Below are 57,153 nucleotides of genomic sequence, written 5' to 3'. Positions count from 1 at the left end.
AAAAATATTCCCGTCAAAACGATTGCGGTTATTAATACCAACTTGATGCATGCGGTGTTGGTTCCTTTAGATTCCAAAATCAAATCCTTTAAAGACTTTAAAGGCTCTAATCTTCCAGCAACCATCGGCATCGTAACCGGCTCTTCCGCTGAGTTCTATGTCCAAGCTGCAGCCAAAGCGAATGGTATTGAGATTGGTAAAGATGTTATTTTTTGAAGAACATGCCTCCAGGTGAGCAAATGGCGATGCCTAAAGGAATTGATGTGGTAGTTCCATGGGACCCCCGACTCCTACTATCATGTCTAAGGAGCGCAAGAACGCCAGAATCATAAGTGATAGCTACCCATATAATATTTATGAGGGTACTTTTCTATGTTCGACAAGAAGTGATTGATAACGCTCCTGACGTAGTACAGGCATTTACGGATGCAATTGCAGAGGCAACCCTCTGGATTAGAAAAAATCCAGATGCGGCAGTCGATGTAATGCAAGAAGATCCTAATTTGAAGAACTACTCAAAAGAGATCTTGCGTCAGCAAATTAGCGCATACAACCTTTGTATAAGCCGAACTATATTTATCCAATCCCAGTGTTCTGGGGTCGTGCCAATGAGCCAATCTACACATGGCTTTATGAGAACAAGCGTATTCAGAATAAGTTAACAGGTATTGATTTCGCTCGTGCTGTGGATACTCGTTTTATGGATAAGACATTTGAAAAATTGGGCTGGGCTACTATTACAAGGCCACCATTCTTGCCGGCTGACTGGTCTGCACCAATGGATAAAACACCTTACCCAAATTACATGAATCCATTAAATACTTCCAAGCCTCAGGCTTTCCCGGAAAAAGGTGATCTGACTAGAGATTGGTCTTTTGATGGCAAGGTATATAAGAAATAAAGCGCTATGCCAATGATTAATTTTTTCAAGCAATTTCGTCGACTCGCTTTATTGGTTATTTTGCTTGCCGCCTGGGAATACGCCAGCCGGTTTATTCTGGATAAAACAGAAGTCACCTCTTGCCTCCTCCTTCGGGGGTGGCAAAAGGTGGTTTTAAGTTAATGCAATCTGGAGAAATCTGGAAGCATTTATTCGATAGCTTATCTAGAGAATTTGTCGCATTTTGTTATGCCTCTGTCGCTATCCCCTCGGGGATAGTGATAGGTTGCTTTAAATGGGTGAACGAGCAGGTGGATCCCATTGTAGAAATTTTGCGACCAATTCCACCTATTGCTTGGATACCACTGAGTATCTTATGGTTTGGAGTTGGCAATACCTAAAACCAATTCATTATTTTCTTGGGCATCTTTTTCCCGATTCTGCTGAATACGATTGACGCAGTGAAGAACGTAGAACCAAATCTGATTCGTGCGACTCGTTGTCTGGGAGCTGGTTCTTGGGGTGTGATTACGCGCGTTGTCTTGCGTGCAGCACTTCCACAGATAGTGACCGGTATTCGTATTGGTCTTGGAGTCGGTTGGATGGCTTTGGTAGCGGCTGAATTAGTGGGTGCTAACTCAGGTCTTGGATTCTTAATTAACGATGCCCGCACCGTTTTGCGGACGGACTATATCTTGGTAGGTATGTTGACCATTGGATTAATTGGTCTATTTTTAGATAGATTGATTCGACATACCGCTCAGAAACTCATGCCATGGTCTAGAGCGCTAAATGCGTAAGACGTTCATTGACTAATCATTTAAATAGATAGCTCCATGCTTGCACTTAAAGTATAAAACGTACAAAAAATTTATCCTTCGATGAATGATGGTGGCCAAGAAGTATTGGCTATCGAAAATGTTTCATTAGAGGTTCGTAAAAATGAGTTCTGCTCCATCCTGGGTCATAGCGGGTGTGGAAAAACGACCTTACTTAATTTGATTGCTGGATTTGAAGTTCCTACTTCAGGACGAATTGAGTGTGTTGGAAAATTGGTTGATGGTCCTGGTGCAGACCGCTCAATGGTGTTTCAGGACTATGCCTTATTTCCATGGCTTACTGTGTACGACAACATTGCTTTTGGTTTGAAAATTAAAGGCTCTAGTGCCGATGAGATTAAGCAAATCGTAACCCGTTTCGCAGCGCTGGTGGGACTCAGCCAATTTACCAATCACTATCCTCATCAACTTTCAGGAAGCATGTGCGCCAGTGTGTATCGATTGCGAGAGCGCTGGTTGTCGATCCAACGGTTTTGTTAATGGATGAGCCATTCGCTGCTTTGGATGCCCAGAATCGAGCAATGATGCAAGCTGAAATGATTCGAATTTTGAATGAAGAAAGTAAAACGGTGCTACTGGTAACTCATAGTATTGAAGAGGCTATCAATCTTTCGGATGTAATTGTTGTGATGACAAAGCGCCCTGGAAAGGTCAAAGAGGTGATTCGCGTTCCAGAGCCCCGCAGAATGGTCGAAGATGCTCCAGCTTATCTTTGCGGTACGCCGTCAGATTCGCGATCTCATTGCTGGCGAACGTGATGTCAGTGAGGCTCATTGATTTTTGATAACCCACTCTCAATTTGCCTATTAATATTTGCGGCAATTTTTGGTGGGTTCATTAGAAGATTGAGTGGGTTTGGTGGTGCGCTCATCATGACGCCCCTTTTGATGTGGGTGTTCCCCATTCCATTTCTCATTCCGATTATGATGTGTGCAGAAATCTTTGGCGGTGTTTTGCTTTCAAGGCAATGGAAGATTCATCCAGAAGATCGCTCTCGGCTTTGGTTGATGTTGCTTTTTGCTGGCATTTTTCTGCCTCTCGGAATTTGGTTAGGAGGGCGCATTCCGCCGATAGTACTCAAGATTGCAACGAGTGCCATTGTTCTGTTTTTTGCCAGCTACTTACTGCTTAAGCCCCATGTGAAGTTGAGTTCTTCGGGCATGCTTGATGGGTTTGCCGCAGGATTGTCGGGGCTCTTATTGGGATCTTGTGGGGTAGGGGGGCACCCAGCGGCTCTGTACCTCAATGCCACTAATCAGGTGTTTGAAAGAACACGTTCGCTACTCTCCCAATTCGTATCTGGCATCTCGATATTTGCCATCATTGGAATCAGCTTAATGGGGGGTGGCTTGGATTGGATCCCTTGCCTTTTATTGATAATCCCCGCTTATTGGCTGGGTCTCAGAATCGCTAAGGGCATTTTGGGGATGCATACGGTTTCCGATATTGCTCTGAAAAGGCTCTGCTTACTGATTTTGATTGCTAATGCGGCCTTTAATTTAGTATTTTTACTTATATTTAAATAGATATAAGTAAATGAAATATATATTCTTTTCAAATATAAGAAAACCCCTATTCTGCAAGCTCTTTGAATTAATTTGCTGGCTGGAATCAAACAAGGGAGTGCACTATGGGTTACACAACTGAAAACAAACAAGATGCAGTAATTGAATCTGTTTTATTAAAAACAGAAAACGCGTTCACTTCATCCAAGGGTACTGACCAAGTTGTTAGCGCTCAAGCAAGTACTCAAGCAAGTACAGAAGTCTATTTTCAAATAGAAGATTAATTATTCTGTCATCATGAATCTAGCGCCCTGACGGAAGTCTCAGGGCAGCATAGTAAAAAAACCGCCAGCTGGCGGTTTTTTGTATGTTTGGATTATCTCTTTGTAGATTGATCTTCAGAGATTTAAGAAAAGGAAGTTCAAATTCTGCTGTTTTGATTGCATTCATTAAAAAGAGGATTTGTCTCTGAAAACTTTTTCTTTCTGCGACCTTGTCATGTGGAAGTCGATCGTGCTCACGCAGTAGGCTAATGATGGCCGGGTTGTAATGTTCTCTGACGGGTGACATTGCTATTCCTTGAAACTGATCTCGTTAGAAAGATTGTATCAAGGACGCTATATATTCCTTGTGAATATATAGCGATAACTAAACAACTTTTAGATATATCAAATTGGCTGCTTATTTTTCCACGAAGGCACGTTCATCTACGTAGTCACCTAGTTGACCCAAGCTGGGGGACACCTTAAAGCCTTTGGAATCTAGCATCTCAGAGGTTTCTTTAAGCATGGAAGGGCTACCGCAGATCATAGCCCTGTCAACTGCAGGGTCTAATGGGGGTAGGCCAATATCTTTAAATAGCTGTCCAGATTCAATCGCCGTTGTCAGGCGTCCGGTATGTTTGAACGCTTCTCTTGTGACGGTCGGATAGTAAATCAGCTTTTCACGAATGAGTTCGCCAAGATACTCGTCTTGGGTGAGTTCATTTTTAATATAGTCGCCATAAGCTAATTCGCTTACTAAACGAACGCCATGGATTAAAACCACTTTCTCAAACTTGTCATAAGTTTCGGGATCGCGGATGATGCTCATGAATGGTGCAAGGCCTGTACCGGTGCTGAAAAGGTAAAGATGCTTTCCAGGGTTTAAATCGTCAATTACCAATGTGCCCACAGATTTTTCACTCACCAAAATGGGGTCACCCACTTGGATTTTTTGTAGGCGCGAAGTCAGTGGACCATCCTGGACTTTAATGCTTAAAAATTCAAGATGTTCCTCATAATTGGGGCTTGCAACGCTATAGGCTCTAACAAGTGGTTTGCCTTCAACCTCAAGACCGATCATGAGGAAGTGGCCGCTACGAAGGCGAAGGCCTTTATTGCGGGTGGTAGTAAAGCTAAAAAGTGTGTCGTTCCAGTGGTGGACGGTCAAAACGGTTTCGGTGTTGTAGGCTGCCATAAAAGCTTAATCTTGATGGGTTGTCAAAAACCTCAATTATCCTTAATTTCGAGATGCTTCAGGCGGTATCTTAGGTGCAATGAGCAATTTACTTCTTATAAGTTATGCACTTTTGGTTATAAAACACCTTGTTTAGGGTTTTAGGGTGGGGATCTCGTTATCATCCTAGGATGAACCGTAGTCAATATCTATTCATTTCATTGCTCAGCCTAGGTTTGGTGGTTTTTGCTGTAGTGCTTCAGCAGGTGGGTTATCGGGGGGTCAGTTTTTTGCCGTGCCCATTGTGCATATTGCAAAGAATTGGCTATCTTGGAATTGCTTTGAGTTGCCTCATGGCAGCGGGCTTGCCCATGCTAAGAAAACTATTTCATTTTTTTGCGGTACTTTCAGCCGGTTTTGGGGTGTTTATTGCTGGCAAACAGGTCTGGTTGCTTTCTCATCCAGAGTCTTCTTGTGGGATCGATCCTTTGGAAGTTTGGATTAATCAATTTCAACTTGCAAAGAGCTTACCGTGGCTATTTAAAGCCGATGGGCTTTGTTCTGCTAAGTTGCCCGCTATTTTGGGTTTACAAGTTTCTGAATGGTCTTTGCTTTGGTTTTGCGTCTTGTTAATTTTGCTTACTCTGACATTCTTTAAAAAGGTCAGGGCGGATTAGCTCACTTTTTAAAATACTCTTTATATCGCCATGGCAATTCTGACTGTTAATTCTGGTTCCTCATCTTTAAAGTTTTCAATCTACCCCCCTCTCAATGATTCCGTGATGCCTTCTATTTTGGCGGGAAGCTTTGAGGGTTTAGGGCCAGGTGGAAAGACTGAGTTGCGTTATGGTTATCAGAGGGTGCCAGCATGTGGAGTATTTTCAGACCTTGATCAGGATCCGTTTATTGCTGCCTTGATGCATCTCAAAGAATTATTGCTAGGTATTCCGGATCTTCCTCCGATACAGGCTGTATCCCATCGTATTGTTCATGGCGGATCAGAATTTTTTCAGCCTACTCTTTCCACTGAAGCTATTCTGCAGAAATTATCTGCCATGAGTGCGTTGGCACCACTCCATCAGCCACATAGCTTAGATGGAGTAAAGGCCTTCTCTCAAGTGTTTCCAGGCGCCCTCAAGTCCTGTGTTTTGATACCGCTTTTCATAAAACAATGAGCGCTCTTGAAACCTCTCTTGCTTTACCTAAGGAGATTACGGATCAAGGAGTACGACGTTATGGTTTTCATGGAATTTCCTATCAGTACATTATTGGTGAGCTGATAGAGAACTCAAGTAGGGCGAGAGATAAAGTGCTCATGGCTCACCTTGGGTAATGGCTAGTTTGTGCGCTACCTTGGATGGCAAGAGTGTTGCCACAACAACGGGTTTTTCAGCGCTAGATGGTTTGATGATGGGCACTCGCAGTGGCTCATTAGATGCTGGCGTACTAATGTATTTAGTCGAGCGTGGTTACACGCATGATCAATTGCAAGATCTCCTCTATCGAAAAAGTGGGCTACTGGGAGTGTCAACTATCTCTGCGGATATGAGAAAGCTGAGAAATGATCCAAATCCTTTAGCAAAAGAAGCGATTGAGCTTTTTATCTACAAAATTATTCATGAAGGCGGTGCGATGATTGCATGCCTTGGTGGCTTGGACCTAATCTCCTTTAGCGGCGGCACATTGGCGAGCATGATCCAATTGTCAGATCGTCAGTATGTAAAAAACTGTTCTGGCTTAGAGTTGAGATAGATGAATCGCTAAACCAAGAGGCTATTCATAACCTCACTTTAAAAATTAGCGCTCCTCAAAGTCGTGTTGAGGTTTGGGTGGTGCCGACTGATGAAGGCGTGATGACTGCAAAAGAGGCGCTAAGCTTGCTTCGATCTCAAGACTTGGCTAAATAGATTTTAGTGCTGAGCTAATAACTATCTCTTTTTTTACAAGAATTGCCATAACCCATAAGATCACCATCAAACTATTTGTATTAAGGAAAATAAATGACCTGCTTTACCGATAACTCCCAAACTATTGGTCGCACACCGCTGGTGCGTCTGAATCGAATAACGGATGGCGCTAAAGCGACTGTCCTAGCCAAAATTGAGGGTCGTAACCCCGCTTATTCAGTGAAGTGTCGTATTGGTGTAGCGATGATTAATGATGCTCAGGAAAAAGGTCTATTTGGCCCTGGTAAAGAAATCGTGGAGCCTACAAGTGGTAACACTGGTATTGCTTTGGCTTTCGTGGCTGCTGCGCGTGGTATTCCTCTGACATTAACCATGCCAGAAACTATGAGCATTGAGCGCCGCAAGTTGCTGACTGCTTTGGGTGCCAAGATTGTCTTAACTGAGGGACCAAAAGGCATGAATGGGGCGGTTGCAAAAGCAAAAGAGATTGCTGAGTCAGATCCCAATAAATATGTCTTGTTGCAACAATTTAGCAATCCATCAAATCCAGCTATTCATGAGAAAACTACTGGCCCTGAAATTTGGGGAGATACGGAAGGTAAGATTGATGTTTTTGTTGCAGGCGTTGGCACTGGCGGAACCATTTCAGGGGTGGGCCGTTATATTAAAAATATCCAGAAGAGAAATATTGAAGTGGTCGCTGTTGAGCCTACCGCTAGCCCAGTAATTACTCAAAAACTGAATGGCGAAGAAATTAAACTGGCACCACATAAGATTCAGGGTATTGGCGCCGGCTTTGTTTCGGATAACTTGGATTTATCTGTGATCGATAAGGTAGAGCAAGTCTCGAACGAGGAGGCTATTGAATTCGCGCGTCGCATTGCAAAAGAAGAGGGCATCTTGGTTGGGATATCCTGTGGCACCGCCGCTGCTGTTGCCGTTCGCTTAGCCAAGAAGCCTGAGTATGCTGGTAAAAAACTATTGTGGTTGTATTGCCGGATGCTGCAGAGCGCTATTTGAGCTCAGCTTTGTTTGAGGGCGTATTTGACGAAAAAGGTTTGCCTGCATAAGGCTTACTGATTTGATTTAACGGGTAATAGAAAAGGCACCCTAGGGTGCCTTTTTTGCGTATTTCAGAGATTGCTACTTACCATTCTTCTTCACGACGTAAATGAGGAAACAAGATGACATCCCGAATGTTGGGAGCATCAGCCAGCAACATGACTAAGCGGTCAATACCAATTCCGCAACCACCAGTAGGGGGCATACCGTACTCTAAGGCGCGGATGAAATCATGGTCAAAATACATTGCTTCTTCGTCACCAGCTTCTTTTTGTTCTACTTGCTTGCGGAAGCGATTCGCTTGATCTTCTGCATCATTTAATTCAGAGAAACCATTGGCAATCTCACGGCCAGTAATAAAGAGCTCAAAGCGCTCCGTAATACCAGGACGGGTATTAGATTCTCTGGCCAATGGACTGACTTCAATTGGGTAATCAATGATGTAAGTTGGTTCCCAAAGATGTTCTTCGGCGACTAATTCAAATAAAGCCAGTTGGAGCGCGCCAATACCTGCGTTTTTTAAAGTTGGAGAATCAGGATTCTCGCCACCCTTTTTCAATTCAGTGCGGATGAAGTTAGCATCTTCGAGTTGGCTTGCTTCATAGGTTTTACCTGACTGACCGCAGTATTTTAGGATGGCTTCGGTAATCGTCAGGCGTTGGAATGGCTTACTGAGATCTAATTCACGACCCTGGTGAGTCAAAACAGCAGTACCTTGAGCGTCCATGGCAGTGGCACGAATCAAACCTTCTGTGAAATCCATCAGCCAGCGATAGTCCGTATAGGCTGCATAGAATTCCATCATGGTGAATTCTGGATTATGGCGCGGACTGACACCCTCATTACGGAAGTTGCGGTTAATCTCAAAAACGCGCTCAAAACCACCAACTACCAAGCGCTTGAGATATAGCTCAGGCGCAATTCGCAAAAACATTTGCATGTCGAGTGCGTTGTGGTGGGTAACAAATGGTTTGGCTGCACCACCACCTGGAATGGGATGAAGCATCGGCGTTTCCACTTCCATAAAGTCAGCATCGAGCATGTGGCGACGTAGTGAAGCAATCGCATTGCTACGTGTTTTGAAAGTGTTACGACTTTCTGGATTGACGATCAAATCGACATAGCGCTGACGGTATTTAGTCTCAAGGTCTGAGAGGCCGTGGAACTTATCGGGTAATGGGCGCAAAGATTTGCTGAGCAAGCGTAAGTTTCTACATTCAACAGAAAGCTCGCCCTTATTGGTCTTGAAGAGGTTGCCCTCAGCAGAAATGAAGTCACCCATATCCCAATGTTTGCAAGCGCCATGCACATCGGCACCGCTGAGCTCATCATTAATATAGAACTGAATCTGACCGCTACGATCTTGAATGGTTGCAAAACTGGCTTTGCCCATCACGCGCTTCAGCACCATGCGTCCCGCTACCTTGACATGAACCTTCTTGGCAGCCAACTCTTCTTTAGTCAGGCTGTCATAGTGCGTATGCAAATCAGCCGCCAAATGAGTCGGTACAAAATCATTCGGAAAGGCAACGCCACCTGCACGAAGTTTGGCAAGTTTTTCACGACGCTCCGCAATGATGTGATTCTCATCAACTACTTCAGCTGGGGCATTATCTAAATTGATTTTATCGTTCATATCTATAGTGATGCAGTAATGGGTGTTAGATTGTTACACGCCTTGTTTCAGGCTGGCTTCAATAAAGGCATCCAAATCTCCATCCAACACTTTTTGAGTATTAGAGATTTCAACGTTAGTACGTAAATCTTTGATGCGGCTTTGATCCAAGACGTAGGATCGAATTTGATGGCCCCAACCTACATCAGTTTTGCTAGCCTCTAATTTGTCTTGTTCGGCACGACGCTTTTGCATCTCATGCTCATAGAGACGAGATTTCAGCATGGTCATGACTTCAGCACGGTTGCGATGCTGACTTCGGTCATTCTGGCACTGCACCACTATCCCAGTCGGAATGTGGGTTAAGCGGACTGCCGAGTCAGTTTTATTAATATGCTGACCACCAGCGCCAGAGGCACGGTAGGTATCAGTACGAATATCTGCAGGGTTGACTTCAATTTCAATCGAGTCATCAATCTCTGGATAGACATAAATAGACGCAAAGGATGTATGACGACCATTGGAAGAGTCAAACGGTGATTTGCGTACCAAACGGTGGACACCAGTTTCGGAGCGCAGGTGGCCATAGGCATACTCACCATCTACTTTGATAGTTGCACTTTTAATGCCAGCAACGTCACCATCAGATTCTTCGAGAATTTCTGTTTTGTAACCTTTGCGTTCGCAATACTTGAGATATTGACGATAGAGCATGCTGGCCCAGTCACATGCCTCGGTACCACCAGCACCAGCTTGGATATCAATAAAGCAATTGCAAGAATCCATCTCATTGTGAAACATGCGACGGAATTCTAAGTCACCAATAATCTTGCTATAGCTTTCAACATCTTGCTCAATGGCAGCGATTGTTTCAAAGTCGCTCTCCTCTTTAGCCATATCAAATAGCTCAAGGGCGCTAGTAATATTGGTGTTGAGATCAGTAAGGGTGGCGACTACATCATCGAGTAATTTCTTCTCTTTGCCGAGCGCTTGCGCTTTCTTTTGATCATCCCAAATAGCGGGATCTTCCAGAATGGAGTTAACTTCAGTAAGGCGACGCGACTTTACGTCAAAGTCAAAGATACTCCCGAAGAGCTTGCTCACGAGTGAGCAGATCAGACAAGGTATTCGAAATAATGTTTAGTTGTTCAGCTTCCATCCTCTAATTATAAGGGGGTTATTGTTCTAGGTCTCTAAGCGCTGACCGCTTCGTCATGGGCCTCGATCATGAGCTGTACGCGAGCTCGGCCTTGATATCTGTCTGTGACTAGACGATAGGCTAATTTGGCTTTGGCAGGTAGGCTTTTGGGTGCGGTTAAACCAAACTGCGGTGAGCGGTTTGTTGCCTGAAGTCAGCTCAGATCTCCCCAAAGGGCGGACCATCAGTCGCAAATGCTTTTCTTTCATGAGGCTTTGCTGAGTTATCTCAAACTCTCCATAAAAGACGGGCTGAGGAAAGCCTTGCCCCCAAATTTCTTCGGCAAGTAGGTCGCCGATTTCGGGGGTAAATTCTGAGAGCTCCAAAGCCCCATCATGTGCATGGCGACGTTCTAGTAATTCATCAGTCAAAAGTTTCGATGCAACCTCTTGAAAGCAGGCGTCAAACTTATCAAAATCACTTTTACGAATCGTTAACCCGGCAGCCATGGCATGGCCACCAAATTTCAAAATAAGCCCCGGCTCTTTTTTGGAGACGATATCTAAGGCATCTCTTAAATGAAATCCTGTGAGTGAGCGACCGGATCCACGTAATTCTTCCCCGGTACTACCATCTGCGGGAGCAAACACAATTGCAGGGCGGTTAAAGCGCTCCTTTAAGCGGGATGCAACAATGCCCACAACACCTTGATGCCACTCTGGGTTCCATAAGCAAATACTGGTACGCTCTTCCATGGTGCCAGAGCTAACTGATCCTCAGCAAGATGTGACAGAGCGGTTTCTTGCATGCCCGTTTCAATAACGCGCCTCTCGCGATTAATCCGATCGAGCTCGTATGCAAGCTTCATGGCTTCATCGCCATCATCTGTAAGGAGTAGGCGAATGCCCAACGTCATATCAGCTAGACGTCCTGCAGCATTAAGTCTGGGGCCAATTGCAAAGCCTAAGTCGAATGTATTGGCCTTGCGAGGATCCCGTGTAGCCGCTTGAAAAAGGGCTTGTATGCCCGGCTGCGAGATGCCTGAACGAATGCGTTTCAATCCATTAGAAACTAAGACGCGATTATTGCGATCAAGTTGGGTAACATCTGCAACGGTGCCTAATGCAACTAGATCAAGCAGGTTTTCTACTTTGGGTTGCGTTTCATTAGTAAATTTGCCGCGCTGACGTAATTCAGCACGCAAGGCCACGAGGAGATAAAACATAACGTCAACACCGGCAAGCGCTTTGCTTGGAAAGCGACAGCCTGGTTGATTGGGGTTCACAATTGCTAAAGCTTTTGGCTGCGCATCTCCGGGCAAGTGATGATCAGTGATGATGACATCCATGCCCAGTTCATGGGCGCGATTCACACCTGCTTTGCTGGCAATGCCATTATCAACAGTGATGAGGTATTTTGGTTTAGGGTTTTGCTGTGTGGCTAAATCGACAACCTCCGGTGTGAGGCCATATCCCATTGTGAAGCGATTGGGCACCAGAAAATGAATAGGGGTTTCAGGGCCACCAAACATGCGTAAACCTCTCATGCCCACGGCACAAGCAGTAGCGCCATCGCAGTCATAATCAGCAACAATGAGCATGGGTTCTTTGCGCTCAAGAATATCTGCAAGTAATGCGGCAGTACTGATGCAATTTTTGAATTCAACAGGTGACAGTAGTTGCTTTAAATCGAGCGATAGTTCTTCTGGAGATTGGAACCCGCGAGCGGCATACAGCCTGGCTAATAGAGGGTGCAAACCACTTTGTGCTAACCATGTAGCAGTTCGTTCAGAGAAAGGTCGTTGAGAAAATAAGCTCATGCGAAACTCATGATTGATTAATTTCTTTCCAGGTAAGCGGCTCTGATTTTTTCCAGAACATCCATGAGTTTTTATGAAGGTCTTTACCGGTGAGTATGCGCTCGCGAACTTTTCCTTTTGGAAAGTCAATGATGAGAACTTCATCTAATTGCTTAGTTAGTAAGGCGGCGCTTAACTGCGGCCATGCCAAATGAGGATGATCAAGCCATGCGAAAGTGCCATCCAGTTCATTCTCATCTAAATTACTTGCATAAGCAGTCTTTAAGAGCCTTGCTATGCTAGCCAGTAGTGGGTGTTGCCCAACTAGACGTTGTGATTCATTTAATGCTTTAGGAATTTGTACTTCATTGAGTTTGCCTATGCCACTAATCCAGATTGAGTTAATGCTAGGCGTGCCACGTTGTTCACGTTCTTCATTAACAGGGTCAATATGCCAAAGCATCTGAATTTCATTTTGGAGTTTGCGCCAATGTTTTGCGACCCCTTCTTCTTGAGAATCGCGGGGCATCCACCAATCAATATTTCGGCCATGGGCCTGATCAATGCTATAGCTCGATAGACTGGAAAATGGGCCGGCGTTGATAAACCAATAATGGTCATCCTGAAACAGAATGGGGTTTTGAAAATCTTCTTCGATGAAAGGAAGGGCAACCTTGAGAAGTTGGGCGGATTCTGAAGTCGTCAGATTAATCTGATTTTGGCCCATCAAAATCAGATGATCTCGAGTGGCATGCAGATGTACCGGTTGTAAGCAGGCAATCATCGCCTCTGGGTCTACTGCTTGATCGGATTGGCCGAGCAATAAAACAGGGGCAATCGGGATTAGCTCTCCAAGCAAAAAGCGTTCGTGGGGCAAACCTTGGTGAGGTTGATCCCTGCCTTCAAGTTCATCTATGTCATCTTCCCCTGAAATCATCAGGGTAAAGCGGCGGATTTGCCCTTTGGGGGAGGTCGAAATTGGTGTCATTCCCCTGATTTTAGGTGGCATTTAGGTATTCCATCAGTTTGCCCGCGCGATTCACTAAACTGTTGCTATGTTAAGACTTCCTATTGAGCTAGAAATTGGCCTACGCTATACCCGATCCAAGCGTCGTAAGACTGTTGGGAAGCGTGACGGTTTTCTCTCGTTTATCTCCGGTATTTCTACTGCTGGCATCGCTTTGGGTGTGGCCTCACTGATTGTGGTTCTTTCGGTCATGAACGGTTTTCAGAAAGAAGTGCGTGATCGCATGCTGTCAGTGCTATCCCATGTTGAAATTACTTCTCCTGATGGCTTAGCCGATTGGGAGCCGCTCGCGCTTAAGGTTGCTGCCCAACCTCACGTCGTTGGAGTTGCACCCATGGTGAGCTCACAAGGTTTGCTGAGCCGCGAAAATATGATGCGTGGCGTGGCGATTCGTGGAATCTTGCCGAGCGAAGAGGGTAAAGTTTCTGACTTGCCTAAACAATTTGTTGCTGGAAATATTGATGACCTCAAGCCAGGGAGTTTTGGCGTCGCATTAGGCGCACAACTTGCAGCAATAGTTGGAGCACATGTTGGAGATCGCATTAACTTAATTGTTCCGGAAAGTGATCTCACTCCAGCTGGTGTAATGCCTAGGATGCGCACCCTACAGGTTGTCGGAATTGTAGATAGCGGTCATTATGAATACGACAGCTCTTTAGCCATCATGCATTGGAAGGATGCTGCTGCTTTATTGCGTCTGAGAGATCCGTCTGGTTTACGTGTCAAAGTAGATGATATGCAACGTGCTCCAGAGGTTGCGAATGAGTTGGCTGCAATTGTTCCTCAAGCGCTTTGGGTTACTGACTGGTCAAGATCCAATCGTAATTGGTTTGCTGCAGTCCAAACTGAAAAGAAAATGATGTTCATTATTTTGACCTTGATTATTGCTGTAGCCGCTTTCAATTTAGTCTCCACCTTAGTGATGACCGTGAATGAGAAGCAGGCTGATATCGCTATCCTCAGAACGATGGGGGCTAGCCCAGGACTGATTCAAAGAATATTTTTAATTCAGGGTTTAGCGATTGGTTTGCTAGGTTCCTTAACTGGAGTAGCCTTAGGGCTCCTGATTGCGCTGAATATCGGTGTGATTGTTCCCGTCATCGAAGCAATCTTCCGTGTGCAGTTTTTACCTCGCGAAGTTTATTTCATTAGTGAATTGCCATCTGATGTTCGTTCTAGCGATGTCATTACTGTTGGATTGATGGCTTTTGGACTCTCAGTTTTGGCAACACTATATCCAAGTCGTAGAGCCGCCAAAGTGCAACCTGCGGAGGCATTGCGCTATGAGTAATGAAGATAACTTAGTGTTGAGGGTCAGGGGCCTGACTAAGGCCTATGGTCAAGGGCCTACTGCTGTGGAGGTTCTAAAAGCCATCGATCTAGATGTTGCACCTTCAGAAAAGGTCGCTATTGTGGGCTCTTCGGGGTCTGGCAAGAGCACTTTGTTGCATCTTTTAGGGGGCTTAGATCATCCAAGTACCGGTTCTGTAATTTTGGCTGGCTCTAACTTAAATAACTTATCAGTCAAAAAATTAGATCAGCTACGCAATCATAGTCTTGGCTTTATTTATCAGTTCCATCATCTCTTGGATGAATTTAGTGCGGTCGAGAATGTGGCTCTACCTTTGCGAATTCGTGGTTTAAGTAATGATGAGTCTATGGAACGCGCCAGTGAGATGCTCAAAGCCGTGGGCCTTGCTGCTAGAGAACTTCATACTCCTGGTGAGTTATCTGGTGGTGAACGCCAGAGAATTGCGGTAGCTCGCGCTTTGGTTGGCAATCTAGCTTGCGTTCTCGCAGATGAGCCAACTGGCAATCTTGATATGGAGACTGCTGATGCAGTATTTGATTTGATGTTAGATATTGCACGTGACCAAGGTACCGCTTTTGTGATTGTGACTCATGATCCAGTGCGTGCTAAACGTTGTGATCGTATATTGCATTTAGAGCGCGGAGTATTAAAGTCATTTTTAGCGTGAGTGCCTGTCCCATGTGGATTGATACCCATTGCCATCTTGACACTCCTGAGTTTGCTAACTCATTGCCAGATATCATTAGAGGAGCCGCAAAAAATAATGTCACAGCAATCTTATTACCAGCTGTAAAGGCTGCAGATTGCTCAGCAGTCAAAGAACTTACCCATCAATATTCAGATGATATCCCTGGGCTAGTCTATACCCTAGGCATTCATCCGTTGTATACAAATCAAGCTCAAGAAGGCGATATTGCTATTCTTGAGGAAAGAGTGATGAACTCACTTTCTGATCCACGTTTTGTCGGCATTGGTGGAGATTGGTTTAGATTATTTCGTTGAGGGTCTAGATCCTCGCAAACAAGAATTCTTTTTTAATGCGCAACTGGATTTGGCGCAACAACACCAGTTACCAATCATCTTGCATGTCCGTCGTTCTCAACATGTGATTTTGAAAGCCTTACGCCGGCGTAATATTCCTGGCGGTATAGCTCATGCATTTAACGGTAGCTTTCAGCAAGCAGAGCAGTTTATTGAGCTTGGATTTAAATTGGGATTTGGTGGGGCAGCGACTTATGAGCGCGCACTTCAAATTCGAAGACTATTAACTGAATTGCCTCTTGATAGCATCGTTACGGAAACTGATGCTCCAGATATTTCACCTGCTTAGCTGAGACAGGAGGGCATCCCTTTTAACGAACCCTCATTTCTCCCAAGAATTGCCACAGAACTGGCATCTATTCGAGGAGTGAATAATGCTGATTTTGCCCAAGCAGTGTGGCGAAATACAATGCAGGCACTCCCGCGGTGGTCTGCGCTCTGTGCTGATATTCCTAATCTTAATTTAGCACTCTAATCTCTTGCGTTTAGCCATTACAGCGTTCATCGCCAGGGGATCGCTCCTTCTCTTTTTACCGCAAGTCCCTGTTAATTGGGCTTCGATATGTCTTGGCTTAGGCATAAGTTGTTTGTTAGTCATATTTCTTATGTTGAGATTTGCATACTTAAAAAAACTAGCAGTCATTGGATTGTTATTTGTCATTGGCTTTGCATAGAACGCTCGCTATGGTGAAAATCGTCTAGAAAATATTCTTGCAACGGATTTAGAAGATAAAGAATTCACCCTAGAGGGTAGGGTGGCAGCATTGCCTCAGAGCAATCCATCGGGTGCAAAATTCGCCTTTGAAGTAGAACATGCAAGCTTTGGGAGGGAGGCTATAAATCGCGTTCCTGGAAGGATTTATTTGAGTTGGCAACCTGCATGGAGAGACCCTCAAGTAATTCCTGAAATGATTCCGGGTCAGCGTTGGAAATTGAGGGCAAAGCTTAAGCCGCCCATATGGATCTTTCAACCCATATACCTTTGATTTTGAGCGTTGGTCTTTTCATCAAGACTTTGGTGCTAGTGGTTCAGTCAGATCAGGTGAGTTATTGGTTGATAAAGCAATTGCATGGAATGAGTTTGAATTGCGCAAAAAGATTCAATCCATATTGCCAAGTGATGCTCGCTATGCGGGAGTGCTGATTGCTTTAGTGATGGGCGATCAAAATGCCATCCATCAAGATAATTGGCGGGCATTTTAATACTACTGGTATCGGGCATCTTATTTCCATTTCAGGACTCCACGTAACGATGTTAACGGGTGTAGGTGCCTCATTCGCCGGGTTTGTATGGCGAAGACGGGCATTACCTTTGATTGTTCCAGTGAGTAAGGTGGCTGCTGTTGCGGGACTGGCTACTGCGTTTATCTATGCATGCTTGGCGGGCTTTCAGATCCCAGCGCAAAGAACGATGTATATGGTCGGTGTTGTGGCCTTTGCTTTATGGACTGGCAGAAATCCAAGATCATTTGATATTTGGTGGTGGGCCTTGGCATTGGTATTGATAGTTGATCCTATGGCCCCATATACGCCAGGATTTTGGTTGTCCTTTGGTGCGGTGGCGGCAATTTTGTATGCCATGGGAGAGATTTTTCTGGCTTGTTAGGTATTCCAACCGGCAAGGAATTGGAGGTACATTGGGCACAAAGAATAATGCAGGCATTACGTGAAGCGTGTCGTGTACAAGTAGTTGTTACTCTAGCGCTTTTGCCATTGACATTATTTTGGTTTTATCAGGCCTCGATGGTTTCACCGTTGGCAAATGCATTTGCTATTCCCTTGGTGAATTATATCGTTACCCCACTAGCTATTGCTAGCGCTTTACTTCCGGAATTTGTTGGTCGTTGGTTAATAGTGCCTGCCCATGCCTCCATGGAATACCTAGCAATTGCTCTTGAGTGGATGGCTAGCTGGAGCTAGGCGCGGTAGTTTGGTCAAGGCAGCCTGCGTGGTGGATCTTAATTCTGTCAGGGATAGGAATTATTTTTGCTATTCGCCCAGGGGATATCGTCAAATCCTGGCAGTTGAGATTTTTCAGTGGCGTTATGGGTATTGTTTTGCTGACCTACCCGGTATATCTGATTGGGGATGTGCGTCTTGCGCAAGGCGAATTTAAAGCCGAGGTCTTAGATATTGGCCAAGGTACTGCAGTCCTCATTGAAACTGAGAATCACAAGTTGCTTTACGACACAGGTCCGATTCAAGGAAAAAAGATGATGTCGGTCAAAGAATCATCTTGCCCTATTTGCGAGGAAGGGGAATTGATTACATTGACCGCATGGTTATTAGTCACAGTGATAGCGATCATATTGGCGGAGCTGCAACTCTTTTAACGCATATTGAATTTGATTCAATGATGGGATCTTTGCCTAGCTCTAATCCACTCTTGCAATATTTATGCCTGAAAAACATTCCTGCCATTCCATGTCGTTTCAGGCAAAGCTGGGTTTGGGACGGCGTTGAGTTTCTGATCTGGCATTCTCATGAGGATGCAGTATTTTCTGAGCAATATCCTGGAAAGCCAAATGAGATGAGTTGTGTGCTTGAGGTACGCAATCAACAAAGTTCCCTGTGGTTAACTGGGGATATAGAAAAGCAAGGGGGCCGATATTGATGAACGGTTAACTACCTTAGCATTGAGGGATATTGGTAATAGAGATCTGATTTTTATGGCCCCGCATCACGGCAGTAAAACTTCCTCATCTCTAGCGCTTTTAAAGAAATTGGCGCCCGATCAGGCTTTTGCACAAAATGGATATCGCAATCGTTACGGGCATCCACATCCAGATGTGGTGTTACGATACCAAGATTTGAAAATCCCTTTTTACTAAACTTCACAAACGGGTGCTCAGACTTGGTTATTTAAAGACAATGCAAAATCTTCGACACAATTTTGGAGGCATGATATAAAACGACTATGGTATCAATCGATGTGAACTTGGACGAAAGGATTCCGAATATGAATAAGCTACTTACTCTTTCCGCAGTAGTTGTTGCGGTGACAGTAGGTTGTGCTGGAGCAAATGTTCGCCCTCTTGTGGATATGAAGGGGGTCAATGAGTCGGCCTATGAAAGTGATTTGAAAGATTGTCAAGCATATGCAAAGCAACAATCAGGCATGGGCGAGAACGCTGCTAAAGGCGCGGGTGCTGGCGCTGTTGTTGGTGGACTGCTAGATCTAGTTACGGGCGGCAATGGATCTGGTATTGCACAGGCCGCTGGTGCAGGAGCTGTAATTGGTGGTGCAGGCGGGGCATTTACCGGAAACCAAGCCCAAGAGGCAGTGGTCAAGAGATGTTTGAGTGGACGTGGTTACAAAGTATTGAATTAATTTGGCTAAATAATATTTAGGTATTTTTTTGAGATAGCTCGATTATTAAATTCTAGTAATACATTTTATGAATAAGCTCATTTCCTGTATTTTGTTATGCCCGCTGGTCGCTAGTTTTCCAATCATGTCCGCTTCTTAGTGATTTAACTCTAGAGGATGAAGCGCGCCAGTAGCTTAAAAGCTATTTACTGCTTTATCTTCAGGATAATCTGCAGCAGATAGAGCCACTTCTCGCCCCAGAATTTCAACTGGTGCGCGCAGATGGAAGTGCTTATAACAAAACTGAATAATACCTTCAACGGAGTATTCTAAAGATTATCACGACGCCGGAATTTGCTGACCTAGTAATTACTCGTGACAAAGATATTGTGGTGGTTAGGCTGAAATTGATTGTGCGGGAATATATCAATAACAGAGAAGTTCAGTCAGGTTCAGAACAACTATTTACTTTCCGCATAAAAAAGATGGTTGGGAAGTCGTAGCGTCTGCCAACTTTGCGCAACCTCTATAAGCATTATTCTTTGACCATGAGCAATGCTTACGCTTGGTTATGTAATTGAGTTGAGTATCAGATTTAATTTTAGGGGAGTGTTCTGGAAATGGTTTCTGCGCAGATTAAAACGATGTCAGCTGATGATGTTGAGCTAGCGATGACTTGGGCAGCGAATGAAGGTTGGAACCCTGGGTTAAATGACGCCGCTGCATTTCAATTGGCCGATCCAACAGGTTTTTTATCTCTCAATCTGAAAACGAGCGCATTGCAACTCTCTCAGCAGTTCGTTATGGTCAAAATTTTGGCTTTATTGGTTGTATATTGTGCGCCTATCTTTTCGAGGAGAGGACTATGGCTGGGAGATATGGAACGCAGGCATGCAGCATCTGGAAGGGCGAATCATTGGTTTGGATGGGGTGATTTCTCAGCAAGATAACTATCGAAAATGTGGCTTCGTGTTGCATCATCGAAATATTCGTTTTGAAGGGCTCGCACAATCCGAACAGAAGAATTTAAATGCGCATAGCCATTTCATTGTTCCGCTAGGTCAGATCCCGTTTCAAACTGTCATTGAATATGATCGAGCATTCTTTCCAGATGATCGATCCCTGTTCCTTTCTCATTGGATAAGCCAGACAAATGGATATTCACTTGGCATCACCGACGAGCAGGTGCTTGCTGGTTATGGTGTCATTAGGCAATGCAGGGTGGGTTATAAGATCGGCCTCTTGTTTGCCGATACCGAGGCTAAAGCAGAGGCTTTATTTCTGGCACTTTGTGCCAAAGTGTCCCCTGGATAACCTATATATCTTGATGTGCCTGAGTGCAATAAAAGTGCACTTTTGCTCGCCGAAAGAAATGGCCTGAAACCAGTGTTTGAGACCGCACGCATGTACAAGGGAGGAGTTGGAAGTACGCGCCTAGATGCAACTTATGGGATTACTTCGTTTGAGCTTGGGTAAGGTAAATAAGCCAAAGCGCCATCAGTTGCTAAATAGAATTACTTAAGAATAGGCTTTTGTACTTTGGTACCGTCTTGATAGGTAAGCAAGACCGCATAAGGTTCGATAATCTTGACTTTTTTTAAGCGCTTTATCCCCAAACGGGATTTCTACTTTTAGACCTAATTGCTTATCCTCAACCACGACGACTTTCCGTAAGTGATCAACTTCATTTACTGCAAAGGAACTGTGTATTGGTAAAAAGAGGTTGCGTAAAAACGAGAACATAAATTTAATAATGAATGTTATATTTTTTATAACATTTAATGTGCATCATTTTGTGCTTTTATGTGCCCTAAGGCTTAAGTGAAAACCCGTGATTAGGGGTTGGAGGGGGGGTAAATTCAATAGACGCTTAAAAATTGAGCAATTTAATAATGTCGTTGCTCAATATTAAGCATTAAAATTAAGCAGTTAGACAAATATGCAAAAAATTACATAATAGAGACAAGCATGACTACCTTCGCCCTCAAATATCTTGAATATGATGATGTATATCAAGAGGTTAAAAATAAGTACGATGTGAGATCCACCGAGTTTCAGATACTGAGGTTCATTGCAAAAGCATCTCTTCGTGAGTCGTTACCTATTAAAGTGCGTAATCTCTTGGATATGTCATCTATTGCCTCACCAGCAACCATTCATAAGGCGATGAAATCGCTTATTGCCAAAGGATTATTAAAGGTGATTTCGGATAAGTTTGATGCCAGAATCAAATATCTAGCGCCAACCCCTCGTGCAATCAGACTCTTTAATGAGCTCGGCGAGTTGTTTTAAGTCTGTGTATTCATTTGGCGTCACTGTTTCTGGTGAAATCATCCCAAGCATTCAAGAAATTTTGGCGGCGAATCAAATTTTGAAATAAAAAAATAATAAAAATATATCTTGAGCCAATTAGTACATGGTAGTGATACTGATAGGCGAGCGCAGCCCCTTATTCTGTTTATGACAGTAACGCTGGAAATATAAAGATATAAAAAGTATAACTATGTAGTAGATATAAGCCATATGTTAATTATGGGTATTGGGGTATAAATTGGTTGTGAAAAGCCAATCTCGAACCCCCGCAAAACAAAAGTCCCCGAAAGAAGCCCGAGAGTTAATTGTGTACTGCCGGTCGAGGTAGATGGTGCGGATGGTCGTATTAAAGACTTAAGTGCTACAGGTGTCTATTTCGAGTTAGACAACTCTTTTGAACTCAATACCGAAATCAAGTTTTGTCTAGACATGAATACCCCAGGGGGCATCATTAAATTTGATTTAACTGGGGAAGTAGTTCGAGTGGTTAAGAAAGATGGCGTAATTGGTGTGGGAGTCAAAATTACTAATCAGGTCATTCGCTAAAGATCTCTGGCTGCTCTCTCGCGCCATCGCTGATTTGTCATCAGTCTATTCATTCAACTTCTCTGCCTGTATTTTTTGAATAATTCCATTGCCTATTCAGCAGAAAAATAGAGTTTGTTTAAGGTAATGACGCCAGTTGTTTTCTGCAAAATCATCGATTGTTCGGCCATATCGAACGAAATTCAATACATAGCATGGGCTAGAAAAGCAAAAAGCCCTTAATAAATAAGGGCTTAGTACTGAATTTCTGGTTGCGGGGGCAGGATTTGAACCTACGACCTTCGGGTTATGAGCCCGACGAGCTGCCAGACTGCTCCACCCCGCGTCTGAAGCCGGAATTCTACCATTTTTTGGGGGTCTCTGTCGAGGTTTACCTGCAAATAACCTTTAAATAAAGCGTTTTTAAGTAGAAAATTCTAGAATTCATTAGCGTGGTTAAGGAGTAACATATTGCCACGCAACAATACGCTAGGGTTAATAAATGTCAGTTAGCAATCCTGAGTTTTCAGAGTCATCCTTATTAAGGCCGGTGGAGATCTCGAGAGAGGATGATCCACATAAGAAGGGCGCTTCAATCTCTCTTATGTTCGCAGCTATTGGCGTAGTCTTTGGTGATATTGGTACCAGCCCTCTGTATGCTTTAAAAGAATGTTTTAGTCCTGAGCACGGCATTCCGTTTTCGCCTGATGCGGTGTACGGTGTTATCTCCATGGTTTTCTGGGCCTTCGCAATTGTTGTATCCCTGAAATACGTCAGGTTTGTGATGCGCGCAAATAATCGTGGTGAGGGCGGTATTTTGGCGCTGATGGCATTGGCCTTAAGAACGGTCAAGACTGGTTCAAAGCGTTCCTTAGTCATCATTATGGCTGGTGTGTTTGGCGCTTGTATGTTTTACGGAGATGCCATCATTACGCCGGCTATTTCTGTGCTCTCAGCAGTTGAGGGTCTTGAAGTAATTTCTCCAGACCTCATTCGTTATGTAGTGCCAATCACCATCATTATTTTGGTGGTGCTATTTTTAATTCAAAAAACCGGCACAGATGTCGTTGGCAAGCTTTTTGGCCCCATCATGGTAGTTTGGTTTGCGACGATCGGTTTAATGGGCTTGCATCAAGTCGTGCAACATCCAGCAATTTTTGCGGCAATTAATCCAATGTATGCCATTCAATTTATGGATGAACATGCATTGCAGGGCTTTATTGTTTTAGGAGCAGTCTTCTTGGTATTGACTGGTGTGAAGCCTTATATGCAGATATGGGGCACTTTGGAGCAAAGCCTATACGTATGGGCTGGTTCTTTATTGTGATGCCTTGCTTGATCTTGAACTACTTCGGTCAAGGGGCGATGTTCCTCAATAACCCTGAAACCATTACAAACCCATTTTTCTTAATGGTTCCGGATGGATTTGTATTTCCATTGATTATCTTAGCCACTTTAGCTGCTGTGATTGTCTCTCAGGCTGTTATCTCTGGCGCTTTTTCAATGACCAGCCAAGCAATTTTGCTGGATTTTGTGCCACGCATGAAGGTGCGTCATACATCTAACCGTGAAATTGGCCAAATCTACATGCCGCTTGTGTATTGGATTTTATTGGTCTTGGTAATTGCAGTTGTCTTGGCTTTTAAAAAATCTGAGAACTTAGCTGCTGCTTATGGCATTGCCGTAACTACCACCATGATTGTCACCACCTTCTTGGCAGCAATTGTGATGCGCGTAGTGTGGCGCTGGCATCCGCTGTTGGTTGCCTTGGTGATTAGTGCATTCTTGGTTGTTGATTTAGCCTTTTTAACTGCAAATCTTTTAAAAATCATGGAAGGCGGCGGCTGGTTCCCGCTATTGCTCGGTTCCGCTTGCTTTTTATTGCTAATGACTTGGTATCAAGGTCGCAAGATTCTGCGTCAGAACGCCATGAATAATGGCATTGAGTTAAAAGGTTTTATTGATGCATTGATGATGCATCCACCGCATCGAGTTGACGGTACGGCTGTTTTTCTGACGGCGCACGTCGATTATGTGCCCGTTTCATTGCTGCACAACTTAAAACACAACCATGTGCTGCACGAAAGAGTATTTTTCTTAAAAGTAAGCATTTGGGATGTGCCTTATGTAAAGGATAGCGAACGCATTACTTTGCGCGATCTTGGCAATGGTATTTATGTGGTCCGAGCTGTCTTCGGCTTTAATGAAACCCCTGATATGGGCCACATCATTAGTTTGATTGAGAAGTCATCTGACCTTAAATTTGACATGATGAATCCCTCATTCTTTTTACCCCGCGATACGATTGTTTCTACTGAAATACCGGGAATGGCAATGTGGCGTGAAAAATTATTCTGCTGGATGTATCAAAACGCTGGACGTCAGTCAGACTTTTTCAAGATCCCTGCGAACCGCTTGGTTGAGTTGGGCACAAAGGTTGAGATTTGAGAAAAAGCCTTTCCATCTGCTCAAAAATATTTATCTCAATATTTTTACTGGTTACAGCCTTCAGTGGGGTTGCATTAGCCACCCCTGCTGAGGAGGCTGAGCTTGAGCAGCTAGATAAGATTGAGCAAGAGTTAGAGCTTCAGCGCGAGTGGGCTAAATACCGTTGGGGTAAAGCATCTTCAGAGTGCTATCAAAACTATTGGGTGAATTACTGCATCAAAAGCGCTCGTGCCGAGTATCGCAAAGAGATTGATCCTATTCGAGAGCAAGAAGTGGCTCTACATGAAGTACAGCGAAAACTTCGTGAGAGCCTGAAAAATCAAGAAGATATTAAGCGGGCAACGGAACGTGCTTCTCCAGAAAAAGCATCTGAGCGAGCAGCTAATCAGCGCGAGTTTGAGCAAAAGCAGAAAGATGCGGCAGCAAGAGCGGCCGATCTGGAGCAGCGTCGTAAAGATGCTCCTAAGCGTGCGCAAGAAAATAAATCTGGCACGCAGCTTGATTAATTTTTTCCAATTTACTTTTTCTTTTATTGGGTAACTCTTGGCTAAAGTCAAAACGGTTTATATCTGTCAGTCTTGTGGAGGCACATCTGCTAAGTGGCAGGGTCAGCGCCCATCCTGCCAGTCGTGGAATACGATGGAAGAGGGTCTGCCAGAGACCACAAGTTCCAATGCTCGCTTTCAGGGTTTAGCGCAATCATTACCAAGACAAAAGTTATCGGCGATTACTGCCCGAAGACTTGCCAAGATTTAGCACTGGCGTAGAAGAGTTTGATCGAGTGCTAGGAGGCGGTCTAGTCCCAGGTGGCGTCGTTCTCTTGGGTGGTGATCCGGGTATTGGTAAGTCAACCTTACTTTTGCAAGTCTTAGCAGAGATGAGTTTTGCTGGCATGAATGTGCTCTACAGTAGCGGCGAGGAATCGGCGGCGCAAATAGCATTGCGGGCAAATAGCATTGCATTGGACGGCCCATCAGTTTGAAGTTTTGGCAGAAATCCAATTAGAAAAACTGATTTCTATTATGGATACGGTTAAGCCACAGGTATTGGTGGTGGACTCTATTCAGACCTTGTACTCTGAAGTACTAAGCTCCGCTCCCGGATCAGTGGCGCAAGTACGTGAATGTGCTGCTCAATTAACTAGAGCCGCTAAATCTAGCGGCATCTGCGTATTAATATGGTGGGGTATGTGACGAAAGATGGACACCTTGCTGGGCCAAGAGTCTTAGAGCATATTGTGGATGCAGTCTTATATTTTGAGGGTGATACCCATTCTTCTTTTTGTTTGGTGCGTTCAATCAAAAATCGTTTTGGTGCAGTTAATGAGCTTGGTGTTTTTGCGATGACTGAAAAAGGTCTGCGCGGAGTTACTAATCCATCAGCCATTTTTTTGTCGCAGCATGAGCAAATGGTGCCGGGGGCTTGTGTATTGGTGACACAAGAGGGAAGTAGACCTTTATTGGTTGAGATTCAAGCCTTGGTTGATGCTGCGCATGTTTCCAATCCCCGTCGTTTGGCAGTTGGCTTAGAGCGGGCTCGCTTAGCAATGCTGCTAGTGGTATTGCATCGTCACGCTGGCGTGTCTTATTTTGATCAAGACGTCTTCTTAAATTAAATGCGGTTGGTGGCGTGAAGATTTCAGAACCAGCAGCAGACCTTGCCGTTTTATTAGCCATTCAATCATCCATCCGTAATCGTGCGTTGCCTAAGGAATTGATTGTGTTTGGTGAGGTAGGTTTGGTTGGAGAGATACGTCCATGCCCACGTGGTCAGGAGCGTTTGAAGGAAGCGGCTAAATTGGGCTTTACGGGTTGGTGGCCATTATCCCGAAAGCGAATATGCCTAAGACTAAGATTCCTGGACTAAAAGTCATTCCAGTTGAGCGCATTGACCAGGCAATTGCGGCAGCGGCCGAGCTTAGTTAAGCTTTCAGTCCATGATTTTTCTTAACGCAAGTCTTCTGCCTGTATTAGTAAGACCTGTTCTTCGCCGGCAGATGCCCCCATCCAGATTACTGGGGTTTGTGGAAACGCTTTTTTGAAGTTTTCATACTCGTTACCAATTTCAATCAAGATAGCGCCGCGCTCTGATAAATAATCTGGGGCATAAGTAATAATGCGTCTGATTAAGTCCATGCCATCATCGCCACCGGCTAACGCTAATTTTGGCTCAGCTTGATATTCCGCTGGAAGCGCAGCCATCGAGGTGGCGTTCACATAAGGCGGATTGCAGATGATGAGATCAAATAAATTATCTTCATTGGGCTTTGGCAAGGCATCCCACAAGTCTCCGTCTAGTAACTCAACCTGAGAGTTCAGGCTATGACGATCTAGGTTGCGTGCTGCAATAGCAAGTGCGGGCATACTAATATCACAAGCGCTTACGTGAATATCAGGGCGAGAAAGTGCTAAGAGAATTGCTAGTGATCCATTACCGGCACAAAGATCTAGTGCTTTTCCATTGGCTGTTAACCATGGCTCTAGCGAGCCATTGACGATAAGTTCCGCGATCCAAGAACGAGGAACAATACTTTGCTCACTGCAATAGAATGGCACACCCATGAGCCAAGCTTCACCCAAAATATAGGCAAGCGGTTTACGTGTAGAGATTCGGGTATCTGCAACGGCGGAAGCATTTTGCTGTTGATCTTCCGAGATCGTATCTTCTAAATGATCCAGTGCCTCAATTGGATTCAGGTTGAGTTGTTTGCTAATAATCCACAGCGCTTCGCTTTGTGCATCAATTGCCCCGTGTCCGTAGTGCAAGTTTGCTGATGCTAGCTTTTGTGCAATTTGTTCAATGCACTGATTTACTGTGAGTTGTTGCTGAGGCTCAGGGTCCATGATGGAGAGGTCTTTAAAGAAATAGGCAAGCGTGTAACTAGCGCTTAGGCGATTAACTGCTCGAGAGTCTTGCGATAAATATTTTTGAGCGGCTCTACATCATCCACGATGACGCACTCATCAATTTTGTGGCTAGTGGCATTGAGAGGCCCAAACTCTACTACCTCTTTGCAAATTTTGGCAATGAAGCGACCATCACTGGTCCCCCCAGTTGTAGAGAGTTCGGTATCGATATTGGTCTCCGCTTTAATAGCGGATCGTAGTGCACCAGCCAAAGCGCCATCACCAGTAATAAAAGGGCTACCGCCTAATACCCAGTGGATTTCAAATTCGAGACCTGCGTCTTTCAGAATTTTTTCGAGGCGTTCACGTAATTGCTCTGGTTTGCTCTCGGTTGAGAAACGGAAGTTAAAGTCAATAACGAGCTCACCAGGAATAACGTTATTTACACCAGTGCCTCCATGCACATTAGAGATCTGAAAGCTTGTCGGCTGAAAGTATTCGTTACCTTTATCCCACTCAGTTTCTACTAATGCGGAAATAGCAGGTGCAAAAAGATGAATAGGATTCTTACCTAAATGTGGATAGGCTATATGTGCTTGAATACCCTTAACTCGCAGCTTGCCAGATAAAGATCCGCGACGACCATTCTTGATCATATCGCCAAGACGATCAACGGATGTTGGCTCCCCAATGACGCAATAGTCCAAACGTTGACCTTGTTTTTGTAAGCGCTCGCACATGATGACAGTCCCATCGTTGGCGGGACCTTCTTCATCACTGGTGATCAAGAAGGCAATAGCTCCTTGATGATCAGGATGTTGTGCGACAAACTCTTCTGCAGCAACCACAAAGCCAGCGAGTGAGGTTTTCATATCCGCTGCCCCACGGCCATAGAGCGTGCCATCACGAATAGTTGGGGTGAAAGGATTATTAGTCCATCTATCCAAGGGTCCGGTAGGGACTACATCGGTATGGCCGGCAAATACCAAAACTTTTCCTTCGGCGCCAGCTTTACCCTTTTTAATCGCCCACAAGTTCGTTACTTCAAAATCCTCGGGCCCACTGACGACACTCTCCGTTTGAAATCCAATTGCTTGGAGTCGCTTGGTAATTAAATCTTGGCAGCCACCATCAGCCGGAGTAATCGAATGGCAAGCGATGAGAGCTTCGGTAAGCTCAAGAGTGGCGCTCATGTAGGTAGCTTAGTCGCGAAGTAATTCATTGATAGCAGTTTTTGTTCGGGTTTGAGCATCCACTTTCTTTACGATGATCGCGGCGTACAGGCTGTATTTGCCACATGCTAAAGGAAGCGATCCTGGAACGACTACCGAGCCAGCAGGAACGCGACCATAGTGCACTTCACCAGTTTCACGATCATAGATTTTGGTGCTTTGACCAATGTAGACACCCATTGATAAAACAGCGTTTTCTTCAATAACCACACCTTCGACAACCTCAGAGCGGGCGCCGATAAAGCAGTTATCTTCAATAATGACCGGCCCAGCTTGGATTGGCTCTAAGACGCCGCCAATGCCAACACCTCCAGAAAGGTGAACATTTTTACCAATTTGAGCGCATGACCCTACTGTTGCCCAGGTATCAACCATGGTTCCTTCGCCTACATAAGCGCCAATATTGACGTATGAAGGCATTAAAACGGTATTTTTGCCGATAAAAGAGCCACGGCGTGCGACCGCAGGTGGTACCACCCGAAAGCCGCCTACAGCAAAATCAGCCGCAGTGTAATTTTCAAACTTGCTAGGAACCTTATCGTAGAACTGGGTATAACCACCAGCACTCATTGGCTGGTTGTCTTCTAGGCGAAATGACAGCAAAACAGCCTTTTTTACCCACTGATTGACTTCCCACTTACCCACGTCTCGGCGTTCAGCTACGCGGATAGTGCCGGCATTGAGACCCTCTAAGACGGCATTTATGGCATTGCGGACGTCTCCAGGGGCGCTTTCTGGGGATAGGTTTGTGCGGTTTTCCCAGGCTTGTTCAATGATGTTTTGTGGTGATTGGCTCATGCTTTTTAGTTAACTATCAAATTGTTAAGGGATTTTGTCCCTGAGGGTAGATTTATCATTATATAGATGGGGAAAGACGCGTCTAAGAGCCTCCAAGCTTGCTATCATCTTCCCACTTTAGTTTTAATTTTTATCCCTTAATCTGAACTCCTTTTTTCCCTGCAAAGTACGCCGTGCAGCTGAAATCCATCAAACTTTCCGGCTTTAAGTCTTTCGTAGGCCCAACCCATTTTGAAATGCCTGGCCAATTGATTGGCGTTGTAGGTCCTAATGGTTGCGGAAAGTCGAACATTATTGACGCCGTTCGCTGGGTTTTGGGTGAATCCCGCGCTAGCGAATTACGCGGCGAATCTATGCAAGACGTGATTTTTAATGGATCAGGTTTGCGTAAGCCATCTGGTCGAGCCAGCGTGGAACTCATTTTTGATAATTCAGACGGACGCGCTCAAGGTCAATGGAGCGCTTTTACTGAATTGGGTGTGAAACGCGTTTTAACGCGTGATGGAAATTCTAGTTATTATGTAAACAACCAAGTGGTGCGTCGTAAAGACATTCAAGATATTTTCTCGGGTACGGGTATGGGTCCAAGAGGTTACGCGATCATTGGGCAAGGTACGATCAATCGTATTTTGGAGGCGAAGCCAGAAGAGTTGCGCGTTTTCTTGGAAGAGGCTGCTGGTGTTTCCAAATATAAAGAGCGTCGCAAAGAAACTGCCTCGCGTTTAGAAGATACGGTTGAGAACTTAACACGCGTTGAAGACATCTTGCGCGAATTAGACCAACAGTTAACTCGTTTAGAAAAACAAGCCACTGTTGCAGAGCGCCATGCCGAACTTTCTACTCAGATGAAGTCTCAGCAACAACTACTTTGGTTTGTACGTCAGACTGAAGCCGGTAAAGAGCAAGAGCATCATGCTAATGGCATTCGTGATACGCAGGTAGGACTAGAGGAGCAGACTGCTAAGCTCTGTCATGCCGAGGCTGAGCTAGAAACCGTGCGTACACAACAGTACGCATTACAAGATAAAGTTTCGCAAGCACAGGGTGATTTATATCAAACGAATTCTGATGTGAGTCAGGTCGAGTCACAAATTCATTATGTGCAAGAAGCACGTCAACGTTTGCAGCAACAAACGCAAGATCTGCAAGCGCAATTACAACGCTGGACTGTGCAAGAAACCGACGCAGCTCAAGCACAGCGGACTACCGAGCATGAGCTTGCATTAGCTTCTGAAAAAGAACAAGCACTGTTAGCTGATTTAAATGGTTTGCAAGAGCAAATGCCAGGTCGTGAGGATGTATATCAAAACGCTACTCGTGAATTGAATCAAGCACGCGATGCCTTGGCTTCTATTGAGCAACGCTTAGCTAGTTTAGGTGAGCGCATTCGTTCAATGTCAGCTCAATCTGATGAGCTAAAGGGTCGTGAGATTCGCCTAGTGAGTGAGTTTGATGGCTTACGTAGACCGGATGCCGAGGCTTTGCAAATGGCAATTGATCGTCAGGCGATGGCTGCTCGTAAAGTGGATGAAGCCAAGCAACGGGCTGGTGAAACACAACAACGTGTTCCTGCTGCAGATGAGGCTCGTAATGCCGCTCAACAACAAATTCAGGTAGCAAATCAAGATCTAGCTCAGACTGAGGCAAAGTTGACCGCGCTTACCGCGCTACAGTCCAGCGTTCAAGCTCAAGGCAAGATTGGTCCTTGGTTAGAAAGTAAGGGTCTCAAAGAGAGTAAGCGTCTTTGGCAAGAGCTCAAAGTTGAGAGTGGCTGGGAAGCTGCTTTAGAGTCTGTATTGCGCGAGCGTCTAGCTGCAGTTACCGCAAAGAGTGTTCAAGAAACATTGGCTTTAGCTAATGACGCACCTCCAAGTCGCCTGGCCATTTTGCTCACAGAAGAAATTACGCCTGCACATACCTCTGCTCCTGCTGACTTCACACCTTTGTTAAGTCGCGTTCAAAGTGTTGGCGCACCAAGACTCACTTCAGTATTACAAGAGTGGCTTGATAATATTTACATCGCTAGCAGTCTCGAGGATGCCTTACATCGTCGTGAAAAATTACCAGCTGGTGGCGCATTTGTTACTCAGCAAGGTCATTTAGTAAGTAGAGTCGGCGTGCAGCTTTATGCAGCAGATTCTGAGCAAGCGGGTATGTTGGCGCGTGCCCAAGAAATGGAGAGTCTTGAGAAGCAATTGCGTGCGCAACAGCTTATGCAAAGCGAACTCAAGGGCGAGTTGGATCAATATGTTGCCAACTATCAAGCTGCTCATCAAGCGGCCGAGCAAGCACGTGAAAATGCTGAGCATGCTGTTCAAGAAGCCCATGGCTTTGAAGTGGAGAGAATGCAGTTGACTCAAGCTGAAGAGCAATACAGTCAACGTGCAGCTCAAATTCAGGGTGAGTTGAGTGAATTACGTCAGCAGATGGAGCAATTGAGTCAAACTCAAGAGCAGTCAGCAGCAGAATTGCTTGAAGCGGAAGAATCTAAGCAAGGGTTGCAAGAGGCTTTGCAAAATGCACAAGAAACATTGGAGCGCTCTACTGAAGAACGTGATCGCCTACGTGAGTCATTGCGTGCTGCCGAGATGGCTGCTCAAGAAGCCGCATTTGCAACACGATCTTTGCAACAACGCATTAGTGATTTGCAACGCGATCAAAGTACGGCTCGTACACAGATCATGGAGATTCAGGATAAGCACGATTCTGCCACTCAAGAATTGGAAACATTGAGTGACGATGAGGCGCAAGATAAATTACAAGGTTTATTGTTAGCTCGTAGCGCACGTGAAGCCGCTTTAGCAAATGCACGTACTGAGCAAGATGCCTTATTGCATCAATTGCGTGAAGCAGATGAATCTCGTATGCAAGTAGAGCGTAGCTTGCAGCCGATGCGTGACAAGGTGGTTGATTTGCAATTGCGTGAACAAGCAGCCCGCTTGAACTATGAGCAATTCGCCACTCTATTGGCTGATGCAGAAGCTGACCTTAGTGCGCTGGAGGCCAACTTCAGTACAGACCTAAAGGTAGGGGCGCTACAGAGTGAAGTGAACCGTTTAAATTCTGAGATTCAGTCCTTAGGCCCTGTGAATATGGCGGCCCTCGATGAGTTATCCAGCTCTCGCGAACGCAAGCAGTTCCTAGATGCTCAATCTGCAGACTTAAACGAAGCAATGCAAACCTTGACAGATGCGATCGCGAAGATTGATGCAGAAACTCGTGATTTATTGCAGGGTACATTTGACCAAGTCAATATGCACTTTGGCAAGCTCTTCCCAGAGTTATTTGGTGGAGGTCACGCCGAATTAGTGATGACGGGCGAAGAAATTTTAGATGCTGGTGTTCAAGTCATGGCCCAGCCACCAGGCAAGAAAAATAGCTCCATTTATCTCCTCTCTGGTGGTGAGAAGGCTTTAACTGCGATTGCCTTGGTATTCTCACTCTTCCTCTTAAATCCAGCACCATTCTGCCTGCTAGATGAGGTGGATGCTCCATTGGATGATGCAAATACCTTGCGCTATGCGCAGTTAGTTGCCAAAATGTCGGATAAGACACAGTTCTTATTTATTTCTCATAACAAGATTACGATGGAAATTGCTCATCAATTAATTGGTGTCACAATGCAAGAGCAGGGTGTATCCCGCATTGTTGCGGTTGATATCTCATCTGCTGTTTCGATGGTAGAGGCCGCTTGATGTATTTAGAACAAATCATGACGATGTTGGGTTTGTCTGATTTGCAGTTTGCGTTGGCAGTTATCGGGCTATTGATTCTTGTTTTAGTGGCTGTAATGAATTTCAAATATTCACGTGCTCGTCGAAAAGCGAAAGAGCAAAATGAATATGCAATAGACGATCGTTTTGCACGTGAGCCTGGCTTTACACAGGGATTCGCAGATTCTGAGCAATCTGGTCGGACCGAGCTAAACTTTGGGGAAGCGTTCTCAGAAACGATTTCTGCCCCTGAGAAATTTGCTATCGATCCACGCATAGACTGTGTCATCACACTGCGCTTTGATCAAGGTATTTCTGGGGCAGAAATTCTAGAAGAAATTAATGCTTGGACTGACCTTGAGGCGAAATCGACGGCACGTTGGATGTGCGAAGGTTTGAATGCTGATATTGACGCTGCCGAAGACTGGGAAGAATTAAGGCCTGAGGCAAGCTATTCAGAATTGCAGTTAGCGATTCAGCTTGCAAGTCGCAAAGGCGCTATTGGAGTTCTAGAGCTATCTGATTTTTGCTCTCGCTCGCAAGCATTGGCTGAAACTCTTGGCTCCCAAATTGATATGCCCAGCGTGAGCGCCATGCTGGAGAGTGCAAAAGAATTAGATGTGATGGCTGCTGAAAGTGATATTCAGTTAAGCATCAATGTTGTGTTTGATGAGCCATGCCCATGGGGTAATTTTGATGCCTTGATGCGGCAGCGTGGATTTAAGTTGGCTCGTAACGGTCGCCAATATGAGTTTCTGAATAAGGGTGTATTGATTTTTAATAGTACTGATCTTGACCCTAATAAATCTGTATCCCAACTTACTCTACTGTTAGAGGTTCCTCTAGTACCGCAAGAGGAGCGAGCTTTTGAAAGAATGCTATCGGAGGGCGTTGAAATTGCACAAGCTGCCCACGGACGCTTAGTTGACGATAATGGAATTAATTTGAGCGGTGCTGCAGTCATCAGCATTCGTCAGCACCTTGATGTTCTCTACGCCAATCTTGAGAAATCCGGCGTTCCCGCTGGATCTTCTACAGCTAGCAGATTATTTAGCTAGGAAATTGCTTTGTCGTCCAATCGTCCGACAAATTTAGCGAAACGGTATTCATTCTTGCAAGCAGAGCTTGCACGGCTCGAGCATGCTTATTATGTGCTCGATAATCCACTGTTACCTGATATTGAATATGACCGCCTGTATCGTGAGTTGCTCGATATTGAGTCAGCCCATCCTGAGTGGATTACATCAGAATCCCTATCTCAAAGGGTTGGCGGTGCCGCATTAAAGGAATTTGATTCGGTTACTCATGCTGTGCCGATGCTTTCTCTCAACAATGCCTTTGAGAATGCTGAGCTGATTGCTTTTGATCGTCGCTGTAGAGAGGCGCTACATACTGATCATGTGACTTATGCCGGTGAGCTGAAATTTGATGGTCTGGCGATATCTCTGCGTTATGAAGATGGCCTACTCGTTACTGCAGCTACTCGTGGTGATGGTGCAACTGGTGAGGATGTTACCGCCAACATTAAAACGATTCGCGCTATTCCACTAAAGTTAACTGGGGATACTTATCCTCGAGTCTTGGAAGTGCGTGGAGAAGTCTTTATGTACCTTAAAGATTTTGAGAAAATGAATCGACAGGCAGCGGAGTTGGGCGAGAAAGAGTTTGCTAATCCTCGCAATGCAGCTGCGGGTAGTTTGCGTCAATTGGATTCCAAGATCACAGCCAAGCGACCCCTTTCTTTCTTCGCTTATGGATTGGGCGCCTTAGAGCCGCAGTCTTGGCTCCCCAAAACTCATGAAGAATTACTAAATGCCTATGCGGATTTAGGCTTGCCTATTTGTTCAGAGCGCAGAGTATTAAATTCTGTAGAAGAGATCTTGGCTTTTTATAACGAGATTGGGGTTAAAAGAGATTCTTTACCTTATGACATTGATGGCGTTGTTTATAAGGTGAACTCTTTTGCGGAGCAGGCTAAACTCGGCTTTGTTTCGAGGGCGCCTAGATTTATCTTGGCACACAAGTATCCAGCGCAAGAAGCATTAACCACGGTATTAGGTATTGATGTGCAGGTAGGTCGCACTGGCGCCATTACTCCAGTAGCGAGATTGGCGCCCGTGGAAGTTGGTGGTGTAACGGTAATTAACGCCACATTACATAATGAAGATGAGGTTAAACGAAAAGATGTTCGTATAGGTGATACCGTTTCAGTGCGTAGAGCAGGGGATGTTATTCCTGAGGTCGTTTCAGTAATTAAAGACCGCCGTCCCGTTGATGCCAAAGAGTTTCAAATGCTCACTCGTTGCCCAGTATGTGACTCTCATATTGAGTGCTTAGCTGATGAGGCTGTAGCACGTTGTAGTGGTGGATTATTCTGCGGCGCCCAGCGCAAGCAAGCTTTAATTCATTTTGCCCATAGGAGGGCGTTAGATATTGAAGGTCTTGGTGAAAAGATAGTAGATCAGTTGGTCGATAACAAGCTCGTGAAAACTCCTGCAGACCTTTATCGATTAGGCTTTACTGTCTTAGCAAATTTAGAGCGCATGGGCGAGAAGTCGGCTGATAATCTTATTCAAGCCATCAACCAATCCAGAAACACTACCTTAGCAAGATTTATTTTTGCTTTAGGTATTCGTTATGTGGGTGAGACAACTGCAAAAGATCTTGCGAATCATTACCAATCTATGCATGCTTTAATGGATGCCAATATTGAAGATTTGCTAACTGTGAAAGACGTTGGCCCTGTAGTTGCAGACTCCATAACTAGCTTTATGCAAGAGGCGCACAATCGCGAAGTCATTGAACAACTTCTTGCTTCAGGTATGCAGCTTGCAGTAGAAGAAAAGGTAATCAGCGCTGCTGTTGCAGGTAAAACTTTTGTTCTCACTGGAACTTTCCCAACGATGACTAGGGATGAGGCTAAAGATCTTTTAGAAAAAGCAGGCGCCAAAGTGGCTGGTTTAGTTTCCAAGAAAACGGACTATGTTGTTGCTGGTGTAGATGCTGGCAGCAAACTCACGAAGGCTGAAGGGTTGGGCGTGCCCGTGATTGATGAAGCCGCCATGCTGGATTTAATAAAATGAGATGTAATTGTTGGGGGGATGATAGACAATTACTTGAAAAAATTGCGAGAATAAGCTTCAAAGCGCATTAAATTTAATTGGATGTATCGCAATTACAAATCTATTTCTCCCTTCTGGGATTACAAAGATTGATTGGTATTGAGAATTTATGCGCTGATTCAATTTCTTTTAGCTGCCCTAAGATTGTGATTGTGACCTCGCTGGCCGTTTTTGGCGCCCTCCGTTGATTCTTATAGCTTGGATGCTCTCAAGAGTAGGGTTTAAAGACAAAAATATTTTCTTATCGCATAAAACGTTGATGCTTTGTCGGTAATTTCTTACTTAGAAATCAGGTAGTAATTTTTACGGAGCTTTATTAAGATTTTCTGTTTGAAAGCCATTCATGCAGAAAGCTCCCAGTTTCTTTACTTCAATTATCAAGCCTTCTAGGTATCTGAATATTGAGAGTGCTCTAGTTGTCATGCATGCTAATGTCGAGTTTATGAATTTTTTTACTGCATTAGAGAGTGTCATTAAGATAGCTGGAGTTATACCCAAAGCAAGCTCAAAAAATTTGCAAATTTACATGCCCTCAGTCATCGCTATCTAGTGTTAGATATTGATCGACGAGCGATACTAGCTAACCCAGCTAAATTTATAAAAACGATTGATGACCTAACTAAAAATGAGAGATTCGTAATAATAGACATGGGAGGATATTTCTCCCATGTCGCATTAGATATGACTAATAAGTTTGATGGACAAATGATTGGTATTGTTGAAGATATTGAGAATGGTCATCAGAAATACGCAGCCCTAATTAGGCAAAGGGAGCCTGATGAAAGTTTAGTACCAGTGATTTCTGTTGCCAGAAGCCCTCTTAAAGAGCCAGAAGACTCATTAGTTGGGCAGGCTATTGTCTTTTCAGCCGAAGCAATTATGCGCTCACAGGGATTAATTCTCCTTGGGAGACGTGTTGGAGTTATTGGGTTCGGGAAGATTGGAAGATCCATTGCTTTTTCCTCGTTGTCCAGGGGTTCCAGAGTTGATGTATTTGATTCAAACCCAATTCTGCTCGCATCCGCCGCCCTATCCTTAGGATTTCATACTTCCCCTAGAGCTGAATTTTTAAGATCTGCGGACATCCTATTTTGCGCTACTGGAAATGAATCCCTTTCTATGGCTGACGTGGAGTTTTTTAAAAATGGACTTCATATATTTTGCGCAACTTCATCCGATGATGAGTTTTCATCATGTCTTCGTTATAGGATTGGGAAGTTTTTACCTTTAGGAAGTAAGACAACATGCAAGATTGCTTTTAGTAATAAATGTATTTTTATTCATAATGAAGGTGGCTCAATAAATTTTGTACATGGAGCAGTTGTTGATAACTTTATTGAGTTGGTGCAGGGAGAAATCATCTACTCAATCGGAAGTCTACTTGATGCACCTAGAAATAAAATTTCACATCTTCCAGACTTAGAGAAAAGATTTATTGCTGAGAATTGGTTAATGCATCATCAATATGTATAAGGAGATGATGCTTGATATATAAAGTATTGCCAGTGGTAGCCTCAGTAATATCTTCATTTACTCATGCTGGACTCAATGTAGTTGATCGAAAGGTATTTCGACAAGATAGAGTATGTCCATTAGTTGTCGGATATTGGAATAACTTTTTACCTATCTTGTTGACATTGTCATTAATTTTTTGCACTCCAGCGCTTAACTATTACTTAGGCGATCTCCTTTCTGTTGAAATTGTTATATTGTCAGTCCTTATTCAATGCCTATCTTATTCATTTTCTTTCGCATTTAAAGCGCTTAGAGTGGCGGATGTGGCGATTCTATCAAAAGTGGCAGATGTAACTGTTCCACTTATACTTGTGTTGGTAGGTTTTTTATTTAATTTCGTATAAATTTTTTTGTTGCTGCCTGCGATATTGGCCATATTTATTTTTTTAGCGGGAACTGAGGTCGTTAAAAAACCTACAGATCATCAATAATTTTAGTGTTATTGCTAACCATTCAAGGGTTATATATTTTTTATATGGGATATAAAAATCCCCTTAAAAAAAGAAGTTTGGAGCTTGCTGTCAATTACTTTTTCAGTATTGGTTTGGAGATTTATATTCTCTGCAACCCTTCTGGTTTTTAAGAAGAAAATCTCTTGTATTTATTTTTTCCCTAAAGAATTTATCTCGCATGGCGGATTTTACTTAAGAGGTTTTTTAACTGTACTCACTCAGATTGCATTCATCTTTGCAATATCAAAAAATAATTTGATGACTGTTTGGCCAATACTTAATACAACTGGATTTTTAGGGGCAGTATTTGCATACTTTTTTTGGTGAAAAGCTGTGCCTTAAAGATTATTTTTTATTATAGCCGTATTTTTTATAACTGGATTAGCAGTAATTTTTCAATATTATGGAAATTATCTCTAGATGAAAATTATAAATTTAAATAAGGGTAGTAGTGGGGCGCCCTTTAGTGAAAAAATTTATTCAATACTTACTTGTAAAAATCCCTTCGGAAGATCGAATGAATTTGGTCACATAACAGCTAGCGGACTTGTTATCAATGCTGAAAATAAAGCGCTACTGATTTTTCACCCGTATATTAAGCAATGGATTCAGCCGGGTGGACATATTGATGACGGTGAATCTCCAGTTGAAGCTGCAATTCGAGAGGTATATGAAGAAACTGGTCTAGTTTGCATCTTGGATGAGGATTGTCTTGATCCGATTGATATTGATATTCATGAAATACCTGCTAATTCGGAAAAGGGTGAGAGTGCCCATTTGCATATTGACTTGCTATATCGATTGCGAATTATTAAAGAAGAGGCTGCTCTTGAGAATATCGAATGTAGATGGTTTTCATACGAAGATATTCGTAACCTTCGTCTAAAACGATTTTTATCGAAAACTTTTTAAATTATACTCACGTCTCTCGAATTTCTATTTTGTAAGAAGTTATGGAGCCTCCCTTTTGCCCTAAATTGGCGAGGCCACAGGATGGCTGTAGGAGTTCAGGATCCTGGCTATTGATAAAGAACAATACTGACTTTAAAAATTCAAAATATTTCAGCTGTGATGTTGCAGCCATCCTTTAATGGATTTATTTCAAATTTTGTTGTTGAAAATTAATAAAGGTAGCCGGTTTAATCCGCATGCTACCTTGATAGGGATGAGCAAATATCACAATTAGAACTAATGTTGCTGCTAAGGAGGCAGTAATAAAGCCCGTTGAAATCAAATGCATCGTGAAGGACTCAGCAGTATAGAGATAGCTAACGGCCACAGTTAAAAATGCTGATAAAAACATGACGAACTAAATAACCGGTGGAACATGCGCATTGGTAGAGAGAATTCGGTCGCGACGTGCATCAAATAATTTGCTTAATTGATCAATTGCTTTGGAATGGACGTTGGCAATTATAGGGTCGCGGGTTTTAAATTTTAGTAACTCACCGTAGCTTTTGAGTAATATGAGTCGAGCTTCATCGCCCACAATTTCGTTGGAATTCATAGCAGGCTACTCCTTTTTGGTGACGACGTCAACATACCCTTTGACATCATTCATCAGAACGGATCTCATTGGCTCAGGCATACCTTGGGTCGCCCGAAAAAAATCCTCTACAGCATGAGCCTCTTTATTGACGATTTGCTCAACATCAGTATAGAAATTCCAAGTGTTAACGACGATTAATGAAATCAGCACTGAGCTAAACAAGCCAACTGTGCTTAGCGATAGACTGATGAAATCATTATTCGCTTTATTTAATGGATCTGGAAATATTTTTCTAAAAAGCACTAATCCTGTTAAAGATGCTGTGATAGAAAAGCAAACAGCAATGAAGCAAATTATTCAAGCTGGCGTATTGGCATGGGTGACATAAAGCAAATTCACTAAAAACATTTTTACGCTCCTAAAGCTTCAAGCAATTCCGTCTCAAGTTGGATTTGTAGCTTAGGATTTTTTCCAAGGTTGGCGGCATCTAACAATAAAACATCTTCCACTCTTTCGCCAAGCGTATTGATCCTGGCCGTATGAATGGATACCTGATGCTTGGCTAAAACTCTAGAGATGGTGTAGAGCAAGCCAGTCCGGTCGCTTGCAGAAAGCGCTAGTCTGTAATACCTGCCGCGATCGTCCGGCACCATATGTACTCGGGGTTGGATCGGGAAAGTGCGCGACTGTCTTGAAAGACGACCCATGCTTGGGGTGGGAAGTGATTCAGCATTGGTTAGTGCCGCAGTTAGTTCAAATTCGACTAATTGGATAATGTCACGATAGCTGCCACCCTCATCTATTAGATTGCTTCCGGAGATTTGGAAAGCATCAAGAGCGTAACCATGGCGGGTTGTATGAATGCGCGCATCCCAAATAGAAAAGCCATGTCTCTCAAAGTAAGCGCAGATTCTGGCGAATAAATCTTCTTGGTCTTTGACGTAGACAGCTACTTGGAGTCCCTCTCCAATCGGAGAAAGTCTTGCCCTCACAATAGGTTGCTCGCTATTGACCTTATTAAATAGATGGCGGGTGAGCCATGCGATGTCAGAAGAGTCTTGCCTTAAAAAGAAGGCAACGTCCAATTGTTTCCACAGATCCTCATAAGCATCATCATTAATGCCATAAAGACGTAACTTCGCTCTAGATTCTTCTTGGTGTTGAGCTAATTCAGATGAGGCATCCGGCTTAGCCCCGCCAAGCACTCTCAAAGTTGCACGATAGAGATCTTCTAGGAGTTTGCCTTTCCAGGCATTCCAGACCTTAGGGCTGGTTCCCCGAACATCAGCTACGGTCAATAAGTACAGAGCAGTGAGGTGGCGTTCATCGCTCATCTTCTTGGCAAATGCTCTAACAACATCGGGGTCAGTAATATCCTGCTTTTGTGCAACCTGACTCATATTGAGATGCTCAGCCACTAGCCAAACTAGTAGCTCAGTATCTTTTTTATCTAAACCGTGATCCTTGGCAAACTTCCGCATATCTGCTCGCCCTAATTGCGAGTGATCACCACCGCGTCCCTTGGCAATGTCGTGGAAGAGCGCTGCGATGACAAGTAACCAAGGTTTCTCAAAGCGAGCAATTAAGCTGCTGCAGAAGGGGAACTCATGAGTATGCTCAACCACCATGAAGCGACGCACATTACGCAGCACCATCAAGATATGTTGATCAACGGTGTACACATGAAATAAGTCATGCTGCATTTGACCGACAATCTTTCTAAATGCTGGCAGGTAACACCCTAAAATACTACTTCGATTCATGAGGTGGAAGGCACGGCTTACGCCCTCAGGTTGCTTCAAAATTTCTATAAAAAGCGCTCGGTTAATGGGGTCAGCTCGCCATTTGCTATCCATTTTCTGTCGAGCGTTATAGAGGGCTCTAAAAATGGTGGCCGATAAGCTTTTGACATTCGAAGTTTGGGCAAATACCAAGAAAGTTCTCAGAATTTGCTCGGGATGCTTTTGAAAGAGTTGGGGGTCAGTTATATCCAGCACCCCTTGTCTTTCAATGAAATGCTCATTACCTTCGCCAGGTATAGACAGAATCGTCTTTGATTCTTGCGGAAAGAGGAGTGCTTCAATATTTTGCAAAAGCACATCATTTAATTGAGTGACTGCCTTTGCTGCCCAATAGTAGCGTCGCATGATTGCTTCGCTAGCTTGCCTTGAGGACTCTTCTTTAATGCCCATTGATGCTGCTAGCGCAGCTTGTAAGTCAAAGGCGAGAACATCTTGCCTGCGATCTGCTACTAAATGTAAATTAGCACGAAGCGTTTCTAAGAAACGCTGATTTCGGTTGAGTTCTGTGAGCTCACGTTGAGTAACAAGCCCTGCTTCATTTAAATCTTTGAATGTATTGCCCAATAATGCAGCCTTACTCACCCAAGAAATAACTTGTAGGTCGCGCAGGCCGCCTGGGCTCTCTTTGCAGTTAGGCTCCAAAGAGTAGGGCGTGTTTTGATACTTGTAATGACGTTGAATTTGCTCTGCCTGCTTTGCCTGAAAGAAGGCCTTGGGATCCATGGCTGCTTCAAAGGCTTTGGCAAACTCTTTAAATAATTGCTTCTTACCGCAAATGAGTCGCGCCTCTAAAAGCGATGTCCGGACTGTGATGTCTTGCTCAGACTCTGAAATACATTCGGCAACGCTTCTCACGGAGGAGCCTATTTCTAAGCCAGTATCCCAACAGCTTGCAACGAATTGTTCTACTTGCTTGGATAGGGCATGGGCTTGTTTTTCATCTGCAGGTAGCAGAATTAAGATGTCAATATCGGAATAAGGAAACAAGCCACCCCTACCGAAGCCGCCGACAGCAACTAGTGTTGCTTCATTATTAAGACCACAGGTATTCCAAAGATGGCTGAGAAGCTGATCACTTAGTTTGGAAAGCTGTTTAGTTAACTTACTAACTGATTGTGTTTTTTTAAACTCGTCGTAAGCAATTTCGCGAGCAGCACGCAGGCTGGCTACATCAATAATGTTGCTGATTGCCTGCGACTTCATCATGCCTCAGGCGTTTACTGTTGCGGGTCTAAACGAAAGGCCTTTAACGCAATCAGGAGGTGGGTTGCTGCCTTCTGACCATGTAAGCACTTCAACACCAGTGGGCGTAACTAATAGCGTATGTTCCCATTGAGCAGATAAGCTGCGATCTTTGGTTTTGACAGTCCACTGATCCGGCATAGTGCGAATATCTCGTTTGCCAGCATTGATCATTGGTTCAATCGTGAATGTCATGCCGACTTCCAGTTTTTCGCCGGTACCGGGCTTGCCGTAATGAAGAATTTGTGGATCTTGGTGGAACACTTTGCCGATTCCATGTCCACAGTATTCACGGACTACTGAATAACCTGCATTTTCTGCATGCGTTTGAATGACGTGGCCAATATCATCGAGTGAGGCGCCTGGTTTTACTTGAGCAATTCCAAGCCACATACATTCAAAGGCAATTTGAGTGAGACGTTTTGCCATGACGGAAACTTCGCCGACCATAAACATGCGACTAGTATCGCCATAGTAGCCATCTTGAGTGATAACAGTGATGTCTAAATTCACTACATCACCCATCTTGAGAATCTTATCGCCAGGTATGCCGTGACAAATCACATCGTTCACTGAGGTGCAGATGGATGCTGGATAAGGGGGGTAGCCAGGCGGTTGATAGTTCAGTGGAGCGGGGATTGTCCTTTGGACATCACGCATATATTCATGGCAGATCCGATCTAATTCGCCGGTAGTTACTCCGGCTTTGACATACGGAGCCACATGATCAAGAACTTCGCTGGCTAAGCGGCCAGCTTCGCGCATCCCAAGGATGTCTTTTTCGGCAGTAAATACACTATTCATGCCTTGATTATCAACGACTTGGGCAGTTTTGCTTAAGCAATTTGCTTAAAAATTAGGCAAATATCCCATTTTAGGACTTCTGAAAGCTATTTTGGAGGCTTAGGCCATGAGGGAGAATGAGGGTCTGTATGGCTAGATATTTAAGCTACAATTTTGGTCTCAGGTCTATTTTTTTGGACTTGAAATCGCGAGTTGAGCCTTCCAGGGTGGCGTTTTTTAGCGCAGCTAGGACTCAACTTAGAACCAACCCTTAGGAGAAGTTATGTCAGTAACGATGCGTCAGATGCTGGAAGCCGGTTGCCATTTTGGTCACCAAACTCGCTTCTGGTCCCCAAAGATGGCCCCTTATATTTTCGGTCATCGCAACAAAATCCACATCATCAACTTGGAAAAAACATTGCCAATGTTTCAGGACGCCCTGAAATTTGCAAAACAAGTTGCTGCTAATCGTGGCACTATTTTATTTGTTGGTACTAAGCGTCAATCATGCGAGATTATTGCTGAAGAAGCTGCTCGTGCTGGTATGCCTTACATCAACAGCCGTTGGTTGGGTGGCACACTCACCAACTTCAAAACTGTTAAAGGTTCCCTCAAGCGTTTGAAAGATATGGAAGTTGCTAAAGAAGCTGGCGACTGGGAAAAGCTTTCCAAGAAAGAGGCGTTGACTAACGATCGTGATCTCGACAAATTGCAAAAAGCACTTGGCGGTATCAAAGATTTGAACGGTGTTCCTGATGCAATTTTCGTGGTGGACGTTGGTTATCACAAGATTGCTATTACTGAGGCTAACAAGCTTGGCATTCCAGTAATCGCTGTTGTAGATACCAACCATTCTCCAGAAGGTGTTGATTACATCATCCCTGGAAACGATGACTCAAGCAAAGCTGTAACCCTATATGCACGTGGTATTGCAGACGCAATTCTCGAAGGTAAGGCTAACTCTGTTCAAGAAATCTTGACGGCAGCTAAAGAGGGCGAAGAAGAGTTTGTTAAAGAAGGGAATGCTGAATAATGGCCGCTATTACCGCTGCAATGGTTGGCGAGTTACGCGCCAAGACTGATGCTCCGATGATGGAGTGCAAAAAAGCTTTGACTGAAGCCGATGGTGATATGGCTTGTGCAGAAGAGATTCTGCGTGTAAAACTAGGTAGCAAGGCTGGCAAAGCTGCTTCCCGTGTAACGGCAGAAGGTATCGTTGCTGCTTCTATTAACGGCACCACCGGCGCATTGTTGGAAGTGAATTGCGAAACTGACTTCGTTTCTAAGAATGATGATTTCTTGGCATTTGCAAACGAGTGTGTGAAGTTGATTGTTGAAAAGGATCCGGCTGACGTTGCGGCATTGTTGGCATTGCCTTTAAATGGTCAAACTGTGGATGAGGTTCGTAGTGCGTTGATCAGTAAGATTGGCGAGAACATCATGCTGCGTCGTTTCAAGTGCTTTGCTGGTAGCAGCAAATTAGTTTCATACCTCCACGGTACTCGCATCGGTGTAGCAGTTGAGTTCGAGGGTGATGAAACTGCTGCTAAAGATGTGGCAATGCACATTGCTGCGATGAAGCCAGTGGCTTTGTCTATGGCCGATGTTCCTGCTGAAGCTATTGCTGTTGAGCGTAGCGTTGCAGTTCAAAAGGCTGCTGAATCTGGTAAACCACCAGAAATTGTCGAAAAGATGATTGAAGGCTCTATTCAGAAGTACCTCAAAGAGGTTTCTTTGTTGAACCAAACTTTTGTTAAAAACGACAAGCAAACAGTCGAGCAAATGCTCAAGGCTGCAAATACAATAATCAAGGGTTTCACCATGTTTGTTGTAGGCGAAGGCATTGAGAAGCGCCAAGATGACTTTGCGGCTGAAGTGGCTGCACAGGTGGCAGCTGCCTCTAAAGCAACTGCTTAATTAGCCTTTAGCTGGTTTTGGGCTTGCCCAGCCGGTTGTATTACCCAAAAGGGCATAGAAACTAAGGTTTCTATGCCCTTTTCTTTGATCCCCACTAAGCCCTTTATAATTTGCACGAGATATTAAAAAGTGCTTAAAGATCAATAAGCTAAGCAAGTTAATTACTTAGTAAATTACGGAAAACAAAAAACATGCCAGCCTACAAACGAGTCCTCCTAAAATTATCTGGCGAAGCCCTTATGGGTGATGATGCTTTCGGCATTAATCCAGTCACCATTGATTCAATGGTTAAAGAAATCGCTGAGGTTGTAAATAGCGGGGTAGAGCTAGCGATTGTGATTGGTGGCGGAAACATTTTCCGTGGAGTTGCTGGTGGCGCTGCTGGTATGGATCGCGCAACTGCTGATTACATGGGTATGTTGGCAACCATGATGAATTCCTTGGCACTGCAAGATGCCTTGCGTCAAAAAGGGGTTGAAGCTCGAGTGCAATCGGCCCTGCGTATGGATCAAGTCGTTGAGCCTTACATTCGTCCGCGTGCGATACGGGCGATGGGCGAAGGAAAAGTGGTGATCTTTGCTGCGGGTACTGGTAATCCATTTTTCACTACCGATACAGCTGCTGCTTTGCGTGGTGCTGAGATGGGTGTTGAGGTCATGCTGAAGGCAACGAAGGTGGATGGCATCTACAGCGCTGATCCAGTAAAAGATCCCACCGCTACTTTGTATAAAACTATCACGTTTGGTGAAGCTTTAATCAAGAATCTTCAGGTCATGGACGCAACTGCATTTGCATTGTGTCGTGATCGTAAATTGCCCATCAAAGTATTTTCGATTCTCAAGCCAGGCGCCTTAAAGCGCGTAGTGCAAGGCGAACCAGAAGGTACTTTAGTACATGTCTAATAGGAGGCCCGATGTCTGCAGCAGAAATTAAAACGAATACCGATCAAAAGATGCAAAAGTCTCTTGAGGCTTTGAAGAGCAATTTAGCGAAGATTCGCTCTGGACGAGCTAATCCAGGAATTTTGGAGCATATTCATGTGGATTACTATGGCAATCCAACGCCATTAAGTCAGGTTGCCAGCTTGGGTTTAGCCGATGCGCGCACCATCAATGTTCAACCATTTGAAAAGACGATGGTTGCAGTGATAGAGAAGGCGATTCGTGATTCTGATTTGGGTTTAAATCCTGCGTCCCAAGGTGCTTTGATTTGCGTTCCAATGCCTGCTTTAACCGAAGAGCGACGTCGTGAATTAACCAAGGTTGTAAAGAGTGAAGGTGAAGATACTAAGATCGCTGTAAGAAATTTGCGCCGTGACGCCAATGAACATCTCAAGCGTTTAACTAAGGACAAAGAAATTTCTGAAGATGATGAACGTCGCGCTACCGATGAGATTCAGAAGATGACCGATAAAGCGGTTATTGATATTGACAAGATCATTGCAGAAAAAGAAAAAGAGATCATGACGGTATAGTCCGTCTTGATTTTTAGTCTCTAATGACACAACACTCTAGCTCAACCCTAGCCATACCTGAGGTAAGTGCTTTACCTCGTCATGTGGCAATCATCATGGATGGTAATGGGCGTTGGGCTAGCAAGCGTATGATGCCGCGTGTAGCGGGGCACTCGGAAGGTTTAAGTGCTGTTCGTAAAATTGTTCAAGAATGTCGAAAACTTGGTGTCGAGTACTTAACAGTATTTGCATTTAGTTCTGAGAACTGGCGTCGTCCACCTGAAGAGGTTGGTTTCTTGATGAAGCTTTTCCTCAAATCTTTAAAGGGTGAAGTATCTCGTCTGGCTGAAAACGATATTGCCTTGCGATTAATTGGTGATTTAAGTCGTTTTGATATTGCTATTCAAGAGATGGTGAAATTTTCTGAACAAAAGACGTCTGACTGCAAGGCACTCACGTTTACGATTGCCGCAAACTATGGTGGTCGCTGGGATATCTTGCAAGCAATGCGTCAATGCCTTGCTGCCAACCCTCATTTAAAGCCAGAACAAGTTACTGAAGAGATATTGCAACCACACCTCTCAATGGCTTACGCTCCAGAGCCAGACTTATTTATCCGTACTGGTGGTGAGCAGCGTGTAAGCAATTTTTTATTGTGGCAACTGGCTTATACCGAGTTGTATTTCACCGATGTCTTGTGGCCTGACTTTGATGAGAAAGAATTACACAAGGCGTTTGACTGTTTTAGTCAGCGCGAGCGTCGTTTTGGCCGCACTAGTGCTCAGCTTGCATTTCAAGTCATGAGTGATGCAGTTTGAAGCGGTTCATCACCAGGCTCATTTTCCAATGCTAAAAACCCGAGTCATTACCGCTCTAGTTCTCTTGGCGGTATTGTTGCCGATATTATTTTTGCTGCCCCCAATTTATATAGGGGGATTCTTTTTGGTTGCATTATTAGCTGCCGCTTGGGAGTGGAGTCGCTTGCTGACTCCAGGTGCTGAGCGGGCTGCTTGGATGTATGCTTTGTTTTGCCTTGTCATTATTTTGTTTTTACTCGGCATGCAAAATGTCTCGTGGCAGTTTGCTTTATTGCTATTAGCAGTCTTATTCTGGTTCTTTTTGGCACCATTTATTTTGACAAAGGGAATGAATCTTTCTTTGCAAAAGCTTCGCCCCTTTTATGTAGTGCTCGGCTTGATTTTGTTGCCCGCCACTTGGTTTGCTTTAGTGCTCTTGTGTGAACTTGGCCTGATATTTTTGCTCACTACTATGGCTTTAGTGTGGGTTGCGGATATTGGCGCCTATTTTGTCGGAAAAGCATTTGGCAAGCGTAAGCTTGCGGTGCAAATTAGTCCAGGCAAATCGATTGAGGGCGCGATTGGTGGCCTAATACTTTGTTATATTTACGCGTTTGCATGCGTTTACTTTCTATCTTTTGAATCCACTTTATTTGGTGCATGGGCAATTCGTTTTGGTTGGGTCCCTATGTTTATGATGGTGACGGTATTAACCGCCTTCAGTATTTTTGGGGATTTGTTTGAGTCTCAGCTTAAGCGTTTGACGGGCGTTAAAGACTCTAGCCATCTACTGCCAGGTCATGGTGGGGTATTGGATCGAGTTGATGCATTAATTCCGACGATGCCAATCGCAGCTTTGTTAGCAGGATTTGTGTAATGTCAATGAAGCATGTAGCCATCTTAGGCTCAACCGGATCAATTGGTGTCAATACATTGAATGTCGTTCGGGCACATCCGAATCGCTTTAAGGTTGTTGCTCTAACTGCGGCAAAGCAAGTTGACTTGCTGACAGAGCAGTGTGCTGAATTTAAACCTTCTATTGCAGTTGTAGCCGATCCAGATGGCGCACTTCGTTTAAGCAAGCTTTTGCTTGAGAAAAAAATCAATACTGAAGTCTTATGTGGCTCTCAAGCCCTTGTTACTGCTGTTACCGAATCAGGTTGTGATACTGTAATGGCTGCTATTGTTGGGGCAGCAGGATTGGTTTCAGCATTAGCTGCTGCGCAAGCTGGTAAAAGAGTATTGCTAGCAAATAAAGAGGCCCTAGTAATGTCGGGTGATTTATTTATGCAGGCTATGAAGCAAGGTGGTGGCGAGCTTCTACCAATTGATAGCGAACATAATGCAATCTTTCAGTGTCTATCAAGTCAATTTTCTACAGATGCTAATTCAAGTCTAGGTGTCGAGGAGCTATGGTTAACGGCTTCGGGAGGGCCATTTAGAAACACGCCTTTAGAACAGCTAGAAAGTATTACTCCGGCACAGGCGTGCGCGCACCCAAATTGGGTAATGGGCAGAAAAATATCGGTTGATTCTGCAACGATGATGAATAAAGGTCTTGAGGTTATCGAGGCATTTTGGTTGTTTGGGTTGCCGTTAGAAAAAATCAAAGTATTGATTCATCCACAAAGCGTTGTACATTCGATGGTGCGTTATCGGGATGGCTCAGTGTTGGCTCAATTGGGTCAACCGGATATGCGAACTCCGATTGCCTACGGTTTGGCATGGCCAGAGCGGATCGATGCGGGTGTAGTGCCATTGAGTTTGACTCAGATGGCGGCCCTTAGTTTTGCCGAGCCTGATCTTGAGCGTTTCCCTTGCCTCTCTTTAGCATTTGCAGCCGCTAAAGCAGGGGATACTGCGCCGGCAGTTTTAAATGCTGCTAACGAGATTGCCGTGGCAGCTTTCTTGGACGAAGGTTTGCCGTACTTACAAATTCCAGTGGTCGTCGAGAAAGTCTTGCACTCCGCCTCCTTTGTGAAGGCGGATTCACTGGAATTGATTTTGGATGTCGATGCGCGCGCTCGTCAATTGGCGCGAGAGTTTATAAAGGAAATTCTTTGCAAGCAATAGTGACTCTTGCTGCGTTTTTATTGGCTCTAGGGGTATTGGTCAGCTTTCATGAGTTCGGACATTTTTTAGCGGCTCGTTGTTGCGGGGTTCGAGTGCTTCGTTTTGCGGTTGGCTTTGGCAAACCATTGTTTACCTATCACGCACAAAATAAAACAGAATGGGTATTGGCACCCATCCCATTAGGTGGTTATGTCAAGTTATTAGATGGTCGAGGCCGCCAGCAAGTAATTCCATCCTCTGAAGAACTCCAGGCTTTCGATCAAAAGCCGCTATGGCAACGATCTCTGATTGTGGCTGCCGGACCCCTTGCCAATTTTTTATTGGCGATCATCTTCTTTGCTTTTATTTACCTTACTGGTGCACCTCAGCTACCAGCCTTTATACAAAGCCCACCCGAAAATTCAGTGGCTGCGAGATTAGGGTTGACTCAAGGCGATCGGGTGGTTGGTTGGCTGGATTTGGACTCTACAAAAGATGACATGCCCTCTTTTGGGGAATTTGAGCCTGTACTGAGCTGGAATTCATTGCGTTGGAACTTGATGGATTCGATTACAGGCGAAAGGGGTTTTGCCCTAGATATCCAGAATCCTTCAAGTGGTAGTTTTATAAAGACCTTTTATGCTAAAGATTTGCCCAAAATTAGCCCTGAAAGTGACCCCATTCTAGCGCTGGGCATTCTGCCTGTATTGACCCCTATCGACCAGTGGGGCGAGCTGAAATTAGGGCCTGTAGATGCCGTGGTATTTGCTTCGAAACGAGTGTGGGTAATTACCAAGGTTTCTGCTAGGTTAATGGTGGGCTTATTTACTGGAAATACCTCCCTTAAGCAGTTGGGGGGACCCCTGAGTATTGCGGATATGGCTGGTAAAACGGCTCGGGTAGGCTGGCAGCCGTATTTAGCATTTTTAGCAATGATGAGTATTAGTATTGGTTTACTAAATTTACTCCCTTTTCCCATGCTTGATGGGGGTCAGCTACTGTATGATGCATGGGAGTTGGTCGCTGGTAAGCGGATTACGATATCAATGCAGGAACAGCTCCAAAAAGTGGGCTTCATTTTGCTGATTTCTATGTCACTACTGGCCTTGTTTAACGATTTACAACGCTATATTTCGCCTTGAATTCTCTGACACATTCTTCCCGTATTTTTGTTCGCTTCATTACTCAAACTCTCACGATTTTTGCTTTGGGATTGAGTTTGAATGCCTCGGCAGCAGGTTCTTTTGTGGTGAAAGATATTCGTGTTGAAGGTTTACAGCGCGTCGAACCTGGTACCGTATTTAGTTATTTACCTGTGCAGGTAGGTGAAACATTTACCGATGAAAAAGGTACCGAGGCAATTAAAGCGCTCTACGGCACTGGTTTTTTTAGGGATGTTCAGATTCAGGCGCAAGGCAATATTCTGATTGTGATTGTTGAAGAGCGTTCGACGATTTCTCGTATTGAATTTACGGGCATGAAAGAATTTGACCCCGAAATGGTGCGTAAGTCTTTAAAAGCGGTTGGCGTAGCTGAAGCGCGTTTTTATGACAAAGCATTAATTGATAAGGCTGAACAGGAGTTAAAGCGCTCATACGTTGGTAAGGGGATGTATGCGGCAGAAATTGTTGCCACGGTTACCCCTCTTGAGCGAAATCAAGTGGCCGTTTACTTTAATGTCGATGAAGGACCCATTGCCAAAATTCAAGAAATTAATTTTATTGGCAATGAAGAGTTCAGTGAAAGTAATTTGAGAAGTGAGATGCAGTTAAGGACGGGTGGCTGGTTATCTTGGTATAGCAAAGACAACCTCTATTCAAAACAAAAACTCACTGCTGATCTTGAATCCATTCGTTCCTACTACCTCAATCGTGGTTATCTTGAGTTCGTGATCGAATCAACACAAGTATCTATTACCCCCAATAAAAAAGGCATTTACCTCACGATAAGTATTCGAGAAGGTAAAAAATTCACAGTCAAGGATGTGCGCTTAGCTGGTGAAACTTTGGGCAAAGAGGCTGAGCTTAAGCAGTTGATTACCTTGAAGGCTGGCGATACTTTCTCATCCGCTCGTCTAACTGAGAGTACTAAAGCGATTGCCGAGGTTTTGGGCTCCTATGGTTATGCATTTGCAACTATTAATCCGCAACCCGATATTCGCCGAGACGTGGCAGAGGTTGACCTCACATTGGTTGTTGATCCAGGCCGTCGTATTTATGTTCGTCAGGTTGCAATCTCCGGGAATGCTAAGACGCGTGATATTGTTATCCGCCGAGAAATGCGCCAGTTTGAAAGTTCATGGTTTGATAGCGACAAGATCGAGCTTTCTAAAAAGCGCTTGGGCCGTTTGGGTTACTTTACAGAGACGGATATCACAACAGAGGATGTTCCTGGCTCCCCGGATCAGGTGGATGTGAATGTAAAGGTTACTGAAAAACCAACTGGCGCTATAACACTTGGTGCTGGTTTTTCCTCAACTGAGAAACTTATTTTGTCTGTGGGTGTCAACCAGGACAATGCCTTTGGTACTGGTACGTCGATTGGTTTAAATTTCTCTATCGGTAAGATCAATCAGAATCTAGCGCTCTCAAATTACGATCCTTATTTCACAGAGGATGGGATTAGTCGCTTTACAGACCTTTTTTATAGATCATCAAAACCACTCTATTACGTTGGCGATCCCGATTACCAAATTAAATCAGTTGGCTCGAATATAAAATTTGGCGTTCCTTACACTGAGGTTGATAGAGTCTTTTTCGGTACTGGAATTGAAGCGTTTCAAATCCAGACAACCTCCAATACGCCAGTCCCTTATTTGGCTTATGCGCAAAGCTATGGAGTTGCAGCTCCAGGATATCCGGGTACTGTAAATACTTATAATGTCCCCATTGCGATTGGTTGGGCGCGAGATGGTCGTGATAGCACGTTGATTCCATCTAGCGGCTCCTTAGAGCAGTTATCGGCTGAGGCTGGTACGCCGGCGGGCAATATGACCTTTTATCGTCTTTTCGGTCAATACCAAAAGTATCACTCGTTCTCTAAGGACAATATCTTTTCATTTAATGGCGAGGTTGGATACGGTCAAGCCTACGGCAATAACCCCTCCCCAATTACTAAGAATTACTATGTCGGCGGTATTGGTTCTGTCCGCGGTTATTCACCAGGGTCTCTTGGACCGCAGTACTACAACACCACTATTAATGAGTATCAGCCAACTGGCGGCCAGTCCAAAATTGTGGGCAATGTGGAATACACCTTCCCGGTACCGGGGTCTGGCGCTGATAAAACCTTGCGTTTATTTACCTTCGTGGATGGTGGTAACGCCTTTGGGCAGAATATCAATTTAGTTCTTAGATACTCCTATGGATTGGGTTTATCATGGATATCGCCGCTTGGGCCTTTGAAGTTTAGCTATGGTATTCCGTATAAGTCACAGCCAACGGATAACATCCAGCGCTTACAGTTCCAGGTTGGTACAGCGTTTTAATTGTTTAAGGAAAGTTTTATGAAGTTTTATCAATCTTATAAATGGATTCAAGTTGGCATCTTTGCTGCCGTGTCAGCGATTTCTGCTCCACAGGTTTTTGCGCAAGATGCTGATACACGTGTTGCCGTTGTGAACTCTGAGAAAGTATTTAATGAGTCCAACCTTGCTAAGGCAATGCAAACACGTTTGCAAAATGAATTTACTAAGCGTCAGAACGATTTGCGTGATAGCGCTCAAAAAATTAAGTCTGCCGCTGAGAAGTTGGATCGCGATGCAGCGGTAATGAATGAGGCTGAGCGCGTGCGTCGTCAACGTGAGTTGGCAGATCAAGATCGTGAACTTCAACGCAAACAACGTGAATTTACTGAGGATCTAAATCAGCGCACTTTTGAAGAGCGTGCCAAGATTGCTGAAAAAGCGAATGCAGTATTAAAGCAAATTGCAGAGCAAAGAAAAATAGACATCATTGTTCAGGAAGCGGCTTATGTCAGTCCTAAGGCTGATGTTACCGATGATGTTATCAAGGCTTTAAATAGCCAGAAGTAAGCTTTATGCTGACCGCCATTGAGCTGGCCGAACAGTTTCAAACAAGTTTGATGGGGGAGAGCTCCCTCGAATTGTCAGGTCTCGCTCCGTTGGAGCGGGCGCAATCCGATCAGATATCCTTCCTTTTCAATCCGCTTTACAGACAGCAAGCCAGCAATAGTAACGCCGGAGCGTTAATTGTTAGTCAAGCCGATTTAGAGTATTTGCAAGCCAACCTTGGCGCAAACTCAAATAAGCGCACCTATTTTGTTTCTAAAAATCCCTATGCTACCTTTGCTAGGATGGCTCAGCATTTTGCCAAAGCAAGTGGCCCAATTTATCCCGCTGGAGTGCATCCGAGTGCGGTAGTTGACCCCACAGCCATTATTCCGACTTCATGTCATATCGGGCCTTTCGTACAAATTGGGGCGAGAGTGAAGTTGGGTGAGCGCGTTTCTATATTGGGTAATACCAGTATTGCTCAAGATAGTGTTATTGGAAGCGATACGCTGATCTATCCGTCGGCCTCAATCTATAACAACACTCAAATAGGTGAGCGTTGCATTATTCATAGTGGCGCTGTAATTGGGGCGGATGGTTTTGGATTTGCTTCCGATTTTTCTGCGACTGGCGGAGAATGGGTGAAGATTCCTCAGACTGGCCGTGTAGTCATTGGCAATGATGTTGAGATTGGCGCATCTACCACGATTGATCGTGGAGCAATGACTGACACGGTAATTGGTGCAGGAACTAAGATTGATAATCAGGTACAAATTGCACACAATGTGATTGTCGGAAATTGTTGTGTTATCGCTGGATGTGCTGGTATATCCGGAAGTACCAAAATTGGTAATTTCTGCATCATTGGCGGGTCGGCAAATTTCGCAGGCCATCTCACGATTGCTGATAGAACCACGGTTTCTGGCAATACCCCGATTATGCGCTCTATTAATGAGCCAGGACAGCATTTCACGGGTGTTTACCCATCCATGCTCCATGCTGCATGGGCGAAAAACGCGGCAATTTTGCGTGGTCTAGATAAAATACGTCAGCGCTTGCGCTTGCTGGATAAAAACAAATCTACAGAGTCGTAGGATTCTGTAGAACTACAATTCATTTTTACTTTTTAGCGGGTCATTTATGAGCACACCAATTGCAATCGATATTCATAAAATTCTTAAATTGCTACCGCATCGTTATCCATTTTTATTGGTTGATCGTGTGCTGGAAATCACTCCGCGTGAAAGCATTACTACTCCGCGTGAAAGCATTACTGCGTTAAAAAATGTCACAATGAATGAGCCTTTCTTTCAAGGCCACTTTCCAGATTTTCCAGTGATGCCTGGGGTATTGATCATTGAAGCATTGGCTCAAACCGCAGCTTTATTAATCCTCTCCGAGGAGCGGGCGGAAGATGCTATTTGCTACTTCGCTGGTATTGATGGGGCCCGGTTTAAGAAGCCGGTATTACCAGGAGATCAGTTGATCATGACGGCTAAGTTAGAGCGCGGTCGTGCTGGTATATATAAGTCCTCTGTTCAAGCAACAGTCGATGGCGAGATCGCAGCTGAAGCTAATATCACTTGTGCGGTACGTACGAAAGGCGCGTAATGACTCGGATTCATGCATCTGCTGTGGTAGACGGTAAGGCTGAGCTAGCTAGTGATGTTGAAGTAGGGCCATATTCCGTAATTGGTCCTAATGTAAAGATTGGTGCAGGTACAAAAGTAGGCTCGCATACTGTTATTGAAGGCTACACCACTATTGGTAAAGAGAACCACTTTGCCCACTTTGCTGCTATTGGTGGTCCTCCACAAGATATGAAATACCGCGGCGAGCTAACCCAATTAATTATTGGCGATCGTAATACCGTTCGAGAATTCACAACGATCCATACTGGCACATCACAGGATGAAGGCATTACTCGGATTGGAAACGACAACTGGATTATGGCGTATGTGCATATTGCCCACGATTGCCAAGTCGGTAATCACACCATTTTCTCCAGCAACGCGCAAATAGCTGGGCATGTCCAGGTAGGGGATTGGGCCATTGTGGGCGGTATGTCTGGCGTACATCAGTTTGTTCGAATTGGTCAGCATGCGATGTTGGGCGGTGCATCTGCGTTAGGACAAAATATTCCTCCCTTTGTGATTGCTACTGGGGATAGAGCTTCGCCTCATGGCATCAATGTTGAGGGCTTAAAGCGTCGAGGTTTTTCAAGCGAGACCATCTCGGCATTACGTCAAGCATATAAAGTTCTCTATAAGGACGGACTGAGTTTTAAAGACGCTAAAGTAGAAATTCAGAAGATGGTTGTTGCATCTGCTGATGATGCTGCTACTGCTGAGAAGCTCGCACAGTTTCACGACTTCATTGCCGCTTCAACGCGCCGCGGCATCATTCGGTAACGGAACTACTTTGCCAAAGTTAGCTTGTGTAGCAGGCGAACCTTCTGGTGATTTGCTGGCTGCACCAGTGCTGAGTGCGCTTAATCAGAGTCCAAATATGTCTGGGCTTGAGGTGTATGGTATTGGTGGCCCACGCATGCAGGCAGAAGGTATGCGCTCCGATTGGCCAATGGAAACATTGAGCGTACGCGGTTATGTTGAAGCCATTAAACAGCTTCCTGCTATTTTGAGTTTACGCAAAGAGCTTATCCATCATCTTCTCAATGAGGGGCGACCCGATGTCTATTTGGGCATTGATGCTCCGGACTTTAATTTAGGTGTTGAGCTGCAATTGCGTAAAGCCGGTATTCCAACTTTACATTTGGTGTCGCCATCTATTTGGGCTTGGAGGGCAGGGCGCATTAAGAAGATCGCTCAAGCAGTAGAGCGTATGCTGTGCATATTTCCTTTTGAAACTGAAATCTATGATCGTGTAGGGGTGGCATCCACTTATGTGGGGCATCTTTTAGCAAGCGATATTCCGCTAGAGCCTAATACTGCTAGCGCAAGAAAAATCATTGCCAAGACCCTCCATTTAGATGCCGCATCGCTTGATGGAATCCTAGTAGCAGTACTCCCTGGTAGTCGTGGTTCTGAAATTGAGCTGATTGCCCCAGTTTTTTTTGAAGCCATGCAGTTATTGAGTGAGAGATTAAAAGGTCAAAAGCTTCATTTTTTAATTCCGGTAGCAACCCCCCGATTGCGCGAGCCGCTTGAACAGCTTTTGCTTAAGACTAAGGATGCGAATCCAGATATTCAGATTCACTTGCTTGACGGGATGGCCGATGAAGTGTTGGAGGCATCTGATGTGGTCTTGATTGCGAGCGGAACAGCGACTTTGCAAGCTGCCTTATGGAAAAAGCCCATGGTGATTTCATATAAGGTGCCCTGGTTAACCGCGCAAATCATGAAGCGGCAAGGTTATTTACCTTATGTCGGTCTGCCGAATATCTTATGCGGGGGGTTTGTTGTGCCAGAACTATTGCAAGATGACGCTACTCCTGAAAAATTAGCAAATGCTGTACTAGATTGGTTGGAGCATCCAACCAAAGTTGCCGCATTGAAAGAGCGTTTCTCTCATATGCATGAAACTCTGCGGCGTCCCACAGGTTTGCTGGTAGCACAAGCAGTCGCTCAGACGATCGCAAACCATCGCAAGTCCCAATCGATATGAAGATGATTTGGGTCTGCGGTGTGGATGAAGCGGGGTGCGGACCATTGGTTGGCGCAGTGGTCGCTGGTGCTGTAGTGCTTGATCCCAATAATCCGATTGAAGGATTAAAAGACTCCAAGAAATTGACCGCTGCTCGACGTGAATTTC

Annotated in this window: 56 protein-coding genes, 1 tRNA gene and 8 pseudogenes (2 of these 65 running past the window's edge); 50 read left to right on the top strand and 15 right to left on the bottom strand. The window is 44.4% G+C overall.

What is annotated here, in order from left to right; all coding sequences use genetic code 11:
* The 7 genes from DXE37_RS08130 to DXE37_RS10865 all read left to right on the top strand — a co-directional run.
* Nucleotides 1-216, top strand: the final stretch of a protein-coding gene (locus DXE37_RS08130) for an ABC transporter substrate-binding protein (RefSeq protein ID WP_114637139.1). It extends 387 nt beyond the left edge of the window; the window shows 216 of its 603 coding nt (coding positions 388-603); the start codon falls outside the window, past its left edge; its stop codon occupies nucleotides 214-216.
* A 340-nt stretch (nucleotides 217-556) separates the two neighbouring features.
* Nucleotides 557-901, top strand: coding sequence for a hypothetical protein (locus tag DXE37_RS10870; protein ID WP_162786237.1), 345 nt, complete (start codon nucleotides 557-559; stop codon nucleotides 899-901).
* 398 nt (nucleotides 902-1,299) lie between these two features.
* Entirely contained in the window at nucleotides 1,300-1,680 is a 381-nt protein-coding gene (locus DXE37_RS08110) for an ABC transporter permease (RefSeq protein ID WP_162786236.1), read from the top strand.
* Nucleotides 1,681-1,761: 81 nt separating this feature from the next.
* Nucleotides 1,762-2,199 (top strand): ABC transporter ATP-binding protein, encoded by a 438-nt coding sequence (locus tag DXE37_RS08105; RefSeq protein ID WP_114637135.1) that lies wholly within the window; start codon nucleotides 1,762-1,764, stop codon nucleotides 2,197-2,199.
* Nucleotides 2,199-2,477: a hypothetical protein gene (locus tag DXE37_RS08100; RefSeq protein ID WP_114637134.1), complete on the top strand. Its 279-nt coding sequence runs from the start codon at nucleotides 2,199-2,201 to the stop codon at nucleotides 2,475-2,477. Before DXE37_RS08105 ends, DXE37_RS08100 begins: the two co-directional genes overlap by 1 nt.
* 15 nt (nucleotides 2,478-2,492) lie before the next feature.
* Nucleotides 2,493-3,245 carry a sulfite exporter TauE/SafE family protein gene (locus DXE37_RS08095; protein ID WP_114637133.1) on the top strand — a complete coding sequence of 251 codons (753 nt, stop codon included), beginning with the start codon at nucleotides 2,493-2,495 and terminating at the stop codon, nucleotides 3,243-3,245.
* 104 nt (nucleotides 3,246-3,349) lie between these two features.
* Nucleotides 3,350-3,508, top strand: coding sequence for a hypothetical protein (locus DXE37_RS10865; protein WP_162786234.1), 159 nt, complete (start codon nucleotides 3,350-3,352; stop codon nucleotides 3,506-3,508).
* Between the two features lie 397 nt (nucleotides 3,509-3,905).
* On the opposite strand, the gene DXE37_RS08085 is transcribed toward DXE37_RS10865, so the two are convergent.
* Nucleotides 3,906-4,682, bottom strand: a complete 777-nt coding sequence (locus DXE37_RS08085) for a ferredoxin--NADP reductase (protein WP_114637131.1) — start codon at nucleotides 4,680-4,682, stop codon at nucleotides 3,906-3,908.
* Nucleotides 4,683-4,852: 170 nt separating this feature from the next.
* Between DXE37_RS08085 and DXE37_RS08080 the strand changes: the two genes are divergently transcribed.
* The 5 genes and pseudogenes from DXE37_RS08080 (at nucleotide 4,853) to cysK (ending at nucleotide 7,638) form a co-directional block, all read left to right on the top strand.
* Nucleotides 4,853-5,338 (top strand): disulfide bond formation protein B, encoded by a 486-nt coding sequence (locus tag DXE37_RS08080; RefSeq protein ID WP_114637130.1) that lies wholly within the window; start codon nucleotides 4,853-4,855, stop codon nucleotides 5,336-5,338.
* Between the two features lie 30 nt (nucleotides 5,339-5,368).
* A pseudogene (locus tag DXE37_RS12915) lies at nucleotides 5,369-5,994 on the top strand (hypothetical protein).
* The gene (locus DXE37_RS12905) at nucleotides 5,994-6,413 is read left to right on the top strand and encodes a hypothetical protein (protein ID WP_269460328.1); all 420 of its coding nucleotides are present in this window, start codon (nucleotides 5,994-5,996) and stop codon (nucleotides 6,411-6,413) included. Before DXE37_RS12915 ends, DXE37_RS12905 begins: the two are co-directional and overlap by 1 nt.
* Nucleotides 6,344-6,568 (top strand): hypothetical protein, encoded by a 225-nt coding sequence (locus tag DXE37_RS13665; protein ID WP_331852169.1) that lies wholly within the window; start codon nucleotides 6,344-6,346, stop codon nucleotides 6,566-6,568. Before DXE37_RS12905 ends, DXE37_RS13665 begins: the two co-directional genes overlap by 70 nt.
* A 93-nt stretch (nucleotides 6,569-6,661) precedes the next feature.
* Nucleotides 6,662-7,638: pseudogene (cysK, locus tag DXE37_RS08070) on the top strand (cysteine synthase A).
* Nucleotides 7,639-7,715: 77 nt separating this feature from the next.
* Here the strand turns inward: cysK and lysS are convergent.
* The 4 genes and pseudogenes from lysS to DXE37_RS08050 form a co-directional block, all read right to left on the bottom strand.
* On the bottom strand, nucleotides 7,716-9,266 hold the full coding sequence (lysS, locus tag DXE37_RS08065) for a lysine--tRNA ligase (RefSeq protein ID WP_114637129.1): 1,551 nt from the start codon (nucleotides 9,264-9,266) through the stop codon (nucleotides 7,716-7,718).
* A 33-nt stretch (nucleotides 9,267-9,299) separates the two neighbouring features.
* Nucleotides 9,300-10,404 (bottom strand): peptide chain release factor 2 gene (prfB, locus tag DXE37_RS08060; RefSeq protein ID WP_114637128.1). Its coding sequence is split into 2 segments (ribosomal slippage): nucleotides 9,300-10,322 and nucleotides 10,324-10,404, totalling 1,104 coding nucleotides; the frame shifts between segments, so codons are not numbered across the junction.
* A 34-nt stretch (nucleotides 10,405-10,438) separates the two neighbouring features.
* Nucleotides 10,439-12,202: pseudogene (gene recJ, locus DXE37_RS08055) on the bottom strand (single-stranded-DNA-specific exonuclease RecJ).
* Between the two features lie 7 nt (nucleotides 12,203-12,209).
* Nucleotides 12,210-13,169: a hypothetical protein gene (locus DXE37_RS08050; RefSeq protein WP_231971277.1), complete on the bottom strand. Its 960-nt coding sequence runs from the start codon at nucleotides 13,167-13,169 to the stop codon at nucleotides 12,210-12,212.
* A 67-nt stretch (nucleotides 13,170-13,236) separates the two neighbouring features.
* Between DXE37_RS08050 and DXE37_RS08045 the strand changes: the two genes are divergently transcribed.
* From DXE37_RS08045 to DXE37_RS11710, 9 genes and pseudogenes are all read left to right on the top strand, one after another.
* Nucleotides 13,237-14,499: a lipoprotein-releasing ABC transporter permease subunit gene (locus DXE37_RS08045; protein ID WP_114637126.1), complete on the top strand. Its 1,263-nt coding sequence runs from the start codon at nucleotides 13,237-13,239 to the stop codon at nucleotides 14,497-14,499.
* On the top strand, nucleotides 14,492-15,187 hold the full coding sequence (locus DXE37_RS08040; RefSeq protein ID WP_114637125.1) for an ABC transporter ATP-binding protein: 696 nt from the start codon (nucleotides 14,492-14,494) through the stop codon (nucleotides 15,185-15,187). The genes DXE37_RS08045 and DXE37_RS08040 overlap by 8 nt, the downstream gene beginning before the upstream one ends.
* A gap of 11 nt (nucleotides 15,188-15,198) precedes the next feature.
* Nucleotides 15,199-16,036 (top strand): annotated as a pseudogene (locus tag DXE37_RS14400) (TatD family hydrolase).
* A gap of 229 nt (nucleotides 16,037-16,265) precedes the next feature.
* Nucleotides 16,266-16,547 (top strand): annotated as a pseudogene (locus DXE37_RS11735) (DUF4131 domain-containing protein); the annotation flags it as partial.
* Nucleotides 16,548-16,611: 64 nt separating this feature from the next.
* Nucleotides 16,612-16,764: a hypothetical protein gene (locus DXE37_RS11730; protein ID WP_197713181.1), complete on the top strand. Its 153-nt coding sequence runs from the start codon at nucleotides 16,612-16,614 to the stop codon at nucleotides 16,762-16,764.
* Nucleotides 16,765-16,813: 49 nt separating this feature from the next.
* Nucleotides 16,814-17,167, top strand: a complete 354-nt coding sequence (locus DXE37_RS13660; protein WP_269460327.1) for a ComEC/Rec2 family competence protein — start codon at nucleotides 16,814-16,816, stop codon at nucleotides 17,165-17,167.
* The gene (locus tag DXE37_RS13655) at nucleotides 17,161-17,481 is read left to right on the top strand and encodes a ComEC/Rec2 family competence protein (protein ID WP_269460326.1); all 321 of its coding nucleotides are present in this window, start codon (nucleotides 17,161-17,163) and stop codon (nucleotides 17,479-17,481) included. The genes DXE37_RS13660 and DXE37_RS13655 overlap by 7 nt, the downstream gene beginning before the upstream one ends.
* 137 nt (nucleotides 17,482-17,618) lie before the next feature.
* Nucleotides 17,619-17,894 (top strand): hypothetical protein, encoded by a 276-nt coding sequence (locus DXE37_RS11715; RefSeq protein ID WP_197713240.1) that lies wholly within the window; start codon nucleotides 17,619-17,621, stop codon nucleotides 17,892-17,894.
* The gene (locus DXE37_RS11710) at nucleotides 17,840-18,175 is read left to right on the top strand and encodes a ComEC/Rec2 family competence protein (protein WP_231971276.1); all 336 of its coding nucleotides are present in this window, start codon (nucleotides 17,840-17,842) and stop codon (nucleotides 18,173-18,175) included. The genes DXE37_RS11715 and DXE37_RS11710 overlap by 55 nt, the downstream gene beginning before the upstream one ends.
* Nucleotides 18,176-18,228: 53 nt before the next feature.
* Here DXE37_RS11710 and DXE37_RS12895 read toward each other — a convergent pair whose 3' ends face one another.
* Complete coding sequence (locus tag DXE37_RS12895) at nucleotides 18,229-18,399, bottom strand: hypothetical protein (RefSeq protein WP_231971275.1); 171 nt, start codon at nucleotides 18,397-18,399, stop codon at nucleotides 18,229-18,231.
* Between the two features lie 121 nt (nucleotides 18,400-18,520).
* On the opposite strand from DXE37_RS12895, the gene DXE37_RS08025 reads away from it, so the two are divergent.
* The 5 genes and pseudogenes from DXE37_RS08025 to DXE37_RS08010 all read left to right on the top strand — a co-directional run bounded on the left by DXE37_RS08025 (nucleotide 18,521) and on the right by DXE37_RS08010 (nucleotide 21,730).
* Nucleotides 18,521-18,892: a glycine zipper family protein gene (locus DXE37_RS08025; RefSeq protein WP_114637573.1), complete on the top strand. Its 372-nt coding sequence runs from the start codon at nucleotides 18,521-18,523 to the stop codon at nucleotides 18,890-18,892.
* Between the two features lie 599 nt (nucleotides 18,893-19,491).
* Nucleotides 19,492-19,821 (top strand): hypothetical protein, encoded by a 330-nt coding sequence (locus DXE37_RS11705; protein WP_197713177.1) that lies wholly within the window; start codon nucleotides 19,492-19,494, stop codon nucleotides 19,819-19,821.
* Nucleotides 19,763-20,347, top strand: a pseudogene (locus tag DXE37_RS11700) (GNAT family N-acetyltransferase). The gene DXE37_RS11705 and the pseudogene DXE37_RS11700 overlap by 59 nt, the downstream one beginning before the upstream one ends.
* 492 nt (nucleotides 20,348-20,839) lie before the next feature.
* A complete protein-coding gene (locus DXE37_RS08015; protein WP_114637124.1) occupies nucleotides 20,840-21,163 on the top strand; it encodes a helix-turn-helix domain-containing protein in 324 nt (107 codons plus the stop codon).
* 258 nt (nucleotides 21,164-21,421) lie between these two features.
* Nucleotides 21,422-21,730, top strand: a complete 309-nt coding sequence (locus DXE37_RS08010) for a PilZ domain-containing protein (protein ID WP_114637123.1) — start codon at nucleotides 21,422-21,424, stop codon at nucleotides 21,728-21,730.
* A 248-nt stretch (nucleotides 21,731-21,978) separates the two neighbouring features.
* On the opposite strand, the gene DXE37_RS08005 is transcribed toward DXE37_RS08010, so the two are convergent.
* Nucleotides 21,979-22,055, bottom strand: a tRNA-Met gene (locus DXE37_RS08005).
* A gap of 258 nt (nucleotides 22,056-22,313) precedes the next feature.
* Here DXE37_RS08005 and DXE37_RS08000 point away from each other — a divergent pair.
* The 3 genes and pseudogenes from DXE37_RS08000 to radA all read left to right on the top strand — a co-directional run bounded on the left by DXE37_RS08000 (nucleotide 22,314) and on the right by radA (nucleotide 26,082).
* Nucleotides 22,314-24,157 (top strand): annotated as a pseudogene (locus DXE37_RS08000) (potassium transporter Kup).
* Entirely contained in the window at nucleotides 24,154-24,663 is a 510-nt protein-coding gene (locus DXE37_RS07995; protein ID WP_114637122.1) for a hypothetical protein, read from the top strand. The pseudogene DXE37_RS08000 and the gene DXE37_RS07995 overlap by 4 nt, the downstream one beginning before the upstream one ends.
* 37 nt (nucleotides 24,664-24,700) lie before the next feature.
* A pseudogene (gene radA / locus DXE37_RS07990) lies at nucleotides 24,701-26,082 on the top strand (DNA repair protein RadA).
* Between the two features lie 21 nt (nucleotides 26,083-26,103).
* On the opposite strand, the gene prmB reads toward radA, so the two are convergent.
* The 3 genes from prmB to dapD are packed head-to-tail and all read right to left on the bottom strand — an operon-like array spanning nucleotide 26,104 to nucleotide 29,033.
* Nucleotides 26,104-27,000 (bottom strand): 50S ribosomal protein L3 N(5)-glutamine methyltransferase, encoded by an 897-nt coding sequence (gene prmB, locus DXE37_RS07985; protein WP_114637121.1) that lies wholly within the window; start codon nucleotides 26,998-27,000, stop codon nucleotides 26,104-26,106.
* Between the two features lie 44 nt (nucleotides 27,001-27,044).
* Nucleotides 27,045-28,196, bottom strand: coding sequence for a succinyl-diaminopimelate desuccinylase (gene dapE, locus DXE37_RS07980; RefSeq protein ID WP_114637120.1), 1,152 nt, complete (start codon nucleotides 28,194-28,196; stop codon nucleotides 27,045-27,047).
* A 9-nt stretch (nucleotides 28,197-28,205) separates the two neighbouring features.
* The gene (gene dapD / locus DXE37_RS07975; RefSeq protein WP_114637119.1) at nucleotides 28,206-29,033 is read right to left on the bottom strand and encodes a 2,3,4,5-tetrahydropyridine-2,6-dicarboxylate N-succinyltransferase; all 828 of its coding nucleotides are present in this window, start codon (nucleotides 29,031-29,033) and stop codon (nucleotides 28,206-28,208) included.
* Between the two features lie 173 nt (nucleotides 29,034-29,206).
* On the opposite strand from dapD, the gene smc reads away from it, so the two are divergent.
* From smc to DXE37_RS07940, 5 genes are all read left to right on the top strand, one after another.
* Nucleotides 29,207-32,728 (top strand): chromosome segregation protein SMC, encoded by a 3,522-nt coding sequence (smc, locus tag DXE37_RS07970; RefSeq protein ID WP_114637118.1) that lies wholly within the window; start codon nucleotides 29,207-29,209, stop codon nucleotides 32,726-32,728.
* Nucleotides 32,728-33,804, top strand: a complete 1,077-nt coding sequence (locus DXE37_RS07965; RefSeq protein WP_231971274.1) for a cell division protein ZipA C-terminal FtsZ-binding domain-containing protein — start codon at nucleotides 32,728-32,730, stop codon at nucleotides 33,802-33,804. The genes smc and DXE37_RS07965 overlap by 1 nt, the downstream gene beginning before the upstream one ends.
* Before the next feature lie 9 nt (nucleotides 33,805-33,813).
* Complete coding sequence (gene ligA / locus DXE37_RS07960) at nucleotides 33,814-35,829, top strand: NAD-dependent DNA ligase LigA (RefSeq protein ID WP_114637117.1); 2,016 nt, start codon at nucleotides 33,814-33,816, stop codon at nucleotides 35,827-35,829.
* Nucleotides 35,830-36,417: 588 nt separating this feature from the next.
* A complete protein-coding gene (locus DXE37_RS07950) occupies nucleotides 36,418-37,341 on the top strand; it encodes an NAD(P)-binding domain-containing protein (protein WP_114637115.1) in 924 nt (307 codons plus the stop codon).
* Between the two features lie 914 nt (nucleotides 37,342-38,255).
* A complete protein-coding gene (locus DXE37_RS07940) occupies nucleotides 38,256-38,747 on the top strand; it encodes an NUDIX hydrolase (RefSeq protein ID WP_114637113.1) in 492 nt (163 codons plus the stop codon).
* Between the two features lie 184 nt (nucleotides 38,748-38,931).
* Here DXE37_RS07940 and DXE37_RS12890 read toward each other — a convergent pair whose 3' ends face one another.
* The 3 genes from DXE37_RS12890 to DXE37_RS07925 are packed head-to-tail and all read right to left on the bottom strand — an operon-like array spanning nucleotide 38,932 to nucleotide 39,627.
* Nucleotides 38,932-39,138 (bottom strand): bestrophin-like domain, encoded by a 207-nt coding sequence (locus DXE37_RS12890; protein ID WP_114637112.1) that lies wholly within the window; start codon nucleotides 39,136-39,138, stop codon nucleotides 38,932-38,934.
* A gap of 6 nt (nucleotides 39,139-39,144) precedes the next feature.
* Complete coding sequence (locus DXE37_RS07930; RefSeq protein WP_114637111.1) at nucleotides 39,145-39,342, bottom strand: hypothetical protein; 198 nt, start codon at nucleotides 39,340-39,342, stop codon at nucleotides 39,145-39,147.
* Between the two features lie 6 nt (nucleotides 39,343-39,348).
* Nucleotides 39,349-39,627 (bottom strand): bestrophin-like domain, encoded by a 279-nt coding sequence (locus DXE37_RS07925; RefSeq protein ID WP_462803980.1) that lies wholly within the window; start codon nucleotides 39,625-39,627, stop codon nucleotides 39,349-39,351.
* Here DXE37_RS07925 and DXE37_RS10860 point away from each other — a divergent pair.
* A complete protein-coding gene (locus DXE37_RS10860; protein ID WP_162786233.1) occupies nucleotides 39,572-39,712 on the top strand; it encodes a hypothetical protein in 141 nt (46 codons plus the stop codon). The genes DXE37_RS07925 and DXE37_RS10860 overlap by 56 nt on opposite strands.
* A gap of 22 nt (nucleotides 39,713-39,734) precedes the next feature.
* Here the strand turns inward: DXE37_RS10860 and DXE37_RS07920 are convergent, their stop codons facing one another.
* Complete coding sequence (locus DXE37_RS07920; RefSeq protein WP_114637109.1) at nucleotides 39,735-42,332, bottom strand: [protein-PII] uridylyltransferase; 2,598 nt, start codon at nucleotides 42,330-42,332, stop codon at nucleotides 39,735-39,737.
* Between the two features lie 3 nt (nucleotides 42,333-42,335).
* Nucleotides 42,336-43,172 carry a type I methionyl aminopeptidase gene (map, locus tag DXE37_RS07915; RefSeq protein ID WP_114637108.1) on the bottom strand — a complete coding sequence of 279 codons (837 nt, stop codon included), beginning with the start codon at nucleotides 43,170-43,172 and terminating at the stop codon, nucleotides 42,336-42,338.
* Between the two features lie 262 nt (nucleotides 43,173-43,434).
* Between map and rpsB the strand changes: the two genes are divergently transcribed.
* The 15 genes from rpsB to rnhB form a co-directional block, all read left to right on the top strand.
* A complete protein-coding gene (gene rpsB / locus DXE37_RS07910) occupies nucleotides 43,435-44,184 on the top strand; it encodes a 30S ribosomal protein S2 (protein ID WP_114637107.1) in 750 nt (249 codons plus the stop codon).
* Nucleotides 44,184-45,068: a translation elongation factor Ts gene (gene tsf, locus DXE37_RS07905; RefSeq protein ID WP_114637106.1), complete on the top strand. Its 885-nt coding sequence runs from the start codon at nucleotides 44,184-44,186 to the stop codon at nucleotides 45,066-45,068. Before rpsB ends, tsf begins: the two co-directional genes overlap by 1 nt.
* Nucleotides 45,069-45,259: 191 nt before the next feature.
* On the top strand, nucleotides 45,260-45,970 hold the full coding sequence (gene pyrH / locus DXE37_RS07900) for a UMP kinase (protein WP_114637105.1): 711 nt from the start codon (nucleotides 45,260-45,262) through the stop codon (nucleotides 45,968-45,970).
* Nucleotides 45,971-45,981: 11 nt separating this feature from the next.
* Nucleotides 45,982-46,542, top strand: a complete 561-nt coding sequence (gene frr, locus DXE37_RS07895; RefSeq protein ID WP_114637104.1) for a ribosome recycling factor — start codon at nucleotides 45,982-45,984, stop codon at nucleotides 46,540-46,542.
* Between the two features lie 23 nt (nucleotides 46,543-46,565).
* Nucleotides 46,566-47,339: a polyprenyl diphosphate synthase gene (gene uppS, locus DXE37_RS07890; RefSeq protein WP_114637103.1), complete on the top strand. Its 774-nt coding sequence runs from the start codon at nucleotides 46,566-46,568 to the stop codon at nucleotides 47,337-47,339.
* A complete protein-coding gene (locus tag DXE37_RS07885) occupies nucleotides 47,329-48,195 on the top strand; it encodes a phosphatidate cytidylyltransferase (RefSeq protein WP_331852146.1) in 867 nt (288 codons plus the stop codon). The genes uppS and DXE37_RS07885 overlap by 11 nt, the downstream gene beginning before the upstream one ends.
* A gap of 5 nt (nucleotides 48,196-48,200) precedes the next feature.
* A complete protein-coding gene (gene ispC / locus DXE37_RS07880; RefSeq protein ID WP_197713229.1) occupies nucleotides 48,201-49,391 on the top strand; it encodes a 1-deoxy-D-xylulose-5-phosphate reductoisomerase in 1,191 nt (396 codons plus the stop codon).
* Entirely contained in the window at nucleotides 49,379-50,512 is a 1,134-nt protein-coding gene (locus DXE37_RS07875; RefSeq protein ID WP_114637101.1) for a M50 family metallopeptidase, read from the top strand. Before ispC ends, DXE37_RS07875 begins: the two co-directional genes overlap by 13 nt.
* A gap of 38 nt (nucleotides 50,513-50,550) precedes the next feature.
* Nucleotides 50,551-52,857, top strand: a complete 2,307-nt coding sequence (gene bamA, locus DXE37_RS07870; protein WP_415067144.1) for an outer membrane protein assembly factor BamA — start codon at nucleotides 50,551-50,553, stop codon at nucleotides 52,855-52,857.
* 18 nt (nucleotides 52,858-52,875) lie between these two features.
* Nucleotides 52,876-53,403 (top strand): OmpH/Skp family outer membrane protein, encoded by a 528-nt coding sequence (locus DXE37_RS07865; RefSeq protein WP_114637570.1) that lies wholly within the window; start codon nucleotides 52,876-52,878, stop codon nucleotides 53,401-53,403.
* Between the two features lie 5 nt (nucleotides 53,404-53,408).
* Complete coding sequence (lpxD, locus tag DXE37_RS07860) at nucleotides 53,409-54,476, top strand: UDP-3-O-(3-hydroxymyristoyl)glucosamine N-acyltransferase (RefSeq protein WP_114637099.1); 1,068 nt, start codon at nucleotides 53,409-53,411, stop codon at nucleotides 54,474-54,476.
* A gap of 46 nt (nucleotides 54,477-54,522) precedes the next feature.
* Nucleotides 54,523-54,993 (top strand): 3-hydroxyacyl-ACP dehydratase FabZ, encoded by a 471-nt coding sequence (fabZ, locus tag DXE37_RS07855; protein WP_114637098.1) that lies wholly within the window; start codon nucleotides 54,523-54,525, stop codon nucleotides 54,991-54,993.
* Entirely contained in the window at nucleotides 54,993-55,793 is an 801-nt protein-coding gene (gene lpxA, locus DXE37_RS07850; protein WP_114637097.1) for an acyl-ACP--UDP-N-acetylglucosamine O-acyltransferase, read from the top strand. The genes fabZ and lpxA overlap by 1 nt, the downstream gene beginning before the upstream one ends.
* 10 nt (nucleotides 55,794-55,803) lie before the next feature.
* Nucleotides 55,804-57,006 carry a lipid-A-disaccharide synthase gene (gene lpxB / locus DXE37_RS07845; protein WP_231971273.1) on the top strand — a complete coding sequence of 401 codons (1,203 nt, stop codon included), beginning with the start codon at nucleotides 55,804-55,806 and terminating at the stop codon, nucleotides 57,004-57,006.
* Nucleotides 57,003-57,153, top strand: partial view of a ribonuclease HII gene (rnhB, locus tag DXE37_RS07840; RefSeq protein WP_174221036.1) — the 5' end (the start) only. The gene runs 443 nt beyond the window's last position; 151 of the gene's 594 nt are visible here — the first part of the coding sequence; it begins with the start codon at nucleotides 57,003-57,005; its stop codon lies beyond the right edge, outside the window. The genes lpxB and rnhB overlap by 4 nt, the downstream gene beginning before the upstream one ends.

Source organism: Polynucleobacter necessarius (genome assembly GCF_900095205.1).
Lineage (GTDB): Bacteria > Pseudomonadota > Gammaproteobacteria > Burkholderiales > Burkholderiaceae > Polynucleobacter > Polynucleobacter necessarius_E.
Note: the sequence above shows the minus strand (reverse complement) of the source record. Positions and strands in the feature narration are given on the sequence as shown.

What these genes read in the sequence shown, in the direction of transcription:
- DXE37_RS08015 (WP_114637124.1), top strand. Translation starts at nt 20,840, where the DNA reads ATGACTACCTTCGCCCTCAAATATCTTGAATATGATGATGTATATCAA.
- DXE37_RS13660 (WP_269460327.1), top strand. Translation starts at nt 16,814, where the DNA reads ATGTTAACGGGTGTAGGTGCCTCATTCGCCGGGTTTGTATGGCGAAGA.
- ispC (WP_197713229.1), top strand. Translation starts at nt 48,201, where the DNA reads ATGAAGCATGTAGCCATCTTAGGCTCAACCGGATCAATTGGTGTCAAT.
- DXE37_RS08100 (WP_114637134.1), top strand. Translation starts at nt 2,199, where the DNA reads ATGGATGAGCCATTCGCTGCTTTGGATGCCCAGAATCGAGCAATGATG.
- DXE37_RS11710 (WP_231971276.1), top strand. Translation starts at nt 17,840, where the DNA reads ATGGTTATTAGTCACAGTGATAGCGATCATATTGGCGGAGCTGCAACT.
- DXE37_RS10860 (WP_162786233.1), top strand. Translation starts at nt 39,572, where the DNA reads ATGAAATCATTATTCGCTTTATTTAATGGATCTGGAAATATTTTTCTA.
- DXE37_RS08040 (WP_114637125.1), top strand. Translation starts at nt 14,492, where the DNA reads ATGAGTAATGAAGATAACTTAGTGTTGAGGGTCAGGGGCCTGACTAAG.
- DXE37_RS07930 (WP_114637111.1), bottom strand. Translation starts at nt 39,342, where the DNA reads ATGAATTCCAACGAAATTGTGGGCGATGAAGCTCGACTCATATTACTC.
- lpxD (WP_114637099.1), top strand. Translation starts at nt 53,409, where the DNA reads ATGCTGACCGCCATTGAGCTGGCCGAACAGTTTCAAACAAGTTTGATG.
- DXE37_RS12890 (WP_114637112.1), bottom strand. Translation starts at nt 39,138, where the DNA reads ATGTTTTTATCAGCATTTTTAACTGTGGCCGTTAGCTATCTCTATACT.
- DXE37_RS08105 (WP_114637135.1), top strand. Translation starts at nt 1,762, where the DNA reads ATGAATGATGGTGGCCAAGAAGTATTGGCTATCGAAAATGTTTCATTA.
- lpxA (WP_114637097.1), top strand. Translation starts at nt 54,993, where the DNA reads ATGACTCGGATTCATGCATCTGCTGTGGTAGACGGTAAGGCTGAGCTA.
- dapD (WP_114637119.1), bottom strand. Translation starts at nt 29,033, where the DNA reads ATGAGCCAATCACCACAAAACATCATTGAACAAGCCTGGGAAAACCGC.
- tsf (WP_114637106.1), top strand. Translation starts at nt 44,184, where the DNA reads ATGGCCGCTATTACCGCTGCAATGGTTGGCGAGTTACGCGCCAAGACT.
- dapE (WP_114637120.1), bottom strand. Translation starts at nt 28,196, where the DNA reads ATGAGCGCCACTCTTGAGCTTACCGAAGCTCTCATCGCTTGCCATTCG.
- pyrH (WP_114637105.1), top strand. Translation starts at nt 45,260, where the DNA reads ATGCCAGCCTACAAACGAGTCCTCCTAAAATTATCTGGCGAAGCCCTT.
- DXE37_RS07885 (WP_331852146.1), top strand. Translation starts at nt 47,329, where the DNA reads ATGCAGTTTGAAGCGGTTCATCACCAGGCTCATTTTCCAATGCTAAAA.
- frr (WP_114637104.1), top strand. Translation starts at nt 45,982, where the DNA reads ATGTCTGCAGCAGAAATTAAAACGAATACCGATCAAAAGATGCAAAAG.
- prmB (WP_114637121.1), bottom strand. Translation starts at nt 27,000, where the DNA reads ATGGACCCTGAGCCTCAGCAACAACTCACAGTAAATCAGTGCATTGAA.
- DXE37_RS08025 (WP_114637573.1), top strand. Translation starts at nt 18,521, where the DNA reads ATGAATAAGCTACTTACTCTTTCCGCAGTAGTTGTTGCGGTGACAGTA.
- DXE37_RS08080 (WP_114637130.1), top strand. Translation starts at nt 4,853, where the DNA reads ATGAACCGTAGTCAATATCTATTCATTTCATTGCTCAGCCTAGGTTTG.
- DXE37_RS08085 (WP_114637131.1), bottom strand. Translation starts at nt 4,682, where the DNA reads ATGGCAGCCTACAACACCGAAACCGTTTTGACCGTCCACCACTGGAAC.
- DXE37_RS08045 (WP_114637126.1), top strand. Translation starts at nt 13,237, where the DNA reads ATGTTAAGACTTCCTATTGAGCTAGAAATTGGCCTACGCTATACCCGA.
- DXE37_RS07965 (WP_231971274.1), top strand. Translation starts at nt 32,728, where the DNA reads ATGTATTTAGAACAAATCATGACGATGTTGGGTTTGTCTGATTTGCAG.
- DXE37_RS08050 (WP_231971277.1), bottom strand. Translation starts at nt 13,169, where the DNA reads ATGACACCAATTTCGACCTCCCCCAAAGGGCAAATCCGCCGCTTTACC.
- DXE37_RS07920 (WP_114637109.1), bottom strand. Translation starts at nt 42,332, where the DNA reads ATGATGAAGTCGCAGGCAATCAGCAACATTATTGATGTAGCCAGCCTG.
- lysS (WP_114637129.1), bottom strand. Translation starts at nt 9,266, where the DNA reads ATGAACGATAAAATCAATTTAGATAATGCCCCAGCTGAAGTAGTTGAT.
- DXE37_RS11705 (WP_197713177.1), top strand. Translation starts at nt 19,492, where the DNA reads ATGGTTTCTGCGCAGATTAAAACGATGTCAGCTGATGATGTTGAGCTA.
- DXE37_RS07865 (WP_114637570.1), top strand. Translation starts at nt 52,876, where the DNA reads ATGAAGTTTTATCAATCTTATAAATGGATTCAAGTTGGCATCTTTGCT.
- uppS (WP_114637103.1), top strand. Translation starts at nt 46,566, where the DNA reads ATGACACAACACTCTAGCTCAACCCTAGCCATACCTGAGGTAAGTGCT.
- map (WP_114637108.1), bottom strand. Translation starts at nt 43,172, where the DNA reads ATGAATAGTGTATTTACTGCCGAAAAAGACATCCTTGGGATGCGCGAA.
- DXE37_RS07940 (WP_114637113.1), top strand. Translation starts at nt 38,256, where the DNA reads ATGAAAATTATAAATTTAAATAAGGGTAGTAGTGGGGCGCCCTTTAGT.
- DXE37_RS10865 (WP_162786234.1), top strand. Translation starts at nt 3,350, where the DNA reads ATGGGTTACACAACTGAAAACAAACAAGATGCAGTAATTGAATCTGTT.
- DXE37_RS12905 (WP_269460328.1), top strand. Translation starts at nt 5,994, where the DNA reads ATGGCTAGTTTGTGCGCTACCTTGGATGGCAAGAGTGTTGCCACAACA.
- fabZ (WP_114637098.1), top strand. Translation starts at nt 54,523, where the DNA reads ATGAGCACACCAATTGCAATCGATATTCATAAAATTCTTAAATTGCTA.
- rpsB (WP_114637107.1), top strand. Translation starts at nt 43,435, where the DNA reads ATGTCAGTAACGATGCGTCAGATGCTGGAAGCCGGTTGCCATTTTGGT.